Origin of the sequence: Psychroflexus maritimus, from assembly GCF_011089875.1 — a bacterium.
GTDB classification, from domain to species: domain Bacteria; phylum Bacteroidota; class Bacteroidia; order Flavobacteriales; family Flavobacteriaceae; genus Psychroflexus; species Psychroflexus maritimus.
This window is the reverse complement of sequence record NZ_JAANAS010000050.1, coordinates 57,672-115,342: the sequence shown is the minus strand read 5'-3', so window position 1 is coordinate 115,342 and position 57,671 is coordinate 57,672. Positions and strand designations below refer to the sequence as shown.

Sequence of the window (57,671 nt, the reverse complement as noted above, 5' to 3'; positions counted from 1 at the left end):
TTTAGGTGATGATTTTCAACCCGATATGGTAGCAGGTCATTCCTTAGGCGAGTTTTCTGCGCTTGTAGCCAATGGCACTTTGAGTTTTGAAGATGGCTTAAAGTTAGTTTACAAGCGTGCACTAGCCATGCAAAAAGCTTGCGAAAATCAGTTGTCAACCATGGCGGCCGTCTTAGGGTTAGAAGACAATGTAGTGGAGGAGGTTTGTGCTTCAATAGATGGAGTTGTGGTTCCAGCCAATTATAATTGCCCGGGGCAATTGGTGATTTCAGGAGCTACAGAAGCTGTTGAAAAAGCCTGTGAAATACTCAAAGAAAAAGGAGCAAAAAGAGCTTTATTACTTCCTGTTGGTGGAGCTTTTCATTCGCCTTTAATGGAGCCTGCAAGAGAAGAATTAGCCAAAGCAATTGAGGAAACTACTTTCAACAAGCCAAAATGTCCAATTTATCAAAATGTGACGACAACTTCAATAACTGAGCCAGAGGAAATCAAGAAAAACCTGATGGCACAACTTACAGCGCCAGTAAAATGGACGCAAACCATGAAACAAATGCTAGCTGATGGCATGGAGAGTTATACCGAAGTAGGGCCTGGAAAAGTACTACAAGGCTTGCTTAAAAAAGTAGATCGAAAATTTCCTACCGTAAGTGCTTCAATTGAATAAATAATAAGATGAAGTTATAATTAAAAGCGAACTTATTAAACTGAGTTCGCTTTTTTTTAACGACCAAATTTTTGTATTAAAATACGCTCGGTTTTATAAATAGGAATAAAAATAAATACAAACATTAAACTTAAAGAAATACTAATTTCCCATAAAATAGAAGGTTGAATAACAAATGCTAATAGAGCCGTTAAAAGGTAATAAAACCCCCATCTAAGCATTGATTTAGCGGCATATTTCTGAGAAAAATCCCAAGCTTCTTGAGATTTCATGCTTCGTTTGGTTCGGTATCCGTAAAAATGATTAATTGATTTTGGAGGCTTCTTCAGCATATAATACCCGTTGCAATAAGTATCAAACTTGTTGATACGGGAACAATGAACAAGGCGTTTTCAAACATGATTTTATTTTGATTCAAATGTAATTAATATCTTTAAATTATTAATTCAAAAATATTCTTTTGCAAAAAACATTTAAATCATATTTAAAAATAATCAAAAAAAGCTTCAAATTATAACAGATGTTCATTTCAAGCCACGAAAAATTTCGTTATTTTTGTGAATCGATAATTAAAATACTATGAAACAAGACGTATATCAAGGCCACGATTATTACAATTTAGACGATTTACTCTCAGAAGAGCATAAACTTATTCGTCAAGCAGCTAGAGATTGGGTAAAACGCGATGTGAGTCCAATAATTGAAGAAGCTGCTCAAAAAGCAGAATTCCCTAAATCAATTATAAAAGGACTTTCAGAAATTGGTGCTTTTGGGCCCTATATTCCAGAAGAATATGGTGGTGCTGGTTTAGATCAAATTTCGTATGGTATTATTATGCAAGAAATTGAACGTGGAGATAGTGGAGTGCGCTCTACCGCTTCTGTACAATCTTCTTTAGTGATGTTTCCTATTTACGCCTACGGAACCGAAGAACAAAAAAAGAAATTTTTACCTAAATTAGCCAGTGGTGAGATGATGGGTTCATTTGGTTTAACTGAACCAGACCATGGCTCTAATCCAGGTGGAATGGTCACTAATTTTAAAGATAAAGGAGATCATTACTTACTAAATGGAGCTAAACTATGGATTTCTAATTCGCCTTTTTGTGATGTGGCTGTTGTATGGGCTAAAAACGAAGAAGGACGTATCCACGGACTTATTGTTGAGCGAGGTATGGATGGTTTTTCAACGCCTGAAACGCACAATAAATGGTCGCTTAGAGCTTCCGCTACAGGTGAATTGATTTTTCAAGATGTAAAAGTGCCTAAAGAAAATTTACTTACTGGAAAAAGTGGACTTGGTGCTCCCCTGTCATGTTTAGATTCGGCACGCTACGGAATTGCTTGGGGTGCAATTGGAGCCGCTTTAGATTGTTATGACACAGCTTTAAGGTACGCAAAAGAGCGTATTCAGTTTGGCAAACCTATTGCTAGCTTCCAATTGCAACAAAAAAAGCTAGCCGAAATGATAACTGAAATCACAAAAGCTCAACTGATGGCGCTTCGATTGGGCCAGTTGAAAAATGAAGGCAAAGCAACTACGGCACAAATTTCTATGGCTAAACGAAATAATGTAAAAATGGCCATCAAGATTGCTAGAGAAGCAAGACAAATTTTAGGGGGGATGGGTATTACAGGAGATTACTCCATAATGCGACACATGATGAACCTAGAAAGTGTAATTACTTACGAAGGTACACATGATATTCACCTTTTAATTACCGGCATGGACATTACAGGTATTGCTGCTTTTAAGTAGAATTCAACGTATAATAAAGAATATTAAAACTGTGATTTATTTAATGTAAATCGCAGTTTTTTATTTTAATTTTGCAGAAAAATTGAAATGGGAATCAAAGCCTTAAAAGAAAAAACAGAGAGTTATAGAAATCAGTTGCTTCATCACGATTTGTATAAATTAGTGGAAGGACCAAAAGACCTGCAAGTTTTTATGGAGCACCACGTTTATGCCGTATGGGATTTTATGTCGCTATTGAAAGCCTTACAGCAACAATTAACCTGTACTACAACGCCTTGGGTACCTTTAGGAAATCCACAGCACAGGTATTTGATTAATGAAATTGTTTTAGCTGAAGAAACTGATTTAAATATCTACGGAAAACGCCAAAGTCATTACGAAATGTATATTGACGCCATGCAAAAAGCAAAAGCAGATACTGCTAAAATTGAAACTTTAATTAGTTTGATTCAAAAAGGAAAAAGCTTTGAAGAAGTGGTTCAGAAGATCGATTTACCAACCTCTGTTGAAGCTTTCTTAGATTTCACTTTTAGGATAGTTAATCACGGAAAACCCCATGAAATTGCAGCTGCATTTACCTTTGGAAGGGAAGAGTTAATTCCTGATATGTTTAGCTCTATAATTCATGAAATTCAGCAGAATTTTCCTGAGCAAGATTTAAGTTTGTTCACGTATTATTTTGATAGACACATTGAATTAGACGAAGATGAACACGGTCCAATGGCTTTAGAATTAATTGAAGAATTATGTGGTACAGAAACTAAAAAGTGGGAAGAAGCGGAGAAAGTTTCAATTGAAGCTCTTCAATTAAGAAGTAGTTTATGGGATGGGATTGCTAAAGATATTCTGCGTTACAAAGCTATTGCCTAGTATCAATTATATTCTGAATAAAAATCACTCTTCAGGGGCTAATTCAATAACTAGGCCGTCTAAGTCTTTGGTAATTTGAATTTGACATCCTAATCGGCTATTATCTTCTACATTAAAAGCCTCTGAAAGCATGGCCTCTTCATCATCAGTCTTTTCACTGAGTTGATGATTTGATTTTACATAACACTGACAAGAAGCACACATAGCCATTCCACCACAAACACCAATAGTGCCTTCAGGTGCAAGCTCGTATGAGCGAACAATTTCCATTAAATTCATTGCCATATCTGTTGGGGCATCAACTTTGTGTTTAACTCCTTCTCGGTCAATAATAGTTAGTTTAACGTCCATTCAAGTAAAAAATTAGTTAGTCAATTGCTTTTACCACCGCTTTTGGAGCTTCTTTTTTAGAACCATCAAATCCTGTTACCCCTCCCACAGTAGTATATTTCATGACGTAACGTTTATCAGGATGTATTTTTTGGAAAGCACTTTGACACATTAAAGTTGCCTCATGAAAACCACATAAAATCAATTTCAATTTTCCAGGGTAGGTATTTACATCTCCAATGGCATAGATACCAGGAATATTAGTTTGGTAATCTAAAGTATTATCAACTTTAATAGCATTTTTTTCAATTTCTAATCCCCAATCTGCGATTGGACCTAGTTTTGGTGAAAGTCCAAATAAGGGGATAAAATAATCAGTAGCTAATTCAAAATCTTCTTGAGGATTGTTGTTCTTTCGAATTACAACAGATTTTAGACGCTCATTGCCTTTAAGGTTAACTATTTCAGCCGGAGTAATTAATTTAATTTTACCCATATCTTTCAATTCTTTCACTCGGTCAACCGATTCTAGAGCACCTCTAAATTCATTTCTTCGATGCACTAAAGTCACTTCAGAAGCTACATCAGCAAGGAAAATGCTCCAATCTAAAGCAGAATCTCCACCACCTGCAATGACCACCGATTGATCTCTAAATTTTTCAGGATCTTTAATCATGTACTCTACTCCTCTCTTTTCAAAATCGAATAGTCTGTCTATTTTTGGTTTTCTTGGTTCAAAACTTCCTAATCCTCCAGCTATTGCAATAATTGGAGCCTGATGTTTGGTACCTGCATCGGTGGTTACTATAAACGATCCATCATCGAGTTTTTCTATAGTTTGTGCTTTTTCTCCTAAGGTAAAACCTGGTTGAAAAGATTTAATTTGTTCCATTAAGTTATCTACTAAATCGCCTGCTAAAACTTCAGGATAACCTGGAATATCATAAATAGGCTTTTTAGGGTAGAGCTCGGCTAACTGTCCGCCAGGTTGTGGCAGGGCATCAATAATATGACATTTCAACTTCAACAATCCTGCTTCAAAAACTGCAAAAAGCCCCGTAGGACCTGCACCAATAATCAATATATCTGTCTTTATCATTTAATTTAAATTTTGTGTAGTAAAAATCTAACTTTTAGTAGGCATGAACTATGATTTTCATCAGATATTGTTAAAATTTTTAAGCCTCTGCTACTTCAATATTTACTACTTGTTCAATTTGTGGTGCGTATTTTTTAATGGTCATTTCAACTCCAGATTTTAGCGTCATTTGGTTAACCGAGCAACCTACGCATGTTCCCATTAGTTGTACCTTGACCAATTTTCCACCTTCAATTGATAAAAGTTTAATATCTCCTCCGTCGCTGTTCAGAAAGGGCCTTATTTCATCTAGCGCCTTAAGTACTTCATTTTCTAACTCTTTTCCTTTCATCATAATTCTATAATTATTGGGTTAACCAAACGTCTATTTTTTATTCACAGCACTACAACCAGCCATTGTTGTTATTTTAATGGCATCAGTGGGTGGTAAATCTTCATTTCGCTTCACCACTTGTTCCACCACATTTTTGGTCAACTCAACAAAAGACTCGCTTAACTGTGTGCCTTCCTGCATTGCCGCTGGTCTTCCTACATCACCAGCTTCTCTAATACTTTGCACCAGTGGAATTTCTCCTAAGAAAGGAATTTCTAAGTGATTTGATAAATTTTTAGCGCCTTCTTTTCCGAAGATATAATATTTATTATCTGGCAATTCTTCAGGCGTAAAATAAGCCATGTTTTCAACAATTCCTAACACAGGTACATTGATATTTTCCTGTTGAAACATTGCTACCCCTTTTTGTGCGTCAATCAAAGCCACATTTTGTGGTGTGCTTACTACAACAGCTCCTGTAATTGGCATCGATTGCATAATAGAAAGATGGATATCACCCGTTCCGGGAGGCAAATCAACCAACAAGAAATCTAACTCACCCCAATCAGCATCAAAAATCATTTGATTCAATGCTTTTGCCGCCATAGGCCCACGCCAAATAACGGCTTGATTAGGTTTGGTAAAAAATCCAATCGATAACATTTTGACCCCATAACTTTCTACAGGTTTCATTTTAGATTTACCATCTACAGTTACAGAAAGTGGTCTTTCATTGAGTACATCAAACATTGTAGGCCCAGAGGGACCATAAATATCGGCATCCAACAATCCAACTTTAAAGCCCATTTTAGCCATACTTACAGCTAAGTTCGCGGTTACAGTAGATTTTCCAACACCACCTTTACCAGAGGCTACAGCAATAATATTTTTGATACCTGGGATAGGTTTTCCCTTAATTTCATTGGGATTTTGCTGTTTTTTGGCTTCCACTTTGATATTGACTTTGACTTTTGCTTTTTCGTAAACATGCTGGTGAATGGCTTTCATTACATCTACCTCAGCGCGCTTTTTAACGTGTAAAGCAGCCGTTTGTAATTTTAGGTCAACAATGACTTCATCGCCAAAAGTGACTATATTTTGAAGAACACCAGAATCTACCATATTTTGACCTTCGCTAGCCACACTAATAGTTTCTAATGCTTTTTTAATTTCTTCTTTATTCAATTGCATATTGAAAAGCTTTTTTTAATTAGATTTAATCTAAATGCAAATATAGGCTAAGAACTTATAACGAGAGGAATATTTAATCGAAATTAACTATCGAATTAAACACAAAAACAATGGCTAAAAAAATAGTAAATCTAAAAATTAAACCTTATTTTTTTTTAAATAAAAGGGAAGGTTCTACTTAATGGGACAATAAATTTCGGCCATCATGCATCTTGCACTTCCTCCTCCGTTGGTCTCTATACAACTTAAATCTGCACTTAGAATTTTAGTGTATTTTTCAATTTGATTAATTTGTGAAGCCGTTAAAACATTTTTCGCGCTTTGACTCATGACTAAATAAGTTTCATTAGAGCTAGCCGATTTCACTTGAAGCATATTACCTGCAAAATTCTGCATTTGAGTTTCCGTAATCTCAATAATTTCTTTTCCGTCGTCTTTCAAATGATTTAATACATTTTTACGCTCTTTCTTATCATCTATTGAAGCTGTGCAAATTACAGCAAAATCTTCTCCAACACACATCATAACATTGGTGTGATAGATGGGCAGACGCTTTCCGTTTACATCTTGATTAGCGGTAAAAATAACAGGCATAAACTCAAAATCTTCACAAAATTCAATAAGTAATTCTTCGTTTGCTCTAGGCGACAGAGCACAATAGGCTTTTCTATGTATTCGATCTAAAATCAAGCTACCCGTTCCCTCAAGATAGACCTTCTCATCTTCTGCTTGTGTATAATCAACTATTTGATTGAATTCAAAACCTTTTTTTTCAAGGGCTAAAAAAACTTCTTCTCTTCGTTCACGCCTTCGGTTTTTAGCAAACATAGGATACAAAGCTATATTGCCATTTTCATGAAAAGAAACCCAATTATTAGGAAACAAAGCATCAGGAGTATTTAGGCTAGGGTCGTCCTCTACCACATGAACCTCTATTCCTGCTTCGGTTAATTTCTCAACAAAAGCATCAAACTCGTCTTGGGCTTTTTTATTAGTGGTGGCGTGTAATTCTTCTGTTGATTTTTGAAAAAAATTGTTTACTGCAGTTTCTTCATTCATTCTAAAAGAAGCTGGGCGAATCATTAGTAATTGATCTGTAATCTGTCTCATTTTATTCTCTTATTAAAGGTAAAGTTGAACATCTCAACAAACCTTCTTGTTTGGCTATTTCTCTATAATTTACTTCTTCAACAGTAATTCCTTTTCCACGCAACCACGAGTTTAGACGCTTGAAGTGAGCATCTGAAATAACTAACTTTGGACTGATTGAAAAAATATTACTTGTCATATCAAACATTTCTTGCTTATCTATTTCAAAAACATTCTCAACTCCAAATAGTTGAACCAACCACTGGTACTCTTCTTCCTCTAAGAAACCGTTTTTGTGAATAATGGCATATTTATTTCCCACTGGCTGAAAACAACAATCTAAATGCAAAGCGTTTTCTTTAGGCGCTGTATTGCTTTTTCTCAGGTTAAACGATTTTACTTGCTTATTCGGAAAAGCCTTTTGCAAAGCTTCAACCGCTTTTGGGTTGGTTCTTGCTGTAATGTAATCTGAATAATCTTCTCCGCGATAGGTACCTACAAACAAGTATTCTCCGTGAGGCATAACATCTCCACCTTCTACATGGCAATCTTCAGGTAAATTTAATGTTTTTGAATTATCTAATCGACTAATTACCGGCTGAATTGCATCGATTTCTTGAGCTCGATCTGGTAAGATATTGGCTTTCACAAAAACATCATCAATAACAAACCCAATGTCTCTAGAAAAAATTTGGTTGTAATTTTGAATTACCCGCGGACGAAAAACCTCTACCCCATATTTTTTTAAAACACGAGCCACTTGCTCCATTTCTGCCAACATATCTTCTTCTTTAGGATAAGTGCCTGCTTTAATATGTAAAGCCGATTTTGGATCATACGCATCTGCCAAGTTGGGTTTTCCACCATTAGATTTTGCTGTACCCAAAACCACTGCTTTTAGACGATTGGTTTCGTTGGTAACATTTAGTTTCATAGAGGTTTCATTTTTTGCAAAAGTACTGAATTAATTTAGTATTTAAAACTTGAAAAAAATAATCCTTATAAGTTACGAATTCCTAAAAAAAATCTGGATTTAGACAATTTTTTTGAAAGGCTAAAAGTTTTGATAAACTACAAACTCTGGGGTAATCGTTTAAACTTTCATCAAAATCATTCATCAATTGAAAATATAAATGAGGAATGTATCCACCATTTTCATGAGCTTCCCCTAACCAACAAAATACTTGGCCTTGTTTAATTTTTTTCCCTACGTGATTATTCTTTAGCGAAAATTTACTTAAATGACCGTACAAAGTATAAAAACAGCCCGATTTGTTCTGGTGTTTTAAAATTAATGTTCCCCATAATTTCCGCGTTCTGAATGATCATAAGAAACCACAATTTCTGCCTCTTTTGGGCAGTAGATTCCAGTACCTGCTTGTTTCCAAAAATCAACTCCCAAATGAATATTCCTGGTTTCATCTACTGAAAACAATGCATTACCATCATAGAGATTAGGTTTTTCAAGATAACCACCATACAGTATTTGATGGCGAAATTTTTCTTGCTGAAAAGTAAGATAAGTCTGTAAATCTTCAATAGCTGAAGCATTTAGTTTTAGTTTGACTAATCTTTCAGCTGAAAGATTTATGGGTTGATAATTTTCTTTTTTAAGGTATCCTTCAATGATGGGTATAAATGCCATTTTATTTCACATTTTAGGTGCTTCGACTACAAAAATAAATAAAGGTTTATCTTTTATCTTTTTGCCTTTTTCATCATATAAAACGCAATAATGGCAAAAACAATATTGGTTGACCACACTGCAAGAAAAGGATTAATGGTAGATTTCTCTGCAATAGTTACGGCAACTTTATCTATAAATACAAAACTAAAACCTAAGGCCATACCTATAGCTAAATTAACGCCCATTCCTCCTCTTCGCTTAATGGCCGAAACAGAAACAGCAATTAGCGTAAGAATAAAAGTTGATATAGGAATACTCCAGCGTCTATAAACCTCAATCAAATAACGATTAATATTTGGAGAGCCTCTTCGCTTTTCTTGAGCTATAAATTCTTTAAGTTCATTGTAATTTAGCGTTTCAGCTATATATCTTACAGGTGTTAATTCATCAAATTCAAAAGGTAAAACAGTATCTAATTTGTTTTGTTTGATTAAGCTATCTTCGCGTTTACTTACCACTCGTTTCACATAATTAGACAAGGTGTACATATTGATAGAATCTGGATTGTATTGTAAGCGTGAAGCCGAAATTTTAAATTTTAATTCTTGCCCCTCAAAATGCTCAAGGGTAAAACTAGAGGCTGTTTTACGAGCTAGACTAAAGTTTCTAGCATAGATAATTTCGTTATCATTAATTTGCCTATAGACGTCCATGGGTTTTTCTACGGCATTCGATCTTTTTAGGTATTTATATTTAAATTCATTATATCCATTACTAGCTTTTGGAACGAGAAACATAGAGAACCAAATACCTATAATGGTAACAATGGTGGCTCCAAAAAAATAGGGCCTTAAAAATCGGTAAAAAGAAACTCCTGAACTTAAAAAAGCAACAATTTCTGTATTGTTTGCCAATTTTGAAGTAAACCAAATTACTGATAAAAAAAGTAAAATAGGAAAGAGTAAATTTGCGAAATAAATAGTGAAATTGAGATAGTATTCTAATGTTTCGTTCAAAGAAGCCTCGTTAGCAATAATCTTATCTACTTTTTCAGAAAAATCAATGATAATTCCAATAGGAACAAATAAGATTACTAACATAAAAAATGTTAGTAAATAACGCTTAAGTATGTACCAGTCTAGTATTTTCACTTACAAACGATTTGCCATTTGTTTAACCATTCTCTCTTTCCAAGCTTTAAAAGTACCCGCTAAAATTTGTTTACGGGCTTCCCTTACTAACCACAAATAAAAGCCTAAATTGTGAATCGTGGCAATTTGTTTTCCTAAAAGTTCGTTTACCGTAAACAAATGCCTTAAATAAGCTTTTGTATAGGTAGTATCTACCCAAGTAATTCCCATTTCATCAATCGGACTAAAATCTTCTTTCCATTTTAGGTTTTTGATGTTAATACTTCCGTGAGCGGTAAAAAGCATTCCGTTCCTAGCGTTTCTTGTGGGCATGACACAATCAAACATATCAACACCTAATGCTATGTTTTCTAGGAGGTTTATTGGTGTACCAACCCCCATTAAATAACGTGGTTTATCACTTGGAAGGATATGGGTAACTACTTCTGTCATGGCATACATCTCATCATCTGGCTCACCAACTGAAAGTCCACCAATGGCATTTCCTTCCGCTTCTACAGAAGCAATGTATTCTGCCGATTGTTTTCTTAAATCTTTGTAAGTACTTCCTTGTACTATAGGAAAAAGAGTCTGTTTGTAATTGTAAAGTTCAGGGCTTTTTTGCAGTTGTTTTATACAACGTTCTAACCAACGATGCGTCATGTGCATAGAACGCCTTGCATACTTATAATCGCAGGGATATGGAGTACATTCATCAAAAGCCATGATGATATCAGCTCCAATTTTTCGTTGTATCTCCATCACATTTTCAGGGGTAAATAAATGATAAGAACCGTCTATATGCGATTTAAACTTGACACCTTCTTCGTTGATTTTATTATTGGCAGACAGAGAATATACCTGATAGCCTCCTGAATCGGTAAGAATATTTCTATTCCAATTCATGAATTTATGTAAGCCACCTGCTTTTACAAGCACGTCTGTTTGAGGCCTAAGGTAAAGGTGGTATGTATTTCCTAGAATAATATCCGCGTTAATATCATTTTCCAACTCTCTTTGATGAACTCCTTTTACCGTAGCAATAGTACCCACCGGCATAAAAATAGGCGTCTGAATTTCTCCGTGATCGGTGGTTATTGTTCCTGCTCGTGCACTAGATAACAGGTCTTTGGCTTTAATATCAAACTTCATTAGGTAGGTTTTGCTATGGGCTTGCTAAGCTACTTCCAAAGAAATAATAATTAGCAAAGCGAATTCGTATTTTAAGTTGATGGCAAAGATAGATAATTTCAAGGTTTTTTGAATCTTAAAGCGAATGAATCAGTTTTAAAAATAGAGAAGCAAAGCAAATAGTTTACACATCAACTAATTAGTTTACTTTATGGGCTACAAAACAACTAAGTTGTTCTTTTTTTATGGGAAAAATCTAACTTATAAAATTAGGCATGAAGAATAAGCATTGGAATAGGTTTAACACTTCCATTTACTGAGTAATTGAGTTGCTTAAAAACCGTATTACAAACCCCTAAATTTTTGGCTGCCAAAAAAATAAAATCAGCTTCTTTTGTAAGTTTAGCAAAATTAATTTCATCAATTTGAATAAATTTTGGTTTTACCATTTTTAAGTTTTCAGTGAGCACCTGACTAGATTCTTGTTGAAAAGCACCTGAAGCAGCAGTATTTAATTCATGTATAGTAATATTCATTTCTGCCCAATTAGGCAAGGATTGAATCTTTGAAATGCACTTTGAGTGAAGTTTGTCTTTGTAATCGACAGGGAAATTAACTCTACTTGGAGGATTTTTTTTGGTGTTTTCTGGGACAATTAAAACTGGACATTTTACTTTTGTTGCAATTTCGTAAGTGTTTTTTCCAATGGATTTATCTGAAGTAGCAGAGGTTCCTTTGGCTCCCATAACCACTAAATCTATCTCTAATAAATCAATATTAGTTCTAACTACATCAAGCAGATTACCTTTTCTTTCTAGTCTTGATAAAGTATTTCCTTTGGGAAGAAAATTAGTTAATTGTTGATAAGCATTGTCAAATTTATCTGAAATAAGTAAATCTGAAGCTATTTTATTAGTGTTTTCTGTTTGCTGAGAGGTTTCTGCATGGACCAAAAAATAGCTAGCTTGCTGGGGTTGCAACAAGTTAAAAGCATACTTATGAGCCTCACACGCATAGTTTGAAAAATCAGTTAATAATAAAACCTTCATTACTTACTTTCTTGATTAATGCAAATTTATAGACAAGCCTAGGCTCAAAAAATGATATAAATCATACTGCTTATTATTTCACTTAAGCTAATGAAGGCTTATGATTTTTGAAACTAAGCTAGTTTTTGATGAATAGAGCAGCTGCTTTTAAATAACTTCATAAGTATTTTTTTAAAAAAAATTACCATTATTAAATAATAGGGAAAAATTTGGCTAAAGCTAATAATAGCCATCTTTTCATGAACGGTATAAATCCCGTTCCTATTGATTCCAAAAATTTATGTGTTTGATTTAAAATTTGAAAAAAAAAGAACGGGACAACTCCCGTTCTTATTGATTGTTAAAAAACTATATTTTTGATTTTACAAACACTTTTAAAAAACACTTATACTTTACTCCTCACTTTCCTCTTCATACTTCTCCTTATATTTTTTATAAAGTTGTGTATGATGCGACTCTAAACTGATTTTCCTTCCGTCTATAAAGGCTAAACTTAGCCGGTTGCCTTGCATGTCTAAAGCATCTCCAGCACTAACAAATAAAGTAGCTAATTTGCCTTCTTCTAATGAACCGTATTGGTGATCAATTCCTAAAATCTTAGCTGGATTTAAGGTGATAAGTTGCAAAGCTTCTTCTTTGCTTAATCCCTCGGCCACAACCTGACCGGCATAAAAAGGAAAGTTTCTTGAATTCATTCGTTCCATTTGGCCTGAATTTTCTAGAGCGACTAAAACGCCTGCTTCATGAAGCAACTTCGGAAGTTTGTAACTTAAATCGTAATCGTCGTCATCAGCTTCTGGAGTGGAATGTACACGATTAGCTAAAACCGCTACATTTGCTGCTTTTAATTCTTTGGTAACTTGATGGGCGTACCTCCCTCCTACAATCACAAAGTTCGATAAATTAAATCGACGCTTAAATTCTAAAGCATCTAAAATATCCTTAGGTGAATCGGCACTAACAAAAACTGCTTTGTCACCTGTAAACACCTCGCCCATAGCTTGGTAAGCTAAATTCAGCTTTGGTTCATCGGCTTGTTGATAGGCTTTTGCTTGGGCAAAAAATTCTTCTAATTCTTGCACTTGCTCTTTGTATTTTTCATTTTGCTTATACCCAACTTTTGGATCGTACCAAGCTCCTTTTTTTACAAATCGGTCTGGCCAATTAATGTGAATAGCATCATCTTCTTTCACCAATGCATCTTCCCAATTCCAAGCATCCAACTGAACCACAGAAGAAGTCCCTGTAATCCTTCCGCCTCTTGGAGTAATTTGTGCCATCAACACTCCCGATGGACGCATAGATTCAACAATTCTACTTTCCGCATCGTAAGCGATAATACTTCTAATATGTGGTAAAAAACTACCAATTTCATTCACATCATCGGTAGCTCTCACGGCATCTACTTCTACCAAACCAAGAGTAGAGTTAGGTGCGATAATTCCGGGATAGACATGCTGACCACGAATATCATACACCTGTCCTGAGGTACTTGTTTCTTGCTCTTCGTTGGCTGAAGTAATCTTAGTAATTATTCCATTCTCTACTTGAATAAGTGAATTTTCAATGACTTCTCCATTGCCCACATGCGCAGTCCCTCCTAATAGAATAAACGAAGTAGGTCCAGCCGTTGCAGGTTTCTGCTGAGCGAAACTGAAACTAACTAAAAGAATTAAAATTGTTGTATATAAATTTTTCATCTGTTTATATTTATTGTTTTTTATTGGTCAGATGCGACACGTATAATCATTCTCCTGTGTGTAGAAAATTTGTACATACGTGTTTCATCATTTTCAAATTTTAGTGTTGGTGTGAATGAGCTTCAGAAAAGTTTTCAAACAGAAAATCGTCTAAGGTATCACAATGCATGTGGCGTTCTTTCTTCTTCACCACAGGTTGGGTTTTCATGCCTTTGTTTTTAGCTTTCATCATTTCAGCAATAAGTAAATTTCGTTCTTTTTGAATTTCATTTCGCTGTTTCTCATCTTTTTCAACTGAAAAATAAATCACTCCCTCAACCATGGTCATTTGCGCCTTGGCATATATGCTTAAAGGATGGTGATTCCAAAGCACTAAATCGGCATGTTTTCCTTCTTCAATGCTTCCCACTTGGTCATCAATATGCAACAATTTTGCAGGATTAATCGTCACAAGCTTCCAAGCTTCTTCTGCGCTAATTCCACCATATTTAAAACTTTTGGCCGCTTCTTGATTTAAACGTCTAATCATTTCACCATCGTCTGAGTTAATCGCCACGGTTAAACCTTGATTCAACATTAAAGTGGCGTTGTAAGGAATGGCGTCTTTTACTTCGTTTTTATACGCCCACCAATCGCTAAACGTAGAAGCGCCAGCCCCGTGCTTCTTCATTTTATCAGCTACTTTGTACCCCTCTAAAATATGGGTAAAAGTGTTTACTTTGAAATCGAATTGTTCGGCTACTTTCATCAACATATTAATTTCAGATTGCACGTACGAATGACAAGAAATAAATCGCTCTTCATTAATAATTTCAAGCAAAACTTCCATTTCTTCATCGTATCTATACTTGCCTGAAGCTTTTTGTTTTTCGTATTCCTTAGCACGCGAAAAATAATCTAAATAAACTTGCTCCACTCCCATTCTGGTCTGTGGAAAACGCTCCCTTCCTCCCCAATTAGATTGCTTTACATTTTCACCTAAGGCAAATTTGATAAACTTAGGACTATCTTCAATAATCATATTTCTAGGCGAAGCTCCCCATTTCATTTTAATAATGGCCGAGCGCCCCCCTATAGGATTGGCCGAACCATGCAATAATTGCGTGGTGGTTACTCCTCCCGCCAACGAACGATACACGCTAATGTCATCTGGATTAATCACGTCTTCCATAGTCGTTTCTGCCGAAGAATTTGAGCCTCCTTCATTTACCGAACTCGCCGCAATATGCGAATGTTCATCGATAATTCCAGCGGTTAAAAATTGACCTGAAGCATCAATTACTTCAGCTTTTTTCGCCTTTAAATTCTCACCTATTTTGTAGATTTTTCCATTTTTCACCCAAACATCATGATTTTCTAAAGTCCCCGCATCACTACTAGTGATTAGGGTAGCATTGGTAATCAGGTATTCGCCAGATTTTTGGTTTGGACTTGGCATTCCGTAAGCCATATTGGGATAAGTAATTGGCGAAAGATATTCTTCCTCGGTGTTTTCTTTGTCTTCTGAATCTTTTTCCTCTTGGGAATCTTCTGAATCGTCATCTTTGTCTTCGGCTGAAACTCTTTTGGCTGAAAAAGGATGTATTTCGCCTTCATGCGTAAACACCTTTCCTGAAAATTCGTTTTCAGCAGAAGTTACTAAGGCCGCAAAACGATTCATTTGCGTGGAAGATGAATCCGTTTCCGTGAGCATAAAACTAAGCCAGTTGCTCTTAAAATCGATTTTTGTTCCAAGTTTTAGACTATCTTTTGTAGCTTTCAGTTGAAGCTTATCTTTTTTTGAAGAAATTTCAATTTCAATCTTTTCCTTATCAAAAGCAAGTTCATAGTTGCCTTCTAGTTCAGAAAAAGGCGCTTCATTAATGATATTTCTATGTCCTTGAATCCAGTTTTCGTAGATTTTAGTTTCTTTATCAAATAATTCACCCGAAGTGATAATCAAATTAGCTAAGGCTCCTTCTTTTAGCACACCAATTTGATTTTCCATACCTAAAATTTTGGCAGGATTTTCGGTTAAAGCTTGCAAAGCAACTTCCTTAGACAGTCCTTTTTCAATGGCTGTTCTTAGGTTTTTCATCAACTTAGAAGCATCCTTTAAACCTTGCATAGTAAATGAAATTTCCAATCCAGCTTCGGCTAAATACTTCGGATTTCTCGGTTTATGTTGCCAATCCTTCATTTCGGCTAAACTTACGTAATTTGCCATATAGGGATCTTCCACATCATAGGCATCAGGGAAATTCAGCGGTAAAATAATCTGATTAAAAGCTTTTTTAATTTCGGAAATTCGCTTGTATTCATCGCCTCCACCAATAGGGATAAAATCGAATTCAAAAAGTTCAGCTACATCTGCCGAACGCATAACATTTAAGTAGTTGCCCGCATAAATTATTTGCGGAAGACTCAAATTTTCCAGGTGAGCTTCAATAGCTAAATCGGTTTCTGAAGCATTTCCATCAGCATACCACTGTGTATCATAATTAAACTGACGCATCAAAGCCATCATGCCCATAATAGAGCTAGGATAGGACTGTTTACTTTGCTTACTCCTTGAAAACCCGTAATACTGAGCGGTTTTTGGAGCGATAATCGTCTTGTTTTTATTATCTAATTCTTGAAGCGCTACCAACATTCCGGTACCTCTAACTACGCCATCTTGCAAGTGGGTATTAACAACGCCATAGCCTAATTTTCGTAATTTTTTAGCTTCGGCTTCATTAAATTCAAAATGGTTTTTCGCCTCTTGCTCAGGGCGAATATGATCATTCCAATAGTAACCTTTACGGTTAGCTTCATACTGTTTTCCTGTGGTAGCCGATTTCACGCTTTCCATAGCAAAATCGGAATACACTTCAACAAAAGAAGGATAAATGTACTGCCCATTAAGGTCAATTTCAACGGCTCCTTTAGGGGCTTGTAGGTTTTTTCCAATTTCTAGGATTTTTCCCTCGTGAATAAGTAAACTACCACCTTCAATAAAAGTAGAAGCATCTGCCTGAATATTGGCATTAGTAAGTAAAATAGGAGTTTTTGCGGTGGCTTTTATACCGTGATTTTCTGGAAAATAATCTTGACTAATTCCTATGAAAGTCAACAGCAAAAAACATACAAACAGGGTGTTTTTGAGCATAGTCTAAGCGATTTTAAAAACTTTGGACTAAAATAAAGGAAAAAGGTTTAATTTGGAAAAACTTGGAAAGTTTGTTTTCATTGGTCTGTTATCGGTTATTTTGTTCCTGTTTTAAAAGTTTGAAAATTTGGGGGGTTTATAAACCTGAGTTCGATTGTTAGCTTTTTAACAAAGAAATGTTTTACTAATGGGCTATTTCCTTTTTTTTCAACTTGCATTTAGTCTTTTGAATTCAGAATTCATTATTTAAAAAACCACCTTGTAAACATAAAAAAAAGGTAGATTTTTTTAAAATAAATTGGCTACTACTCTTTAATCTCATCTGCTGTTACTCGCTCTAATACCCAAGTAGAAGGCAACTCAGGGATGTGATTAGCATACATGGCTTCTCTTTTTTGCACAATATCTGGTCTTATAACATCGCTAGGGGGGGGTGTAAAATGAGGTGTTAGGGTATTATCATTGAATTCACATTTCACATTTACTATACTCGAAAAATTCATTGCAGCATAAGTGCCACTTAAGCCTTTACTTCTTAATGCAATATTAAAATCTGGGGTAATATTTTTAGAATCTGGTTTATTTACATTATAAATTTCTAAAGGCTTAAATATTTGCTTATCCATAAAAAAGTCCTTATTGTTTAAACGGTTATAAAGTTCTTCTCTATTATGGTTTAGTTTTGTAAAACCAATTAATCTATTTTCAATTTTCCCCTTCCTAACTTCAATTTGTTTATACAGCAGAATTAAATAAAATTCTACTTCCTCATCTTGGTATTTCCAAGTACCTTCTAAATCTTCCCAATTTTGAGTTGAATTCTGTGCATAGCTTAATGAAGTAAAAATTATCACTAAAGCTAGTATTATTTTTTCATGATAGAATATATTTAATTTGTTTATGTGAAAATACAATAAAAACGCACCGCATAAAATTTACCTGTTAAAAATACAGCAATTTTATTAACTCGAAATTAGATATAAATATACCTTATTTTATTTATATTTCCTACATTTGGTTTGTCAATTAATAAACCAAAAAAACTAACATGAAAAAACATATACATGCTTTATTCTTATTTTTACCTTTGATAATTAGCGCTCAGAACCTAGTTTTGCCTAATGATTCTTCAAGTTGTGAACGATATCCTGAAATTAGAAGATGCTCTGACCAAAGTTCATTAAAATCAGCTAAAAAGTGTTTTTCCGAAGAAATTCAGAAGAAATTAAACAAAAAAATAAACTATAATTTTGTAGGAAAAGTTGTTAATCAGACCTTAAGAGACACTCTAAGCACAACACAATGGGAACAATTAAAAGGTAATGAAATTACAATTAAAAACAAGATAAGAGTTGTTTTAGGAGCAAACAAGAAATGGAGTGTAAAGGAAATTGATACTGAATACCCTAAACTTGTCCCTTATTTTGAAAAATTGCTTATAAAATTGCCTAAAATAAAAAAAACAGCAATTTGTTCTGGAACACCAGTAGATGTTGGATTTAATCTACCCTTATACATTCAAGTCCCCATTTATTAATAACCTGAGTTGAATTATAACCACAAAGTCAAAATCTATAAGGATATTCAGTTACAGGGCATTTTTTTGAAGGATAGTCTTAGTTAGCTATCGTGATAAAATTAACGTATTTAATAGATGTTCTTACTGAATAAAATAGATTAATCAGTTTTAAACAGGAATTGCTTACCCCAATTACCTACTTAAAAGGAGTGAGGCCTACCAAAGCTCAGGTATAGAGGATTCTAGTCTATTAGCAAACGTAAATTGATTTTCCGATAAATAGGAAGCTAAAGCATTTATAAAACAATCCATGATAATAAATTTACAAAAAACCACCTTGCGTAGATGAAAGGTGGTGTACTCAATTATAAATAAACCTTAAGGTATTTCATAATAGTGTATTTTACTAACCTTATTGTCAGGTGTTAAGCTTATAGAAATAGGACAACAAAATGATCCGTTCCTGATAATAAAAATAAACTTGTCGTTCTCGATATCACTATTAATGTGATAATCAATATTAAGGTTTTCTATATCGTCTCCTATTTCTAAAGTAACCTCATTTATGGATATTGAATTAGCTTTTAAGTCTAAAACCTCATAGGTATCGCTATTATTTGTTATTCCAAAATAAACTTTTAGGCCAAAGTAATAAACAAAATCTTTTCTAGGTTCACCTATATCTTCACCGTACTGATTAATAGAGAGTTGGTAACCATCAGCTATCTGCATACCATTTTGTGCCACAGTACTTTCTTCTTCCTCATTTTCAAACAATTCTTCCATAACATCTACATTAGCATTAGCATCCTTAATATCAGTAAATAATACTCCATGAAACTTTATTTCATCAAAAAGGCTTGTACTAAGGTTTGTAAACTCAATCTCATTTTGATTTTGTGCATCAGTAATTATAGAAAGAAAGGAAAATATGACTATAATATTTATTCGTATCATTTTTTTGTTATTCACAATCATTATTATTTATTTTTTCATTTTCAGTTATAGTAAGGCTACCTATCCAATCTTCTGGATTAATAATAGTTCCGATACTATTTTTAATTTTTATATGCGTATGTGATACCGTAGTACCTCTTTTTATTGCATTTTTTAGGTTACCAGAATCTCCTTGATAGCCAATAATATCTCCAGCAAAAAGAAATGAAAGTAACAACATTAATTGAATTTTCTTAATTTTCATACATAAATGTGTATTTAGTTATTTTTAAATTTTTAATAGTTCTAAAAAATCAATTTAAAAAATTAAGTAAAACCAAATACCGCATAAAAAAACTTATGCTTGTAGCTTTGTAGCTTTGTAAATCATTTTAATGAAGTTCAAACTAAATTAACAAAAAAAAATTAACAACAAAATTATTTTTAAAAAAATGATGTGTGCCTTCTAATTTTGAGGTTATTTATTAAATTTACCATTTCACAGATTACCAAAGAATAATTCATGAATCAACAGGAATTGCTTACCCCAATTACCTACTTGAAAGGAGTTGGTCCTACCAAAGCTGATTTACTCGAAAAAGAGTTAGGTATTCACACCTTCCATGATTTGTTGAATCATTTTCCCTTCCGCTATATCGACAAAACCAAATACTATAAGATTAACGAACTGAAACAGGTGAATTCTGAAGTTCAAATTCTTGGACAGATTACAAGCCTAAGAATGATTCCACAGAAACGAGGTAAACGCTTAGAGGCTGTTTTTGAAGACGCTACTGGAAACATGAAGTTGGTTTGGTTTAGAGGACACAAATGGATTAGAGAGAACATTAAAGTGAATACGCCTTACATTATTTTTGGTAAAATTACATGGATGGGAAGTACCCCGAGCATGCCACATCCTGAAATGGAACTTTTAGAAACGCATAAAAAAGAACTTAAAGTGAGCATGCAACCGGTGTATTCGCTTACAGAAAAATTGACCAAAAAGGGAGTGAGTAATCGGGTATTAAATAAAATGATTCTTGAATTATTTAAGTTAGCTAAAAACGGCTTCACAGAAACACTTTCGCAAGAGGTAATTGAACAAAACAAACTTGTTTCAAGAAGCAAAGCCCTTTTAAATGTGCATTTTCCTCAGTCGGCCGACTTACTTCATAAAGCTAGGCACCGACTTAAATTTGAAGAATTTTTCTTTATTCAATTGCAATTAATTCGAAAAAATTTAATTAAAAAAACAAAGATTAAAGGTTATCCGTTTAAAGAGTTAGGTCATCATTTTCATCAGTTTTATAACGAAGTTCTTCCTTTTGAATTAACCAATGCACAAAAGCGAGTGGTGAAGGAAATCAGGAAAGACTTGGCTAGTAACGCACAGATGAATCGTTTGCTACAAGGTGATGTTGGCTCTGGAAAAACCATTGTAGGTTTAATGAGTATGCTCATGGCTATTGATAATGGTTTTCAAGCTTGCATGATGGCACCTACCGAAATTTTAGCTACCCAACATTATGAAGGTATTGCTGAAATGTGCGAAAAATTAGGAATTCAAGTGAAGCTTTTAACGGGCTCAACAAAAACTAAAGAACGAAGAATTATTCACGAAGCCCTAGAAAATGGCAATTTGCATATTCTTATTGGAACTCACGCATTAATTGAACCTAAGGTGAATTTTAAAAATTTAGGCTTAGCCATTATTGATGAACAACATCGTTTTGGTGTGGCACAACGTGCTAAACTTTGGAAAAAAAACAAGTTACCGCCTCATATTTTAGTGATGACCGCCACACCTATTCCTAGAACTTTGGCAATGAGTGTGTATGGTGATTTAGATATTTCTGTGATTGACGAACTCCCACCGGGCAGAAAGCCGATTAAAACGGTACATCGTTACGATAGCCATAGATTACGCGTTTTTAAATTTATTCGTGATGAAATAAATAAGGGAAGACAAATTTACATGGTTTATCCGTTAATTGAAGAATCGGCTAACTTTGATTACAAAGACTTGATGGATGGTTATGAAAGTGTAGTACGTGAATTTCCAAAGCCAAAATATCAAGTTTCTATTGTTCACGGTAATATGAAAGCGCAAGATAAAGCCTACGAAATGCAACGTTTTGTCAATGGCGAAACACAAATTATGGTGGCCACTACTGTAATTGAAGTAGGGGTTAATGTACCCAATGCTAGTGTGATGATTATTGAAAGTGCAGAAAAATTTGGTTTGTCGCAATTGCACCAGCTAAGGGGGCGTGTAGGGCGAGGTGCTGAACAAAGTTATTGCATTTTACTTACCGGCCACAAATTAAGTAGCGATGGCAAGGTAAGATTAGAAACCATGACACAAACCAACGACGGGTTTAAAATTGCAGAAGTAGATTTGAAGCTGAGAGGCCCAGGTGATTTAATGGGAACCCAACAAAGTGGTGTTTTAAATTTAAAAATAGCCGATTTAATTCAAGATGGAAGTATTTTGAAGTTAGCAAGAAGCATTGCCTATCAAGTATTGAAATTGGATCCAGATTTGACTAACAAGGCTAACTTTCCTATTCGAATTACTTACGAGCAAGTAGTAAAAGACAAACAAATTTGGAATTACATTAGTTAATAGCAGTTTAATCCCAACTTAACCATCAACTGACGCTATTTAGCTCATTCATTTTTTAAAAAAAAATCTCAAGCTGAAAAATATCAACTTGAGATTTAATTCGATGTTATTTTTAGAATTCTACAGAGCAAAATTTACTCCCACACCCAAAACTTGTCTCACCTGAAATCCTTTCACAGCATTGTCGTCATAAATAGCTTGAAAAGTAAAATTAGTTGAAATCAAGTCATTTACTTTCAAAACTAAATTGAGGGTGTAATCAATGTCTATATTTCCAAAGTCTTCAAGGTAATTGGCATAAAGATTAAGAAAGTTTTCCGCAGTAATTCCTTTCATGATGTTGAACTTACCATAAGCATTAATTGCCGCACCAAACTCATACCTTGCGCTTTTTCCTTCATCTAAACCAAAGAAATCACCATCTACATAGCCTGGACTAGTAGTAAAATCTGAACTTGCCAAAATCACACGTCCGGTGGCTGGTGATAAATTCACTCGTAAATCATCGCTATCTCGCCATTGCGCACCCAAACCAAATTGTAAAAAAGCTGGCGACATAAATTCTGTTTCTAAAGTTCTAGTTTCATTCCCTTCTTCATCTTGGTCGAAAACGTAACCCGGTGCAAATTGAGTTCTAAAATTCATCATAGCAGAATAGCTCCATTTAGATTCTCCCATTTGGTAACCTAAAACTGAGTTTACTTCCAAACGGTCGTTGGTCTTCCTATTAAAATCTTGATCTTTGGTGCGTGTAAGCCCATAATCACCTAGAAATTTATTATCCCAAGTAATTTTATCTTTCTTATAATTTAGGTCGTAACTTACCAAAACATTAGCAGAAAAGTTAGAAACTCCACCGCCTAACCAATCATCATTAAAAGTAGATTGATTGATTAGGAAAGAAAAATCACCTCCCATTGTCCATGGCCCAGTTTCTTCATCATTTGTCTCCTCTTCATCTTGCGCTATAACCATGCTTGATAGAAAAAGCATTGATAAGAGTAATAGTATTTTTTTCATAGTTTGCTTTTTTAAAATTAAGTGGCAAATTTATGAAAATTATTTTTTCTTTTTGTAGATAGGAACCGACGAACAAGCTTCGCCAAACATAACCGATTTCGAAACTTTTTCAAGTTGCTGAAAAAGCAATAAATAAGCTGATTCTGGTATGGGTTTATTTGAACAACCTTTAATAATAACGGGGGCATTTTCGTAAGGCTTGGTGTCAAGTTGCTGAAGTAATTCAGTAAAAATAACAAGCTCTAAATTTGCTAATGAACCTTGAACTACTTTTTTGGCAATACCTGAGAGGTGAGCAGTAACTAATAAATAAGTATAAGCTGGTAAAACAGCATCGGTAGAACAATGAATAGCCACATATTTATCGGTATAGTGATTCCAATTAAAAGATTTTAATTGCACTCTAAACTCTTTTTCTCTAAGTATAAAGCCATTTTCAAGCCATTGACTAATATCAATTGCTACACGCTCTCCTTCTGGATAAATTTCTTCTAAATCGAAGGTTTTAAGTTTACTATTAGCTACTCTATTTACAATCTCTGCCATAACAATTACAACATTCCAAGTTCTAACTTAGCTTCTTCACTCATATTGTCTTTGGTCCAAGCGGGGTCAAATGTCATTTCAACTTCAACATCTTTAACACTGTCTAAAGACTTGACTTTTTCCTGCACTTCTTGAGGAAGTGATTCGGCCACAGGGCAATTAGGCGAAGTTAATGTCATGATTATTTTAACCTCATTATCTTCATTAACAAATACGTCATAGATTAGCCCAAGCTCATATATATCTACGGGTATTTCTGGGTCATAAATAGTTTTCAAAACACGTACTATTTTATCTCCTAATTCTTCAGTATTAATTATTTCAGCCATGTTAACTTAATTTTGCTTGATATGCTAAAGCATAGTTTTTTAATTGTTTAATCATACTCACCAATCCATTTGCTCGGGTTGGAGATAAGTGGTCTTTTAATCCAATTTCATCAATAAATTTGACATCCGCTTGTAAAATATCTTTCGGAGTTTGGTCTGAAAAAACACGTATTAATAGAGCTATAATTCCCTTTGTAATTATGGCATCACTATCGGCAGAAAATTTAATCTTTTCACCTTCTAAATCGGCATACAACCAAACCCTGCTTTGGCAACCTTTAATAATATTTTCATCTTTTTTGTGTTGTTCGTCTATTGTTGGCAGGCTTTTTCCGAGTTCAATCATGTACTCGTAACGCTGCATCCAATCTTCAAACATAGAAAATTCGTCTATGATTTCTTCCTGACGTTCTTTGATCTGACTCATTTAGTTATTTTTTTTGGAGTTCAATAAGCTTATTTCCTTCCTCATCAAATAAGTTTAATTTAGTTTCTTCTTCAGCATATTCAAACTTTATAAAATCACCGACTGCTTTTATGAATTCATTTTCAAGTTTCATCTTATTATCGCAGTACATCTTAGTTGCAATTACAAAACCTTTATCAAGAACTCCATTTTCATTAATTTCATAAGATACTCCGTAGGTATTGCACGAAGACTGACCACTAATCCTTTTTTCGTTAGCATCAATAATGAAGGTTAACTCATGACCTGTAATTTGTTTATCATTAAGTTGATTTACTATAAATTCTCCTTCTTTTAAATCTTTATCATACATAGAACCAGGTTTTGTTGATTTGCATTGAAAAGAGATTAAAGCAAGTGCAAGAACTAATAAAAATAAAGTTTTATTTTTCATAATTGTTGTATTAAGTTAACATTGAGATGGCTTTTTTAAGCGCATCAATAAATATATTAATTTCTTTTTTAGTATTATAAAATGAAAAAGAAGCCCTAGCTGTTCCAGGAATTTTATAATATTCCATAATTGGTTGAGCACAATGATGTCCTGTTCTTAACGCAATACCCATTTGATCTAAGATAGTTCCTAAATCGTAAGCATGTAATCCTTCTACATTAAAAGATAGAACTGCGGTTTTACTTTCTGGTTCAGGGCCATAAATAACAATGCCATCAATTTCTTGAATTAGATGAGTGGCATAGATCAATAATTCGTTTTCATAAGCTTCAATTGATTTAAAGCCAATTTCATGCATATAATCTAATGCAGCACCAAAAGCAATTCCACCAGCAATATTTGGGGTTCCTGCTTCAAATTTGTGAGGCAATCCAGCGTAAGTAGTTTTTTCAAAACTTACTTCAGCTATCATTTCACCTCCTCCTTGATAAGGTGGCATTTGTTCTAATAATTCTTCTTTAGCATATAGCATTCCTACACCGGTGGGCCCGCACATTTTATGGGCAGAAACCGTATAAAAATCCACATCTAAGGCTTGTACATCAGCCTGAATATGTGGCGCGGCTTGAGCTCCATCTACTAAAACACGTGCATTAACTTGATGAGCGGCATTAATGATTTCCTGAATTGGATTTATAGTTCCCAAGGCGTTTGATACATGATTAACAAAAACCATTTTTGTTTTAGTACTTAAACTCTGGTGGAAGTATTCCATATCCAGTTGTCCATTTTCAAGCATTGGAATCACTTTTAAGTGAGCACCATTTTTTTCGCACATCATTTGCCAAGGAACTATATTAGAATGATGCTCTAATGCAGAAACAAGAACCTCATCACCCTTAGTTAGCATGCTACCATAGGCATGCGCAACCAAATTAATGGCGTGGGTGGTTCCGGAGGTAAGAATAATTTCGTGTGCTTGCTTGGCATTAAAATGCTTCTGAATTTTAATCCTCGCTTGTTCATAGGCATCTGTAGCCTCTTGCGACAGCGAATGAACCCCCCTATGAATATTTGCATTATAATTCTCATAATAATCAATTATGCAATCAATTACCTGTTTAGGAGTTTGAGAAGTTGCTGCGTTATCAAAATAAACAAGATTTTGCCCGTTTACTTTGCGTTGTAAAATAGGAAAATCTTGTCTTATTTTATCTATATTAAATTTGGCCTCAGCCATAATGTATTTGTTTTTTTTACAACTCGAAGCCTAATTCAACTCCAAGTTTATTTGCAATTTGCTTAGTAATTCTTTGCTTTACAGCAGGCAATTTTACTCCATCCAAAACATTATTTGCAAAAGCGAACATAAGTAAAGCCTTAGCTTCTCTTTCTGGTATTCCTCTTGTTTTTAGATAATAAAGAGCTTCATCGTTTAACTCGCCAATAGTACAGCCGTGGCTGCATTTAACATCATCTGCAAAAATTTCTAATTGAGGTTTTGAGTTAATGCTAGATTTATCATCAAGTAGGATGTTATTGTTACTTTGAAAAGCATCTGTTTTTTGAGCAATTTTATCAACCAAAACTTTTCCATTAAACACTCCAACCGATTGATCGGAGAAAATTCCTTTATAATCTTGATGACTCTCACAATTAGGTTGCTGATGATGAACCAGCGTATTGTGGTCCACGTGTTGTTTGTTTTCTAAAATAGTGACCCCATTTAAAACAGAATTGATATGCTCACCTTTTTGGTAAAAATTCAAGTTGTTTCTTGTAAGTTTACCACCTAGAGAAAAGGTGTGCACAGAACAAATACTATCGTTATGTTGCTCTGTATAAGTATTGTCTATTAAAGAAGCATTTTCTTTATCATTTTGGATTTTATAATAATCTATCTGAGCTCGCTTTTCAACATACATTTCTGTTACTGAATTAGTAAAAACAGGGTTTTCTGTAAGCGATTGATGACGTTCTATTATTTGCAAGTGAGAGTTTTCTTCAGCTATTATAAGGTTTCTAGGTTGAAGCATCATAGCGGCCTCATTTCCAGTTGAAAAGTGAAGAATTTCTACAGGTTTTTCTGCTATAACCGACTTAGGAACTCTAATAAAAGCGCCTTCTTTTGAAAATGCTGTATTTAAAGAAACTAAACTATCTTCAGGAGCAATTTTATTAAAATATTTTTTTATTAGCGGTTCATATTTAGGATTATTTAATGCCGAAGACATTAAGCAGGCGTCAAATTTATCGTGTGTGGTGGAAGATAAATGAGAAGCGTAAACACCATCAACAAAAACAATCTGATAAGTGTCTATTTCATGTAAGCAATACTTCCTAACATCTTTATAATCGATAGCTACCTCTCGTTTAGGAAAGATGCTATAATCGTGTTTCAATACTTTATTAAGAGAAGTATATTTCCAAGCTTCGTCTTTTTTAGTTGGAAAACCATTTAACTCAAAAAATTCAATTGCTTTGTTGCGTAACACATGAACATCATTTTCTAAATCAACTTGCTCTTCAAATGCAAAAAATGATGATATTAATTTTTCTTTTAAGTCCATAGAAACTTTGTTTTAAGCTTGTTGAGCTAGTTCTTCTTTAATCCAATCGTATCCTTTTTCTTCAAGAACTTTAGCTAAATCTTTATCGCCTGTTTTCACAATTCGTCCATCAATTAATACATGAACTACATCTGGAACGATATAATCTAGTAGGCGTTGGTAGTGGGTAATAACTAAGGTAGCATTTTCGTCTGATTTAAGTTTATTTACTCCGTTAGAAACTACTCTAAGCGCGTCGATATCAAGTCCTGAATCCGTTTCGTCTAGAACAGCTAATTTAGGCTCAAGCATAGCCATTTGAAAGATTTCGTTTCTTTTTTTCTCTCCACCGGAAAAGCCTTCGTTCAGTGATCTTGATAAAAATTTTCTATCCATCTCTAAAAGTGCGGCTTTTTCTCTAATTTTCTTCAGCATTTCATTAGCTGGCATATCTTCTTGACCTCTAGCTTTTCTAATTTGGTTAATTGAAGTTTTGATAAAATTAGTTACAGAAACCCCTGGGATTTCAACAGGGTATTGGAATGATAAAAATATACCTTTGTGAGCTCTTTCATCAGCAGATAATTCTGAGATATTTGCTTTCTCAAAAATAATATCTCCTTCAGTTACTTCGTAATCTTCATTTCCTGCTATAACTGAAGCAAGCGTACTTTTACCAGAACCATTTGGCCCCATAATTGCGTGTACCTCGCCAGGTTTTATTTCAAGATTAATTCCTCTTAATATCGCTTCGCCTTCAACTGAGGCGTGTAAATTCTTAACTTGTAACATAGCTTTATTTATTTGCAGATTCTATAATAATATTTTCGTTTGGCTGAGGTTCTTCAACTTTAATTGTTTTAATAACTTCAACTAATTGATCCCAGCCTTCATCTGGATTTTCAATAATTTTTCCCTGAATTAAAACAGGAATCATATCATATTCATTTTCTTTAACCTCATCAACAGCTTCTTTCAATTCTAGGCCTTCTTCATCTAAAACAATGCCGTATATTACATTTCTTGTTTTTAAAACTGCAGCCCCATTTGAGTAGATAAATTCGCCTTTAAGCGTACGTGTGTTGTTTTTGATTTTTTCTACTTGCTCCACATTTACATCTGGCTTCTTTTTAGTTTCTGATTTTTTGTCCTTTTTACAACTAATTAAAGTTAGTAGGAGTAATAAACTTAAAAAATTGACTTTCATTTGTTGAATAGGTATTAAATTATAGGTTTAACCCACGGAGCCTTCTAATGAAATTTCTAACAATTTCTGGGCTTCAACAGCAAATTCCATCGGTAATTTATTTAATACTTCTTTGCTAAATCCATTAACAATTAAGGCAATAGCTTTTTCTTCATCTATTCCTCTTTGGTTGCAATAAAAGATTTGATCTTCACCAATTTTGCTTGTTGTTGCTTCGTGCTCAATATGGGCTGTTTTATTTTTAGCCTCTATATAAGGAAACGTGTGCGCACCGCATTTATTTCCCATTAAAAGCGAATCACATTGCGAAAAATTTCTAGCATTTTTAGCTCGACTATTAATCTGAACTAAACCTCGATAAGAGTTTTGCGATTTTCCAGCTGAAATTCCTTTTGAAATAATTGTACTTTTGGTATTCTTTCCTAAATGAACCATTTTGGTTCCTGTGTCAGCTTGCTGGAAGTTATTAGTTAAAGCAATAGAATAAAATTCGCCTACAGAATTATCGCCTTTCAAAATACAAGAAGGGTATTTCCAAGTTACGGCAGAGCCAGTTTCTACTTGTGTCCAACTAATTTTAGCATTTTTTTCACAAAGCCCTCTTTTGGTAACAAAATTAAAAACACCTCCTTTTCCATCTTTAGAGCCAGGAAACCAATTTTGTACTGTAGAATATTTAATTTCTGCATTATCTAAGGCCACAAGTTCTACCACTGCAGCATGCAATTGATTTTCGTCACGCATCGGTGCGGTACATCCCTCCAAATAACTTACATAGCTAGCATCTTCTGCAACCACAAGTGTTCTTTCAAACTGACCAGTACCAGCTTGATTAATCCTGAAGTAAGTTGATAATTCCATAGGGCATCTTACTCCTTTAGGAATATAACAAAACGATCCATCACTAAAGACTGCTGAATTTAAAGCCGCAAAAAAATTGTCTTTTGGCGGAACAACAGAACCTATATATTTTTTAACTAATTCAGGGTGTTCCTTAATAGCTTCGGAAATAGAGCAAAAGATAATGCCCTTTTCGGCCAAGGTTTTTTTAAAGGTAGTAGCAACTGAGACAGAGTCCATAACCACATCAACAGCAACTCCAGCTAATTTTTTTTGTTCATCTAAAGAAATTCCTAGTTTACTGAAGGTGTCTAAAAGCTCAGGATCGACCTCATCCAAACTTTCGTATTTCGGCTTTTTATTGGGAGCAGAGTAATAGGAAATGTTTTGATAGTTGGGTTTTTCATAATGAACATTTGCCCAATTTGGCTCTTTCATTTTTTCCCAGGCTCTAAAAGCTTCTAGACGCCAGTTGGTCATCCATTCAGGTTCGTCCTTTTTCTTTGAAATTGCTCGTACCACGTTTTCGTCAAGACCAACAGGAAACGTATCTGAATCGATGTCTGTATAAAAACCGTACTCGTATTCTTTATTTTTAAGATCTTTTTCTAATTCTTGTTCTGTATAAGCCATAGCAATATTTTTAATTTGTTAAAGTGAAAAACTTTCACCACATCCACAAGTTCTTTGTGCATTTGGGTTATTGAACACAAAACCTTTTCCATTGAGTCCACCAGAGTATTCTAAGATTGTACCCACAAGATACAAGAAACTACTCTTATTAACAACAATTTTCACACCGTTATCTTCAAATACTTTATCATTATCTTGATTAGATTTGTCAAAATTTAGTTCATAAGATAAGCCGGAGCAACCTCCACTTTTAACTCCTACCCTAACATAGTCTTTTGCTGGATCAAAACCCTCTTCTGTCATCAATGATGAAATTTTTATTTTAGCTTGTTCACTAACTTGAATCATGTCATTTTGATTTAGTCTAAATTAATTACAAATATACAATAGACTCTTTGACTGGCAAATTCACTTAACATATAAATATAATATTTGCTAATAGTTTTAAGTTATAGCTCAACTAAAAAAAGCCTCCTGAGTTGGAGACTTTTTTATAAGTGCTAAAAAACTAGTTGAAAACTAAAACTGAATTAAATTATTTATACTTATTAAATAATTCAATGATTTTATCTACAGCTTCTGATCCAAACTCGCTTTCTAAATTCATTCTCATTTCTTGATTAATTTGTTCTTCATAATTTGTATAATCTTCACTTCCCTCTTCAAGCTGATCTAGTTTTTGTACTTGTAGTCTATAATTATAAACGTATCTAAAAATAAACATTTCTTGCTCATCATCAAAGTTAAGCTCACTACTTATTTTCATTGCTTTCTTTTTAGCTTCTATCTGAAGCTCTTCTTGGTTGCTGTTTTGAGCCTGCATATTACTAACCCCTAAAACAAAAGCAAGACCAACGAATAATAATGTAAATATTCTCATCATTTAAATTTTTTATTAGTTATAATGGCTAAATATAGAGATTTAATTTTAATTAAGAAAAAAATGCAAAAAAAAAGCTGGAAATAAATTCCAGCTTTTTTTTAGTATAACAATAGTAGTAACTATTTAATTTTAAAAGTAACTTTTCTTACCACTTTTCTTGCGCTAGTAGAATTTTTATCAACCGAATTATCAACACCACTTCCTTTAAAGTCAAGGCGAGTTTCGCTAATTCCAGAAGAAACTAATATATCGTAAACTCGCTTAGCTCTTTGTTCTGATAAACTTTGGTTATATCCATCATCACCAAGTTCGTCTGCGTAACCTACTAATTCAGCATTCACATCGGTATTAACGAGCATATAATTTCTTATAAAATGAACTGCATCATAAGAAGAAACTGATGGCTGAACGCTATCAAAATCAAAGTACACATTAATATAGCCTTCATTTATTAAACGTTTGATTAATCTTTCATCACTGCCAGAAGATTTTTGATATTCTTCATTATTTGAGCCATCAACCCTTACAAACATGTTGCTTAAAGGCGCTTCCATTTCGTCTGGAACGCCATTGTTATTTTCATCTATAGACCTTCCTTTAGCATCAACCATTACACCTGACGGAGTGTTTGGCTCGGTATCTAAATAATTAGGAATTCCATCTTTATCGTCATCTTTAAGATCTTCCTCAAGAGTAGTTAAACGGTTCTGTAAACCATCAATTTCTTCTTGTAATTCTTTTTTGTCTGATGCATCAACCCAATCTGCAGAGGGGTTATCACTGTTTCCTAGGTAAAATGAAGCACCAATTGTAGCTGTGTACATAAAACTATCAAACCCACGATCAGTTGCACCTGTAGATCCATCCCAAGTTAAGTCATCTGATTCAAAGGCAAAAGCCGTTACATTTAAATTTAAAGCAATTGAATTTGACAATTTAAGTTGCGGGGTTAAACCACCACTGATCCCTATTTTTTGATCGGTGTCACTATTAAATTCAGTATCTAACCTACCATATTGCACACCAGCATGAGTAAGTAAATTAAAGCGATTGGTCCAATCTCTAAAACCTAATACAGCTCCAAGGTTAGCTACGCCAGAAACGCCTAATCGTAAGAAACTAGAATCAAAATCAAAACTACCTGAACTCGGCTGAATTTCACTGTAACCAACTTCAGCTCTTAAGCCAAATTTGTCGTTAAACATATACCTAGCTCCTAATTCAAAAGTTAAATCAGTTATTTGATTTTGATCAAAACCTGAAGCATAAGGCTCAGTTGCTTTGTTAACACCTGCACCAAAATCGATAGACCAACGGTTAAAATCTTCCTGAGCTATCAATGAAGATGAAGCTATAAGCATCATTAAAAAAATAGTAATACCTCTTTTCATAGTTGATAATTTTAATTAATATAAGGTGCAAATATAAAATTACTATTGGTTTTAACAAAATTATTTCAACATTTTTGTGTGAAATAATCATAAAATCAACTAAACTACTATGTGTTTGAAGACCAAAGGTTTTAGAATGACTGTAAGCCAGCTATACTTGATTACTCAAAGACTAAAATCACCTAACCCACAGCACCAAAAATAATGAGGCCATAGATTGCAAAGCGAAGTAAACGCAATAAGCCAAAAAGCAAAAAACTACCAAATGGAAATTTAATGATTCCAGCAGCAATGCTTGAAATTGAAAAGGGTAAGGGAAGCATAGCGCCAGCTATAATTAACAAGCCTCCCCATTTACGCATGTTTTTTATATGCTTAGCCATTTTTATTTCCAAAAAAACAAATACAGAAGGGATGCTAGCTACTCCTCTACCCACGAAATAAGAAATCACACCGCCTAAGTAGGATAGTAAAGCTAAAATACTTAAAAACAACCAAGGGTAGCTTGATTTTCCTGACCAAGCGATAAAAATTTCAGGAGGGATTAAACCTAAAATTGATTCGGAAGCAAAGAAAACTCCAAATACTCCAATTGGAGGAAAGTTTTCAGTAATATAAATAAGAATGTCATTAATATCAATAACAAAAAAATGAACCCCTAATATAATAGCTACAAACAAGACTATTGGCACGGTGGCCTTCATTAGGCTTCTTCCTATAAAACTATAAAAACCGGTGTAGGAATAATACTGATGAAGAAGCTTCCAACGAGGTTTCTTTTGATGATTTCTATTTTTTTTAGCCATTTAATTATTGTCGATTACAAAAGTAGGCTTATCATAAGACTGAATCAAAAAAATCTTCTTAAAAAGCTGTTTTTCTTGGGTTAAAATTAAGTTATACGTCATCATAGTCAATTGTAATACTAGAAGATGTTGGATGAGCTTGGCAAGTTAAAATTAAGCCTTCTGCTACTTCATCGTCTGTTAAAATTTGGTTTTTTGCCATAGCTGCTTCACCTTCTTTAACTTTTGCTACGCAACTACTACAAATCCCACCCTGACATGAATATGGAGCGTCTATTTCTTGAGCTAAAGCAGCATCTAATATTCGCTCTTTTTGTGGCATTGAGAATTCAAATTCTTCATCGTCAACAATTACTTTTATTTTTGTTTGCCCATCAATTCCTTCCTCAACTTGCTCCTCTTTAGCAGAAAAAAACAATTCATATTTTATTTTTGAATCTGGAATGCTGTTTTCTTTTAGCACGGAAGATAAATTTTCAATCATTTCTTCAGGACCGCATAAAAAATGCTGATTAAAATCTATAGACTTATATTTATTATTTTCAAAGAAGTTTAACAATGGACGTTCAATTCTTCCAAATTGAGCTCCTTCTTTTTTCTCTCTACTATAAACTAATTCTAAGTGAAATTGATTTGGATTGTTTTCTTGTAAGTGTTGAAGTGTGTCTAAAAACATGGTTTCTTCTGTAGTTTTATTTGCATAAACTAAGACAAATTGACCTGTTTTTGTTGAAGCAAGAAAAGATTTTATCATAGCCATTAATGGAGTAATACCACTTCCTGCAACAAAAGCTATATAGTTTTTGTTAGTTAAATCTTTATCCATTATGAAAGTTCCTTCGGGAGTAAAAACTTCAACCTCATCACCTACTTTAAGCATTGAATTGGCGTAGTTAGAAAAAACACCATTATCTATTGCCTTGACAGCCACGGCCAAATCTTCATCTGGCGAAGAACAGATTGAGTATGACCTTCTTACTTCTTCATCGTTTACATTCACTTTTAATGTAATGTACTGCCCTGGCAAAAAACTAAACGCATTGATCAAAGCTTCTGGAATGTCAAATACTAATTTTACAGCTTTTGGTGTTAGCTGGATTTTATCTTTTATCTTTAGTTGAAAAGAATTCATTTCTAAAATTTTGTTGCAAAAATAAAACATCAAAAAAGAAAAACTTTACTTAAAAGATTTTTTCTGAAAAGATTAACCTAGCTAATCAAAAAAAACTGATCAAAATCAGGTCATGCCCAACTAAAATTAAAATTTTCCAGCAACTTGGTAGAACTAGAGAGGATAATTGTTGAAAATTCAATCCTACTCATTTTGGCTTCTGAAAAAATCAATACTTGCCATAACCAACTCCCTAGCTTCCTCGGGCAAACTTGTTTCACTCCACGGATGCTGCATAGAAAAAACATGATTAGCACCTGCAATCCATTTCATTTTAGCTGCATCTGATTGATCAAACAAAAATTCGGCTTCCTTATTGTTTACTGTTTCGTCTGCTGTGCCATGAATAATTAAATAAGGAATTTGCAAGTGTTTTAATGCTGCTTTAAAATTGAACCTTTCTTTGTTTTCTATATAATCTTCATAGAATTGGTAAAAATGAGGCATATCTTGTTTTGTTCTTCCATTTTTCACGTAATATACACCTTTCTGCTTCCATTCTTCAAGGGCTTTTCCTTTGGGAAATCTATAATGAAAATTAGAAACTCCCGCCCAAGTTACTAACTTTTTAATACGCTGGTCTTCTTTTGTTTTTAGAAGACTTATTCCTCCTCCTCTGCTATGGCCAATTAATGAAATTTGATGCGGATTTATAAAATCTGCATATTCATTAGCCTCTTCGACCCAGTCTAAAACAGAACCAAGATCATCAAGTTGCTTGGAGTAATTATCATTCCCAAAAGCCTCTAAGTCTGGGAAATCAATAGGTTGTTTAAGTGTTCCACCGTTGTGAGAAAAATTAAACTTCAGAAAAAAGAATCCTGCTTTGGCAAACTCTTCAGCAATTAAATGCCATGCTCCCCAATCTTTAAATCCTTTGTAACCATGACAAAAAATAACTACAGGTTGATTCTTTTTAGTGTCTTCATAAGTTACATCTATCAAAATTGGCTTTTTATGCTTGCCTGCAATGTGAAATTCTTGATTCGTCATATCTTTATAAGTTTTCAGATTTATTCATCGGTATCTTCAGCAATAAGTAGTTTTCCTGTATAAGTTTCTTCAACATCTATGGTTTGAGGAATGCGATGTAAAATTACATTTCCTGTAGATCTTAAGCGACCTTGTATGTGGTTTTTTGGTGAAACATGTACATTAGAATAACCTCTGTGATCAACACTTACTGTATCGGTTTTTAGCAATTGTGCATTAATTCTACCCGTTGAAGAATAATTACCAAAACTGAAGTTTTCTGTTCTTCCTTGTAAATTAAAAATTGAATTACCTGTTGAACTTACCCAAACATACGAATTATCTATGCGTAAATCAAAATCTCCTACATTAATAGTTGGTCCAGGATGATTTACATTAGATAATAGAGCTAATCTTGGATAAGTGAGTGTATTTCTGCTCTTAATCGAAAACTGAGAAGAATTTCTTATTTCTCGTAGCTTTTCAGTTGAAACAACAGCTTTAATTTGAGCTTCAGAAAAACCAGCCGTGCAAAGTCCGGTAGCTTCTAAGTAGAGTGTAGAATCTTGTACATACACTTCAACGTCATCCATTCTTCTGCTTCCAGCGGTAATTTCAACAAATTCATTTTCGCTATCAATAATTTCTAAGCTTATATGCTCACGTAACACAATTTTGTCATAAAAACCAAGCTCAAACTCACTAGTTTCTTCATTTCCTTGACTAGCAAAGCAATCCTCGAAATCATTGCAAGAAAGCGAGAATCCTATCAAGGTAACCAAAAGCAATAACCTGAATTTAATTTTTAATTTCATTTTTAAAATCTATATCCTATTCCATATTCCATAGCTTCAGCACGTGCCAAATGCGTCTTTAAACTCAATGAAAGGAACAAATGATCATTAAAATAACGTTTAATCCCCACTCTAGAATAATAACGTTTCATGTAATCTATGGGATAGTAAACATAATAACCCATTTGTGTAATAAGGCTAAGTTTACCTATAAATAATTCGTGCCCTACAAAAACTCCAACTCTTCGCCAATCGTCTAATTCTTGAATAGCTTCATTGTTAGGAAAAAGTGATTGCCGATGACGAATGTAATGCCTTAAAGCTGAAGTAAAAAAACCTTCAACTCCAAGCTGAATTGCAGATTTTGGATTTAAACGTTTGTCAATATACCCAGTAAAAACTGCAAAAAGGCGGCTGCTTTCACCTATAACACCAGTGTCGTTCATTCCACTTGAAAAAGATAAGTTAAAACGAAGCGGTTCTGTAAATTTAGAGGCATAGTTTTTTTCCTGAAATTGAGGTTGGTTTTCGTGGTCTAAATCATAAATTAATCCGATTTGAATTCCATAATTATTTGTACTTGTATTGGGTGATTTAGTTTTTCCGTTGGAATAATGAACTAAAAAACCACCCATTTTAATTCCTAGTGGAGTATTCCAAAGCTTATTTTTTTCATAATTGAAGCCAATTAAAAAACTACCTAAAAACCTGGATCCGTAGGCTGTATTTTTAGGATTATTTTCTAAATCGAACGGGTTGGTCATATAGGCTAAACCAGTGCCTACTCTAAGGTTCAATTTTCGTTTCCAAAAATAAAAATAGTAATCTCCTTGCAAACTATACGCTTCGCCTAAGCTTGAGTTCCCCATGTATTGATGCAAAAAAGAAGCACCAAAGGAGGGATAATTGTAACGTTGTTCCCATTCTTTAAATCCATAAGTATTTTGACGCCAAGAAACCAAAACACCATTGGTTGGCCCTTGTAACAAGTGAGATATGTTTGGGCGATGAAGCATAATTTGTCCAAACAAATAATCAGCACTAAAGGTATGTGAATAGTTCTTTTCTTGAGCCCTTGAAAAAGTGAATACCAAAAAAAATAGTATAGCGAAGAGTTTTAATTTCATTCCTTAGCTATTAAATTAGAAATGATTTCAAAAGTTTCTTGTGGAAACTCTAAATGACTCATGTGTCCACCTGGCAAACTAACTAATCTAGTAGAGGTTTCTTTTGCTAGTTGTTTAGTGGGTGCATAGTTAACCACTTGGTCTTTTTTACCAGCAACTATAGTCGATTTTACCTTTGTTTTAGCTAAAGTTTCTTGATGATTTTTTCTAGTCTTTAAGCCCTCTAAAGTAGCAATTATTCCTTGCGTAGTACATTTTTTTGCTTCAGCAATAGCCTGTTCTATAGCTTGTTTTAAACGATTTTGATTTTCAGGCAAGAACAGGTTTTTAACGGCCATGCTAACAAATGCTTCTGGAAATTGCTGTATAGCTTTAACGGCTCTAGTTCGTTCTGCTTTTCGTTCTTCAGAATCAGCAAGTGCTGTTGAATTTAAAAGAATCAGTTGGTCTATTTTATCTGGAAATTGATGAATTAACTCTAAGCCTATGTATCCCCCCATTGAATGCCCCACAACAATTGTTTTTTCAAGTTTTAAATCAGTTATAAATTGATGGCAAACTTGAGCGTAAAAGGCCATTGAGTGAAGATAGGTATGTGCAGCTGTGTTTCCATGGCCCGGTAAATCTATGCGTATTACCCTAAAATTTGATTTCCAAAGTTTGGTAAAATCATTCCACATAGAAGAATTTTCTAAAAACCCGTGTATCAATAAAAGTGGTTTTCCTTCTCCTTCATCCTGATAATAGATTGGAGTTTGTTTATAGTTGAATGATTTCATTGGCCATAAGATTGCGACAAAAATAGTTTTTTTAATAAAACTAAACTACTTACTCGTCTAAAAAAACACGTGTTACACGTCTAGATATTCTGGTAATCAATTCGTAAGGAATACTTTGTTTGTTTTTATCAAATGCCAAAGCTGAATGCTGTTGTCCAAAAATCTCAACCTCATCTCCTTCCTTACAATTAATTCCTGTGACATCTAGCATTAAGGTATCCATACAGACATTACCTACAATAGAAGCTTTTTGTCCCTGAATTAGCACTTGAGCATTTCCGTTACCGTAAATCCTTGAGATGCCATCAGCATAACCAAGCGGTAAAGTGGCAATCATTGTTGGCTGTTTAGCTTTAAACTTTCGGTCGTATCCAACACTGGCTTCTTTAGGAATTTCTCTGAGCTGGGCTATAATAGTTTTTAAACTAGCCACTGGTTTTAAAAGGCTTTGCTCTTTGGCATTATTTCCATAACCATAAAGTGCAATTCCTGCTCTAACCATATCGTAAGCAATATCAGAATGAGATAAAATACCGCTAGAATTAGCTAAATGAGATATAAAGTTTGTAGTAATTTCATTTTTAAAAAAACTTCTTGCCAAGCTAAATTTATTTAGTTGTTGGTTGGTAAAATCGTTTTCTTTTTCATTTCCAGCTGCAGAAAGATGCGAAAAAAGACCTACTACTTTTACTCGATTATACGCAAGCAAATTTTCTTTTACCATAGATAAGTCTTCCAAATCAAATCCTAGCCTATTCATTCCTGTATTTATTTTGATATGAATAGGAAAGTGATTTATTTTTCTTCGATTCAATCGCTTTTGAAGTGTTTCTAAAAAGTAAAAGTTATAAACACTAGGAATTAAATTGTATTTTATAAGCTTGGATAAGTCTTCCAACTGAGGATAAAAAACTAAAATAGGCACTTTTATTCCTCGCCTTCTAAAACGCATTCCTTCCTCAATATAAGCAACAGCTAAATGAGAAGCGCCTAATTCTACAAGTTTTTCACCCACAACAATAGAATCTGTACCATAGGCAAAAGCTTTTACTACTCCCATAATTTGAGTAGAAGGTGGCAGCTGACTTTTGACTACATTAAAATTATGAGCTAAGGCCTTTAAATCAATTTCCAGTCGTGTTTCTTTGATTTTAGGCATTTTTATTTTCTTTTGGAGCAACTACTTTAACTTCATTAACCTTTACATCTTTCAATTTATCTTCTCTAATTGCTTTATAAAAAGCGGCCCTACTTAGAGGTTCGTAGGCTTCGGTTTCACCCAATAAAACCAACTCATCTTTAGTAGATTTTCTAAAACTATACTGAGCTAAGTTTCCCGTTCTTGTGCAAACCGCATGAACTTTAGTAACGTATTCTGCTGTGGCCATTAAATACGGCATTGGCCCAAAAGGGTTTCCTTTAAAGTCCATGTCTAATCCCGCAACAATAACTCGTATTCCTTGGTTAGCCAAATCGTTACAAACACGCACAATTTCTTGATCAAAAAACTGCGCCTCATCTATACCAATTACATCGCAACCGTCTGCCAATAATCTAATATTTGCCGCCGCAGGTACCGGAGTTGAGCGAATGTGATTATCATCATGAGAAACTACATTTTCTTCATCATACCTAGTATCTACTTGGGGCTTAAAAATCTCTACCCGCTGTTTAGCAAACTTAGCGCGTTTAAGGCGTCTAATCAATTCTTCGGTTTTCCCAGAAAACATACTTCCGCAAATTACCTCTATCCACCCAAATTGCTCTTCTTGATTAACTGTATTTTCGAGAAACATTTTGTAATTTAGTCGCTTATTAAAATTAAACTATTTAATTTTTTTCAATCAGTAAAATTAGTAAAAAATAAAAGCTATAAAAAAAGTAAGTCATAAAGTTATGAAGAAAATATTAGAAGACGAGTTAATGAGTTTGGCACACAGCCTATTAAAAATGAAAAATCGTTCTAATGTAAACGAATTAAAAATACAAGCAAAGCAACTTTATGAAAAGTTAAGTTTGCTCTCTTTTGCTGAAAAACACTTTGAAGGAAGCCAACCGAGTATAGGTAAAAATGACTTTTTTGAAGCTTTTTACAATGAATTTGAAAACTATAAAACTTCGGCTGAAAAACCTTCTAATAAAAGAAAAATGCCTGAAGATGTAAATAGTGAAAGTCTTGAAGGTGAAACATTAATTGAAACTTCTGATGCTTCATCAAAAAAAATTGAAGCAAAAAAAGAAAGCGAAGCTTTGTTAGAAGATTACGATGATTCTAGTTCTTCAGAAAACATTGATTCAACCAAAACTAGTCAAACTTCTAGTGCTACTGAAGAAGAAAGCGTTTCTAACAAAGATGAAATTTCTGCTTCAACAGAAGAAAACACAAAAACATCAAACCATAACGAAGAAGACTTTGGCGTTCATTTTGATGATTTACCACTCTTTGAAAAAGCAAAAGAAATAAGCAAAAATAAAGAAAAAGAACAGCAAACAGAAAAACCTGAAGAGCAATTTTCTACCGATGTTTTTGAAACTAAATCTGATGAAGAATCTACTGCCGAAGCAAACAAAGAGGAAGCTAATTTAGCTTACCCCAAAGCTGAAGCAACAGAAAATGAAGTTCCAGAAAAAGATGACGAGCCCATACAACCAAAAACTACAGCCGATTTATTTTCGCCAGAGAAAAAATCATTGAATGATCATCTCAAAAAAGGAATTAAAATAGGGCTGAACGATCGGCTAGCTTTTACAAGGCAATTATTTGATGGTAATGTAGAAGATTACAACCGTGTTTTATCACAGTTAAACACCATGCATTCTTTTGAAGAGGCTAAAAAATTTATTGAAAGCGCTGTTAAGCCTGAGTACAATTGGGAGGACAAAGAAAGTTTTGAATCTCGGTTTATTTCTATTGTAGCAAGTAGATTTGAAGAATAATAAAATTAATTTAGCTAAATAATAAAGCCCCAAATTGGGGCTTTATTATTATCTTTATTCTTGTGGACTTATCCTAAAAATTCATGAGATTTCACATCTGTACGTTCAGTTCCTTCTTGGCCATAAGCTTTTAGTTGCTTCATCCAGTATAGAAAAGCAACAAAACAAATAATCATAAAAACCCAATTTAGAGCATTGGCTGCCCACCAAGATTCATCCTGCAAATCTCTTAAGAGGTCTAAAGGTAAAAAAAGTACTTCTTCGTGTAATGCTGCAATTCCTTCAAAAAAATCTTTCATGCCTATATCTGTAAATGTTTATATTGCAAAAATAAAGATATATTTTATGTTAACCAAGTTTTTTCGACAATCGAAACCAATTGTTTTGTTTTTTCTTATTTTATTGAGTTGGGTGGCTTACTTGGTTCAGGTTTTAAGCTACAATAAGGAAAGTTTAGGCCTTAAAAACTCAATTATTAATACAGGTCTAATTACACTTATTATATTTCTTCAAAATTTCATTATTAGAAAAAATAAAATTAATCAACAAAATTCGTTTGGTATAAGCTTATTTACATTGGGGTTAATTTCTTTAATTCCCTTGTTTGAGGATACCACTAGCTGGCTCGTTCTTTTATTTATAGGCTTGTTTTTTAGACGATTAATAAGTATGCTAAATGAAACATTGCTCAAGAAAAAAACCTTTGAAGCTTCAGCCTGGTTAATTATTGCCAGTTTTTTTGAACCTAATTTTATTTTGCTTCTGTTGTTAATTTGGCTAGCTAACTTAATACTTTCAGTTAATCAATTTGCTAATTACCTAATTCCAATAATTACACTTGGTGGTGCGATTATTCTTGCCAATGCTGTAACTATTATTCTTTATGGAGAATATTTTAAACTTCAAGAATACGTTGCTACAATTAGCTTAGATTTATCGTGGTACTTCACACCCAACTTCCTGTATATTTTAGTGCTGTTAATTATTTGCATTGTGAGTTTTCCAGGCTTCTTGCAAAAAGCTCAAGTTTTGAAGAAAATTCAACTGAATCTGTTACTTATTTCTGTGCTATCTGTAAGCGCAATAGTAAGTTTTTTAGAAGTTGGTACTCCTGCGTTTTATGCCATTTGTCTTTTTCCTCTATCACCTATTGCTGCCGAATTTTTTCAGCTTAGATTAAAAAAATGGATACACGAGCTTGTATGGATTTTACTTATTAGCTTATCGCTTTTTACATACATTAACCAATATATTTAAACTTTAATGGTTTGGCTCAAAAATAAAAGACAAACTATAGCATTTATGAAATAAATTAGCTAAAAACCTTACTTTTGTAACTTAAATAATATACTATGATTTCTGAAAAGGCAAATACTATTTTTATTGATGTAATTAAAAAATACCATATTAAAGACGATGTTGAGCAAGAGTTTAAAAACCCTTACGATGCAGAAAAAGAGTTGATTGCTCATCTTTTATATAGAAAGTGTTGGATTGACACTGTGCAGTGGCATTTTGAAGATTTAATTAGAGATCCTGAAATTTCTCCTGAGAATGCCCTAATTTTAAAGCGAAAAATAGATGCTTCTAATCAAGATCGAACCGATACAGTAGAGTACATAGACGCCTATTTTCTTGAAAAATATAAGGAAGTTAAAGTAAAAAAAGGAGCTAAAATCAACACTGAAAGTCCAGCATGGGGAATTGACCGGCTTTCTATTTTAGCTTTGAAGGTTTATCATATGAACGAAGAAGCCAATCGAACAGCTGCTTCTCAAGAACACCAAATAGCTTGTAAAACAAAATTGAATGTTCTTTTAGAGCAACAAAAAGACCTTTCGTTAGCCATAGATCAGCTTTTAGAAGACATCCAACATGGAGAAAAATATATGAAAGTATATAAACAAATGAAAATGTATAATGATGATGAATTAAATCCTGTTTTAAGAGGGAAAAAATAAATCGTCTTGAAACAAAAAATTGAACATATTTTAGTTATACGTCTATCTGCTATGGGAGATGTAGCTATGCTAATTCCTGTTCTTGAAATTGTACATGCTACCTACCCTAGGCTGAAAATTAGCGTTTTAACCAAGCCTTTCTTTAGTCACCTATTTGCGCATTTAGATTTTGTAAATATTTATGTAGCTGAAGTAAAAGGAAAACATAAAGGAGTAGCTGGCTTATTTAAACTTTCTTCTGAATTGCCTGATGATATTGATGCCGTTGCTGATGTTCACAATGTATTACGATCCAAAATCTTAAGAAAGTTCTTTGCCCTAAAAGGCATGAAAATTAAAAAAATTAACAAAGGAAGAAAAGAAAAAAAAGAATTAACCAAACTAAAAACGAAGAAAATACATCCGCTTAAATCAAGTCATCAACGTTATGCAGATGTTTTTGAAAAGCTAGGTTTTCCTATTAATTTAAAAAGAAAATTGGAAGCTAAAAAATTAGAAATAGGAAATTCTATTAAAACAGGTTTAGGCATTGAGGCAGAAAAAAAATATATAGGTTTTGCTCCATTTGCAGCACATCATCCCAAAGCTTATCCTAAAGAAAAATCAAAAAAATTAATTGAATTAATTATTGAACAAACCAATATTCAGCTTTTACTTTTTGGCGGAGGAAAAGATGAAGTGAATGCGCTTCATCAACTAAAAGGAAAGCACAATCAAGTACAAGTTGTTGCAGGAAAGTTTGATTTTAAAGCAGAACTTGCGCTTATTTCGAACTTAAAATTAATGATTTCGATGGATAGTGGAAATGGTCATTTAGCCGCTATGTTTCAAGTTCCTGTAATAACTATCTGGGGAGCTACTCATCCTTTTGCAGGTTTTGCTCCTTTTGGTCAATTAAAAGAAAATCAATTTCTTCCAGATTTAAATCAATACCCCTTATTACCTACTTCTATTTATGGTAAAAAGGAAGTAAAAGGATATGAAAACCTAATGCATAGTATTGATGAACAAGCCATTGTTAATCGAATTAAAACTATCATTCTGGAGAAATAATAGTTGAAGATTGCGCACAAAAAAACCCGAATCATTAAAAACGATTCGGGTTTTTTTAAATTTTAATTTCTTTTCCATCTCCATTTAAGAAATGATATTCTAAGTAGTTGTAAGCATCTCTGGATTGAATTTTAACCCATTTTTTATGGTCAAAAAACCATTTGCTACGTTGAGAAGGAAAACCTCTTGTGAGGTATGCTGCAATAAACGGATGAGCTGCCAAAGTAATTTTTTTACTTTTATTTGTACTCAATACTTTAAGTAAATCGGTATTAATTTTATTAATAACAACAATTGGAGCTTCAATTTCTCCATTTTTATTAGGATCCTCTTCTCTAGTTTTAATATCTATTTCAGGCCTAACTCGTTGCCTTGTAATTTGTATTAAACCAAATCTACTGGGGGGTAAGATTTTATGTTTTGCCCGGTCATCATTCATTTCTTCACGAAGAAAGTCATAGAGTTTTTTTCTATGTTCAGACTGGTGCATGTCTATAAAATCAACAACAATAATTCCGCCCATATCGCGTAATCTCAATTGTCTTGCAATTTCTGCTGCACTAATCATATTTACCTCTAATGCGGTATTTTCTTGATTTTTTGCTTTATTACTTCGGTTACCGCTATTTACATCAATAACGTGCATAGCTTCAGTATGTTCAATAACTAAATAAGCTCCTTTTTTCATGGTAACAGTTTTACCAAAAGAAGTTTTTATTTGGCGCTCAATTCCATACTTTTCAAAAATTGGAACTTTAGATTTATACATAGAAACTATGGATTCTTTTTTAGGCGATATTTCGCTGATATAATCTTTAATTTGATGATAAATTTCATCATCATCAGCAATTATACCTGAGAACGTATCATTAAAAATATCTCTTAAAATTGAGGAAGCTTTATTCACTTCCCCTAGGACTTTAAAAGGTGGATTTGCTTTCGGGATTTTTTTACACATTTTATCCCAACGTTGAAGGAGATTTTGGAGGTCACTATCTAGGTCGGCTACTTTTTTGCCTTCGGCTACGGTTCTAACAATTACGCTAAATCCTTTTGGTCGAATACTTTTTACTAGTCGTTTCAGTCTTAATTTCTCTTCTTTACTTTCAATTTTTTGTGAAACTGAAATACGGTCTGAAAATGGAACTAAAACTACATACCTTCCTGCTAGTGATATTTCTGAGCTTAATCTTGGTCCTTTAGTAGAAATTGGTTCTTTTACAATTTGTACTAATATGGATTGATTGGAATGAAGTACATCTGATATTACTCCATTTTTTTCAATGTCTTCATCAAATGAAAACTTATCCAATCTAAAATTTTTTAATTTACCTGAACCCACTGCTTTGGTAAATTTCATCATTGATTTCATTTGTGGGCCTAAGTCGTGATAGTGTAAAAAACCATCCTTTTCATAGCCAACATTTACAAAAGCTGCATTTAGTCCAGGCAGTGCCTTTCTGATTTTTGCTAAGTAAACATCGCCTACAGAAAACTTATGGTCATCCGTTTCTTGATGTAGCTCAATTAATCTCCCCTCTTTTAATAAAGCAAAATCTACAGCATTGGAACCTGATCTAACAATTAATTCCTTGTTCATGCTATTCATTTTTTATACTGCAGCAACAATAAATTATCCTGCAGTTGATTAAACAATTTGCTTGTAAGCTTAAGGGATTCAGAAACTTTTTTTAACAAAGTTTCGCTGTCAAAGAACGTTTTTAATGTAAAATTACATAAAACAGAAAAAAAGTAGTTACTAAGAACTACTTTTTCTTTTTGTGTCTGTTAGCTCTACTTCTCTTTTTTCTTTTATGAGTAGCTACCTTATGTCTTTTTCTCTTTTTACCGCTTGGCATACGCTTTTTATTTTATAAATTAAACTTATTTTTTAACTTCTACTTTAGATTTTACCCCTTCTAAAAACACCTTAGCTGGCTTAAAGGCTGGTATATTGTGCGCTGGTATTTTGATGGTTGTATTCTTAGAAATATTTCGTCCCGTCTTAGCTGCTCTAGTTTTCACTATAAAACTCCCAAAACCTCTTAGGTAAACATTATCTCCACTTTCTAAAGAATTTTTCACCTCTTCCATAAAACTTTCAACAGTAGATTGAACATCATTCTTCTCTAGTCCCAACTTATCAGAAATATTGGCTACAATATCGGCTTTTGTCATAACTTTTATATTTATATATATTCGTCTTATTTTTGAGTGCGCAAATATAGGGAAATATTATTCAATATTTCAATTCCAAATAACTAAATAGTAGGTAAATATGATTTATCATTGCAAAAAAAGGTTTTTATATGTCTTTCTCATCAAAAATAGGCAACTGGTTTCTTCAAAATAAACGTGATTTACCTTGGCGTAATACAAAAAATCCTTATCCTATTTGGTTAAGCGAAGTAATGCTACAACAAACTAGGGTTAGTCAGGCGCTTCCTTTTTACAATAAATTTATAAAGCGTTTTCCTGAAATTTGTGATTTAGCAGCTGCAGAAGAATCTGAAGTCTTGAAATTATGGCAAGGTCTAGGCTATTATTCTAGAGGAAGAAATTTGCATAAGGCAGCAAAAAAAATCTGCCACGAGCTTAACGGAAAATTTCCTACCAAATTTAAAGAACTAAAAAAATTACCTGGCGTTGGAGAATATACAGCTAGCGCAGTTGCTTCATTTGCTTACCAAACACCGGTAGCTGTAGTAGATGGAAACGTTTTTAGAGTAGTAGCTAGATTTTTAGGCATTTCAACACCTATTAACTCTACAGAAGGAGAAAAAATTTTCAAGGAAAAAGCGCAGCTTTTATTAAACAAAAAACAACCAGACCTTCACAATCAAGCAATTATGGAATTTGGCGCGCTACATTGCACCCCAAAGAAACCAAACTGCTTATTTTGTCCATTGCAACAGGAATGTGTAGCTTTTCAGCTTAATAGAGTAAATGAGTTACCTGTAAAGATAAAAAAAACAAAAGTCAAAGACTTGTTCATTCACTATTTTATATTTGAAAATGAAGCTAAGGATTTGCTAATTCAAAAAAGAGATTTTGATGGGATTTGGAAAAATTTGTATGTGTTTCCTAGTCTAGAATATACAAAAAAACCTACACTTGAAGCAGTTAAACAAGATTTTAAATCCAACTTTGGCTGGAATGCTAAAATTGTAAGGTTTGATAAAAAACCTAAGCATCATTTACTGAGCCATAGAAAAATACAGGCTTATTTTTGGAAAGTAGAAACTCCTGAAAAACAATTTTATTTGCTCAAAAAACAATTTAATCTTCAAACTACTTGCCTACAGACAATTAAAGATTATCCGGTTCCTGTTCTCATCCAAAATTTTATTAAAGCTTACATTTCAAGTAGTTGATTTTTCTTACTTTTACCAAAAAAATATAGATTATGGCAGGTACATTAAATAAAGTTATGCTAATTGGACACACAGGCGATGAAGTAAAAATGCACTATTTTGATGATAAATCTTGCATAGGAAGGTTTCCTTTAGCTACTAATGAAGATTACGTCAATAAATCTACTGGAGAGCGTGTTTCTAATACCGAATGGCACAATGTTGTAGTGCGAAATAAAGGTGCAGAAATTTGTGAAAAATACTTGAAAAAAGGAGATAAAGTCTATATTGAAGGAAGAATAAAAACAAGAAAATGGACTGACGACAAAGGAATGGATCGATATACTACCGAAATACAATGCACCGAATTCACTTTTTTAACGCCTAAAAGCCAAGGAGAAACAAATAGCCCTGAAGACAGTAAAGCAACGCCAAACCAAGCATCATCGGCTAGTCAACAACCCCAACAACCTGCCTCTAGTTCAGCTTCGGCTAATCAAACTGAAGAAGAGGATGATTTACCTTTTTAATTAAAAATTAAACGTATTGGAACCTGGTCCGCATTTGTACTTAATTGATATTTTACAACTAACTTTTGGTTTTGGACAAGTTTTTAGCCTTATTTTATTTGTCGTTTTATTAGCCTGTTCTGCCTTAATCTCGGGCTCTGAAGTAGCTTTGTTTTCTTTAAAACCTAGCGATTTTAATGCGCAAGAAGAGCTTACAGACCGTGAAAAGTTGGTGGTAAAACTTTTAGACAGACCTAAAAAATTATTAGCCACAATATTGGTTGCAAATAACTTCATAAACATAGCTATCGTACTAACCTACAGCACATTAAGCGAATTTATTCATTCCGGTTTGGATTTAGAATTCTACGGAATTTCAATAAGCTTTTTAATTGATGTTATTTTAGTTACTTTTTTAATTTTAATGTTTGGAGAAATACTACCCAAAGTTTACGCCAACAGAAACAACATGGGTTTTTCTTTAACCATGGCTTACCCACTTTCATTTTTAGATAGGATGTTATCACCAGTTAGCGTTCCAATGAGAAATACCACACGCTTTATTGAATCAAAGTTTGGTAAACAAAAAACAAACTTAAATGTAGATCAGCTTTCAAAAGCACTTGAATTAACCCACCAAGGAGAAACCACCAAAGAAGAAAAAAAAATACTTGAAGGCATTGTTAATTTTGGAAACACAGACACTAAACAAGTGATGCAACCAAGAATGGATATTTTTGCCTTGTCTCTAGATGAAAGCTTTGAAGAAGTTGTTAATAAGATTGTTGAAAACGGATACTCTAGGATACCTGTTTATAAAGAAAGTATTGATGATATTGAAGGTGTTTTATACATCAAAGATTTATTACCACATTTAGATAAAAATGAATTTCAGTGGAAACAACTCTTAAGACAAGCTTATTTTGTTCCCGAAAACAAAAAATTAGACGATTTACTAAATGAGTTTAAAAAGCTCAAAATTCACGTAGCCATTGTGGTAGATGAATATGGAGGCACAAGTGGATTAATCACTTTAGAAGATATTATTGAGGAAATTGTAGGAGATATTAGTGATGAATTTGATGACGAAGATTTATTCTTTTCTAAGTTAGATCAAAACACTTATGTTTTTGAAGGTAAAACTCCAATTAAAGACTTTTACCACATTGTAGGTGTAAAAGATGAAGAATATTTTGACGCCCATAAAGGCGAAGCCGAAACACTTGCAGGATTTACCCTAGAGTTGTTTAGGAATTTTCCTAAAATTGGGCAGTATATTGCTTTTTCAGATTATCAATTTACTGTTGAAGCCATCGATGAAAGAAGAATAAAACAAATCAAAGTAAAAATAAAAAACAATGAATAAAGTATTGATTTTTCTCTTCTTACTAGCTATTGTGTTCTCTTGTAAAGAAGAAAGCCCAAAACCCAAACCAAAAGCTTATCTTGCTTTAAATTACGAAGAACCCTCCTACGATACATTGAATATTAATTGTGCGTATCAGTTTTTGAAAAATAAAAATGCTCATGTAACTCCCTCAAAAAGCAATAGAAATTGCTGGATAAATATTAACTACCCAAATCAAAAAGCACAATTGTATATCACTTATAATTCAATAGACCAAAACCTCAAAGAATTATTAGTTGATGCTCAAAAACTTCCTCTAGAACACAGTATAAAAGCCGATGAAATTGAAGCTAATGTTTTTGAAGATGTCAATAAAAGAACCTTCGGAACACTTTACGAAATTAAAGGCGATGCTGCTTCGCAAGCTCAATTTTACATAACAGATAGCATTAATCACTTTCTAACTGGTTCTATTTATTTTGATGCCACACCTAATTACGATTCTGTTTTACCCGCAGCCGAGTACATTAAAAATGACCTTCGTAAAATAATGGAAAGTTTAGCGTGGAAAAAATAATTTTATGCCTAAAATTTATAGCAATTTTAATCACTTTATTCACTTAAATATTCAACATTTGCAATCAAAAAGAGCTTTTGAAAGATTCTAATTTAAAATGGGTTTACCTATTTACCCTTGCCTTACTTTGGGGCAGTTCATTTATTCTGATTAAAAAAGGCTTAGTAGGTTTAAGTCCTTTACAACTTGGTGCTTTTAGAACAGTTTTAGCTGCTATTTTTTTACTTATTATAGGTTTTAATAAAATAAAATTTGTCAAGAAAAAGCATTGGCTATGGATTATTATTTCTGGATTTATTGGCTCTTTTTTTCCTACTTTTTTATTTGCCTACGCAGAAACTGAAATTGATTCTGCTATTGCTGCTATTTTGAATTCAACCGTACCATTAATTGCCTTTGTTTTAGGTATTTTTATTTTCAATACAGTATTTAACAAAAAGCAATTTATAGGGGTAAGCATTGGGTTACTTGGTTCAGTTGGACTAATACTTAGCGGTGCTAATCTTAATCCTGATCAAAATTATTGGTTTGCAATTTTACCTATTATAGCCAGCACAATGTACGCTTTTAATGCTAATATTTTGAAAACCTATCTAGAAGATTTACCTGCTTTAGGAATCGCCACTGCTTCATTTTTGATTTTATTATTTCCAGCTTTGGGCGTTTTAGCTTTTACAGGATTTTTTGACACTCAATTTTTAGCTCAAGAAGAAGTACAAACCTCTTTGCTTTACATAAGCGTCTTAGCTATCCTAGGAACAGCTTTAGCTAAAATCATTTTCAATCGATTAATTCAGCTTTCTAATGCTGTTTTTTCTACTTCGGTGACTTACTTAATACCTGTAATTGCATTGGGTTGGGGAATTGTAGATGGAGAAAAGTTTGAACTAATTCAGCTTCTTGCTGGTTTTGTTATCTTAATTGGTGTATATCTAGCCAACAAGAAAAAAAAGAAAAAGTCCTTATCTAATTAAAGTTAAAGGTGCCTTTTTTGAGTTATTGCATAGTTGAAAATAAGGTTACACCCAACTTAATACCTAACTGCATAAAGGATTGTGCTAATTGCAAACCCTAGGAAAGTGGTCTTTGCTCAATTAACTAGGCTATGCTTAGTATGACTGCCAAATACTCAAATAAATCAAACGCTTATTTTTATTGGTTGATAGTTTACATTTCGTTCTATAAAACTTAACCACCTACACTACTGCTTACTGAAAATTTATACTGGCTATTATTTTTTCTTTACGTATTGTTTTATTTTTTTCTTTTTCAGTAATTCTTTGTTTAAGCAGATTAAAAGACAAGATTCCTATTTCTGCACCGCGTTGATTAATAAAGTTTAAAGGCGGAGAAGTTAATAAAGCATCTTTTTCATGAATAAAACTAATAATTTTCACTTTCTTAAATCTTTCAGGAAAATAATGTTGCATTATATTTTGAAAAATAATTCCCGATTTATTATCAATAGAAATTACAGCATCAAAAGTGTTTTGCTTAATGAAATTTTTAAACTGAACATGTGTTTTATCAACTCCATCTACCTCTAATAGTTTAATGTTTTTTGAAATCCCATTTTCTTTTAAAGCGGCCTTATAACCTTGAATTCTATTCTTAGCAACGTTTAGGCTTCCTAAACCACTAACCAGGGCTATTTTATTTTTACCTGACTTAATAAGTTGGTTAGTTGCATTTTTTACACTTTCTTGATCATCAATCTGTACCGAATCACAAGCTAAATCTGGTGAAACACGGTCAAATTGTACCAGGTGAATCTTTTTAGCTTTTAAGTTTGTTAAATGCTGAAAGTCTTTTAAGTTTAGGGTTTCTTTAGCAATCGAAATAATAATTCCATCAACTAGGTTTTCAGTCAACATTCGCACACTTTTTACTTCCTGTTGGTAGGATTCATTACTCACGCATATTAACGTGTCAAATCCTGCCTCTAAAGCTGCTTTTTCTATTCCGTATAAAACCTCAGCAAAATAGGGGTTTTGTATATCTGGTAAAATTACACCTATACTTTTAGAATGTTTGGTTTTTAGCCCTAAAGCAAATTTATTAGGCTTATAATCTAAAGTTTCTGCTAACTCTTTTACACGTCTTTTAGTTTCCTCTCCAATGTCTTCCGCATCATTTAATGCTTTTGAAACAGTAGATATAGAAACATTTAATGATTTTGCTAATTCTTTAAGTGTAGCCATGTGCTTTAGTTTATAAAATACTTAATCTAATGGGTTAAACCTCTCTGTAAATTTACCCTTTGTTTGTTTATGCTGCCAAATATACATTATACCTCTTAAATCATCAAAAAACGCTATGACGCTTATTTAATCGTAAAGCTTTTTTCAAGTTTTGCTTGAGCATTTCCGCCAACAAAAACTTTAAAATTACCTGGTTCTACTTGCCAATCTCCCTTATTGTTATAGAATCCTAACGACTTTTGAGAAAGTTCAAATTCAACAATTTTCGATTCATTTGGTCTTAATTCAATCTGTTGAAAACCTTTTAATTCCCTAACAGGTCTTGTTACACTAGCAAATTCGTCCTGAAGGTAAAGTTGCACGGTTTCTTTCCCTTTAAATTTACCTGTGTTTTTAACCTCTACACTAACCTTAACTACTTGTTCATCTGCATAGCTATTTTCTACAACATAATTTGAATATTCAAAATTTGTATAGCTTAATCCAAAGCCAAAAGGGTAAAGAGGCGCATTTTCTGAGTCGATATACCCGGACCAAAAAACTTCATTTTCAGCTTTAGGCGCCGGTCTCCCTGTTGATTTATAGTTGTAATACAGAGGTACTTGTCCTACATTTTTAGGAAAAGTCATAGGTAATTTTCCGCTTGGGTTATAATCACCATAAAGTACGCTTGCTATAGCATTTCCTGCTTGAGAACCAAGTTGCCAAGCTTCAACAATAGCAGGAATATTTTTAGCTGCCCAATTAATGGCGAGGGGTCTTCCATTGTTAAGTACTAATACTATAGTTGGATTAACCGCATAGACCGCCTCCAGCATTTCTTGTTGAAGTCCAGGTAAATCTAGTGAAGTTCTACTTCTGCCCTCTCCACTTTGTCTTCCATGTTCTCCTAAAACCATAATTACTACATCAGATTTTTTTGCTAAGTCAACAGCTTCTTCAATCCCAGTTTTATCTGTTTGATTAATAGCTAGTTGTTGGGCAAAACTTGGTGCTGAATTTACTAGCTTAACCCCTCTTTCAAAATTAATTTCGTTGGTAGCCTCGTAATTTTGAAGTCCTTCTAAAACACTTATAGCGGAATCATCATCTGCAGCAATAATCCAGTTTCCAAGCGGAGAGGTTTTGTCGGCTGCTAGCTCACCAATTAAAGCGATTTTTTGACCAGATTTATTTAAAGGCAAAAGTTGATTTTCATTTTTCAATAAAACCATTGACTTTTGGGCCATTTGAAAAACTTCTTTTTGAAATTCTTCGTTTCCAATCACTTCTTTTTCTCTTTCTAAATCGCAATATTTATAAGGGTCATCAAACAATCCTAATTCAAATTTTACACTTAAAATTCGTTTTACAGCATCGTCTATTAATTCTTCTTTCACTTCTCCATCAACTACCAATTGAGCTAATTCTTCAATGTAATGATACGATTCCATATCCATATCACTTCCTGCAGTTACTGCATATTTAGCAGCTGCTCTTCCATCTTCAGCAAAGCCATGTTCAACCATTTCGCCAACCGAATCCCAATCGGAGACAACAAATCCTTGAAATCCCCATTGGTCTTTAAGCAAATCACGCTGTAAAAATGAATTTCCTGTAGCAGGTATTCCATTGAGCACGTTAAAGGCATTCATAAAGGTTTTCACATCAGCTTCTACGGCTGCTTTAAAAGGTGGATTGATTATATTGTGAAGAGTTGAAGTGCCTACATCAACGGTGTTGTAATCTTTTCCTGCTTCGGCAAAGCCATAACCTGCAAAGTGTTTTGCACAAGCTGCAATGGTATTATGAGCGGTTAAATCTTTTCCTTGAAATCCTTTCACTCTTGCTTTAGCTATTTCGCTTCCTAAGAAAGGGTCTTCTCCGGCACCTTCCATCACTCTTCCCCAGCGGGCGTCTCTAGAAATATCAACCATAGGAGCAAAAGTCCAATGAATTCCTGCTGCCGAAGCTTCTTCTGCAGCCATTCTTGCTGAAGCTTGAATAGCAGGTAAATCCCAACTTGCACTTTCTGCTAATGGAATTGGACTAATGGTTTTATAGCCATGTATTACGTCAAAACCAATAATTAGAGGAATGCCAAGTCTAGATTCTTCTACCGCAATTTTTTGAACAGCCATAACATTTTCTACTCCTCTCACGTTTAGCATAGAACCAACAAGGCCTTTTTTGATGTGTGTTAACTTTTTTGCTTGTTGTCCTTCGTCTGGTTTTGGCCCTGTAAAATCCATAAAGCCTGTATATTGGTTCATCTGACCAATTTTTTCCTCCAAAGTCATTAAAGATAAAAGTGAATCAACTTCAGACTCAATACTGTTGTTTTTTGTGCGAGAATGCTTATTAGAATCACAAGCCATTAGTGAAAAGAATATACCAATAATAAAGAAAAAAGGTTGTTGTTTCATCGTAAATTAAATTGCTAAAATTTTAAATTTTCATTTTTATCCCATATTCCCCAATAAGCGCCTACATTGCCTTCAGCGCCAACTTTCCAAGACTCATCAAAAGAAGAAAAGTAAAACATTTCTATACCGGCGTTTTTACTCCACAATTGAGCATTAATTAAGTATTTGAGTGCATTTTCTTTGGAAGGCTGAGAAGCGTTATCAGTTTGCCCTTTGCTTGGCCAACCCGTTTCGGTAATAATCACTTTTTTTCCTTTAGACGCACTTAACGCTTGACCATACATTTGTTGCATGTGCGCTAATGAATAATCAAAAGGGCATTTTTCCCAAAAAGGATAGCAATTCGCTAAAATAACATCAGAATTTTCAACTAGCTCTGGATGTCTTGAGAATTCGTAATAAGCATCTACATAGCCAATAGGAATATGGCTTGGTATTTTCTCTCGCACTTCTTTCATATAAGCCAAAAGTTGTTCTAGTTCTAATTCTTTTCTGTAGAGCACTTCATTTCCTACAGCAGCAATATCAACTTTACCTTCATTAGCAAGCTTAATTAAGGCTTCTATTTCTTCCTTATTCTTTTCTAAATCATCGCTTAACCATGCTCCAACAAGAGTTTTAATTCCTAAGTTTTTAGCTACTTTTGGTACAAATTCATTACCTTCAATGCAGGAAAAAGAACGAATCCATTGTATATGTGGTTGCAAGATTTTCATTCTTCTAAGCACTTGTTTTTCAGAAATATAATCTCCTGGTTCTTGCCCCTCCTCATACATACTAAAACACAAACCATGCATTCCGTTGGTCATAATCTGGTTAAACAATTCGTTTAAATCTTCTTCAGAAGCTTGTTCTGAATATTCATTAGGTTGATTTAAAGAGGCTAAAAAACGCTCTTCTAACTTACTGATTTTTTTTTCTCTAAAATAGGACATAACTCATTTTTATATTAAAGCTCACCTCTTCGCTTGATTAATTCTCTTTTTATTTCTTTTGCTCTATTTTCATTAAGCGTGTATTTCCACATAATCCAAATAGCAATTAATGCTGTACCAACAGGAATAGCAATATCTGCAATTCTCAAACTATGCATGGTTGAAGCGGTTTGTGTTTCAGCATCTGAAACAAAACCTACTAGTTGGAGAACAAGACCACTTAAAAACAAGGCTAATGATTGTCCAATTTTTACCATCCACCAATAAATAGCTCCAAAAGTTCCTTCTTTTCTAGGCATACCGTTTTTTAATTCATCTAAATCACAAACATCTGCGGTCATACTCATCATAATGGTAAACAAACCACCTATTCCAAAAGCCATAAATGGAATTGGCATAAAAATTAACCAAGGACTTCCTTGCGAAGTATCTATACTAAACCAACCCATACCAATGCTTTCAAGTATAGGATTTAGATAGTTAAACACCTTAGCTACACCTGTGTTTAAAAAATGCGCAAAAGAAGTTTCGTTAAAACGTTGATTAAGTTCTACATCAAACCCCCACCATTTTAAAAAATAGCCTATAATTGAGACAAAAGTAGCTATAATAAATGCTTTTCTTTTTCCAAATTTGTTAGCTAATTTTGAAATCACAGGAATCACAAAAAAAGCGGTAATAATAGCCGTAATGGTGGAAAACCAAGCTGGCCAGGTACCGGCTAAAGCATAGCTTCCATCATACATGTAAAAGACAATGATATAAACGCTAAAAGCAGCCACCATTTGAAAACCATTGAATACAAGAAAAGTAGCACCACAAAGTTTCATAAATGGTTTGTTTTTTGAAACTTGCACAATACCTTTTAATAAATCTTTTAAATTAGAACCTAGTGTTTTAAAATTAATTTTTTTTCGATTTTCCATTTCTGAAGCATCTAAACCTTTACAAAAAAAGGCAGGTAGAACACCTAAAACTGTACAAGCTACTCCTACAATTATAGAAAGATGTCTCACCCCTACATCTTGTGTTTCATAAACTTGAGGATCGGCTATGATAACCCAAAACCAAGGTACTACCATCCAAGCTACTTGACCCATGGTATTAGAAAAAGCCATTAATCTAGTCCGCTCGTTGTAATCGGTTGTCATTTCATAACCTAAACCAACTAAAGGTGTGGCATACATTGTGTTTCCTGCTAAAAACAGGATAGATAAAGTAAGGAAATACCAAAAATTGTAAAGCTGAGAATTTTCTGGATACATTTGCCATGTTAGAGCAAACAGAATTCCGCTTAAAATAGCACCAATGAAAATATAGGGTCTTCTTCTTCCCCATCTAGATTTGGTGTTGTCTGTAATAAACCCCATTATCGGGTCAGAAATAGCATCAAAAAGACGAGGTAATGCACCTAAAATTCCAGCATAAAGTGGGTCTATACCAAAAGCAGTAAGTAAAAAAAACATGAAAAAACCTAAGGCTCCTGGTAGCATATTAAGCACAAAATGTCCAGAGCCAAAAGCAAATTTTTGGGCAATTGGAACTCGGTCTTTTAATGGTGTCTTTTCTTTGCTCATTGCTGTTTATTTATTCATTACTACTGTTTGTAAACTTTGTGGACTTATCTTAATATTTGTTATTGACTCGGCAATCCTTAATTGATAAATTTGCTCGTCCTTGCTGGTATTAAAAACAACTACTGTTAAACTTTCATCAGGATTGGAAACTGCGGTTACTAGTAATGATTCATTTTTATCCATTTGAAAATCGATTCGTTGGCTTCCGGGGCGAATAAATTTACTGAAGTGTGCCATTACATAATACAAGGGAGTGAAGTAAACCTGGTCTGCTGCTGGGTCAACAATAACTGGAGCAACGCACCAATTTTCAAACCAATTAGGCCCTCCATTTTTATCTAAAACCATATTCCAATCTATCCAACCTTCAACATGGTTATTTAGACAACCAATAATATCTCTAGCATAACGATAAACAGGACGGTATTTTGGATGTAAGTGTTTTCTCTCTTCAGATGCCCATGTAAATCCCCAATCGGTGGCTTCTTTCCGCCAATACCAATCGTCTTCTTCCCAAACTGGGACTTGCGCATCTACGCAAGCCTCTGTTTGAATAAGGTGTTTGTTGGGTGCTTTTTTGTGGGCATATTGCAAAGCTTCTGGAAAAACTTCAAAAGTACTTTCGTACCAATGAATTGCTGTACCATCGTAATAATTGGGTTGATGACGTTCATCAAACATTTCATCTACCCATTCTTTTAACCCCTCTCTATTTTGGTCATAGCCAAGAATCTTTAAATGAG

At 33.7% G+C, this 57,671-nt stretch carries 60 protein-coding genes (2 of these 60 cut by a window edge); 14 read left to right on the top strand and 46 right to left on the bottom strand.

Going from position 1 to position 57,671, the window contains the following annotated elements:
• On the top strand, positions 1-664 hold the 3' portion of the coding sequence (gene fabD / locus G7034_RS07435) for an ACP S-malonyltransferase (RefSeq protein ID WP_166400328.1). The gene continues 221 nt to the left of window position 1, outside the view; 664 of the gene's 885 nt are visible here — the last part of the coding sequence; the start codon falls outside the window, past its left edge; its stop codon occupies positions 662-664.
• A gap of 56 nt (positions 665-720) precedes the next feature.
• Here fabD and G7034_RS07430 read toward each other — a convergent pair whose 3' ends face one another.
• A complete protein-coding gene (locus G7034_RS07430; RefSeq protein WP_166400327.1) occupies positions 721-996 on the bottom strand; it encodes an SdpI family protein in 276 nt (91 codons plus the stop codon).
• A gap of 247 nt (positions 997-1,243) precedes the next feature.
• Here G7034_RS07430 and G7034_RS07425 point away from each other — a divergent pair, with 247 nt between their 5' ends.
• Both G7034_RS07425 and G7034_RS07420 read left to right on the top strand, forming a co-directional pair.
• Positions 1,244-2,422: an acyl-CoA dehydrogenase family protein gene (locus G7034_RS07425; RefSeq protein ID WP_166400326.1), complete on the top strand. Its 1,179-nt coding sequence runs from the start codon at positions 1,244-1,246 to the stop codon at positions 2,420-2,422.
• Between the two features lie 87 nt (positions 2,423-2,509).
• Positions 2,510-3,292, top strand: coding sequence for a DUF3050 domain-containing protein (locus tag G7034_RS07420; RefSeq protein ID WP_166400325.1), 783 nt, complete (start codon positions 2,510-2,512; stop codon positions 3,290-3,292).
• A 24-nt stretch (positions 3,293-3,316) separates the two neighbouring features.
• Here G7034_RS07420 and G7034_RS07415 read toward each other — a convergent pair whose 3' ends face one another.
• The 14 genes from G7034_RS07415 to G7034_RS07350 form a co-directional block, all read right to left on the bottom strand.
• Positions 3,317-3,643 carry a 2Fe-2S iron-sulfur cluster-binding family protein gene (locus tag G7034_RS07415; RefSeq protein ID WP_166400324.1) on the bottom strand — a complete coding sequence of 109 codons (327 nt, stop codon included), beginning with the start codon at positions 3,641-3,643 and terminating at the stop codon, positions 3,317-3,319.
• A gap of 16 nt (positions 3,644-3,659) precedes the next feature.
• Positions 3,660-4,721, bottom strand: coding sequence for an NAD(P)/FAD-dependent oxidoreductase (locus G7034_RS07410; RefSeq protein WP_166400323.1), 1,062 nt, complete (start codon positions 4,719-4,721; stop codon positions 3,660-3,662).
• A gap of 79 nt (positions 4,722-4,800) precedes the next feature.
• Entirely contained in the window at positions 4,801-5,055 is a 255-nt protein-coding gene (locus tag G7034_RS07405; protein WP_394351938.1) for a NifU family protein, read from the bottom strand.
• 30 nt (positions 5,056-5,085) lie between these two features.
• Positions 5,086-6,225, bottom strand: coding sequence for an Mrp/NBP35 family ATP-binding protein (locus G7034_RS07400; RefSeq protein ID WP_166400322.1), 1,140 nt, complete (start codon positions 6,223-6,225; stop codon positions 5,086-5,088).
• A 174-nt stretch (positions 6,226-6,399) separates the two neighbouring features.
• A complete protein-coding gene (gene ctlX, locus G7034_RS07395) occupies positions 6,400-7,335 on the bottom strand; it encodes a citrulline utilization hydrolase CtlX (protein ID WP_166400321.1) in 936 nt (311 codons plus the stop codon).
• A 1-nt stretch (position 7,336) separates the two neighbouring features.
• A complete protein-coding gene (locus G7034_RS07390; RefSeq protein WP_166400320.1) occupies positions 7,337-8,248 on the bottom strand; it encodes a dimethylarginine dimethylaminohydrolase family protein in 912 nt (303 codons plus the stop codon).
• Positions 8,249-8,330: 82 nt separating this feature from the next.
• The gene (locus tag G7034_RS12080; protein WP_187349883.1) at positions 8,331-8,567 is read right to left on the bottom strand and encodes a hypothetical protein; all 237 of its coding nucleotides are present in this window, start codon (positions 8,565-8,567) and stop codon (positions 8,331-8,333) included.
• 38 nt (positions 8,568-8,605) lie between these two features.
• The gene (locus G7034_RS07380) at positions 8,606-8,959 is read right to left on the bottom strand and encodes a hypothetical protein (protein WP_166400319.1); all 354 of its coding nucleotides are present in this window, start codon (positions 8,957-8,959) and stop codon (positions 8,606-8,608) included.
• A 53-nt stretch (positions 8,960-9,012) separates the two neighbouring features.
• Complete coding sequence (locus G7034_RS07375; protein WP_166400318.1) at positions 9,013-10,092, bottom strand: LptF/LptG family permease; 1,080 nt, start codon at positions 10,090-10,092, stop codon at positions 9,013-9,015.
• On the bottom strand, positions 10,093-11,223 hold the full coding sequence (gene tgt, locus G7034_RS07370; protein WP_166400317.1) for a tRNA guanosine(34) transglycosylase Tgt: 1,131 nt from the start codon (positions 11,221-11,223) through the stop codon (positions 10,093-10,095).
• 248 nt (positions 11,224-11,471) lie between these two features.
• A complete protein-coding gene (locus G7034_RS07365) occupies positions 11,472-12,251 on the bottom strand; it encodes a universal stress protein (protein ID WP_166400316.1) in 780 nt (259 codons plus the stop codon).
• Between the two features lie 392 nt (positions 12,252-12,643).
• Positions 12,644-13,951: an amidohydrolase family protein gene (locus G7034_RS07360; protein WP_166400315.1), complete on the bottom strand. Its 1,308-nt coding sequence runs from the start codon at positions 13,949-13,951 to the stop codon at positions 12,644-12,646.
• A 100-nt stretch (positions 13,952-14,051) separates the two neighbouring features.
• Positions 14,052-17,081 (bottom strand): amidohydrolase family protein, encoded by a 3,030-nt coding sequence (locus G7034_RS07355; protein ID WP_166400314.1) that lies wholly within the window; start codon positions 17,079-17,081, stop codon positions 14,052-14,054.
• Positions 17,082-17,386: 305 nt separating this feature from the next.
• Positions 17,387-17,935, bottom strand: a complete 549-nt coding sequence (locus G7034_RS07350) for a hypothetical protein (RefSeq protein WP_166400313.1) — start codon at positions 17,933-17,935, stop codon at positions 17,387-17,389.
• Between the two features lie 194 nt (positions 17,936-18,129).
• On the opposite strand from G7034_RS07350, the gene G7034_RS07345 reads away from it, so the two are divergent.
• Entirely contained in the window at positions 18,130-18,618 is a 489-nt protein-coding gene (locus G7034_RS07345) for a hypothetical protein (RefSeq protein ID WP_166400312.1), read from the top strand.
• Positions 18,619-18,978: 360 nt separating this feature from the next.
• On the opposite strand, the gene G7034_RS07340 is transcribed toward G7034_RS07345, so the two are convergent.
• Together G7034_RS07340 and G7034_RS07335 are read right to left on the bottom strand one after the other, a co-directional pair.
• Positions 18,979-19,557 carry a hypothetical protein gene (locus G7034_RS07340; protein WP_166400311.1) on the bottom strand — a complete coding sequence of 193 codons (579 nt, stop codon included), beginning with the start codon at positions 19,555-19,557 and terminating at the stop codon, positions 18,979-18,981.
• A 7-nt stretch (positions 19,558-19,564) separates the two neighbouring features.
• Positions 19,565-19,801, bottom strand: coding sequence for a hypothetical protein (locus G7034_RS07335; protein WP_166400310.1), 237 nt, complete (start codon positions 19,799-19,801; stop codon positions 19,565-19,567).
• A gap of 258 nt (positions 19,802-20,059) precedes the next feature.
• Between G7034_RS07335 and recG the strand changes: the two genes are divergently transcribed.
• Positions 20,060-22,165, top strand: coding sequence for an ATP-dependent DNA helicase RecG (gene recG / locus G7034_RS07330; RefSeq protein WP_166400309.1), 2,106 nt, complete (start codon positions 20,060-20,062; stop codon positions 22,163-22,165).
• A 120-nt stretch (positions 22,166-22,285) separates the two neighbouring features.
• On the opposite strand, the gene G7034_RS07325 is transcribed toward recG, so the two are convergent.
• From G7034_RS07325 to G7034_RS07225, 21 genes are all read right to left on the bottom strand, one after another.
• The gene (locus G7034_RS07325) at positions 22,286-23,185 is read right to left on the bottom strand and encodes a DUF3078 domain-containing protein (RefSeq protein ID WP_166400308.1); all 900 of its coding nucleotides are present in this window, start codon (positions 23,183-23,185) and stop codon (positions 22,286-22,288) included.
• Between the two features lie 39 nt (positions 23,186-23,224).
• Complete coding sequence (locus tag G7034_RS07320) at positions 23,225-23,731, bottom strand: DUF2480 family protein (RefSeq protein ID WP_166400307.1); 507 nt, start codon at positions 23,729-23,731, stop codon at positions 23,225-23,227.
• 5 nt (positions 23,732-23,736) lie between these two features.
• On the bottom strand, positions 23,737-24,060 hold the full coding sequence (locus tag G7034_RS07315; RefSeq protein WP_166400306.1) for an SUF system Fe-S cluster assembly protein: 324 nt from the start codon (positions 24,058-24,060) through the stop codon (positions 23,737-23,739).
• Position 24,061: 1 nt separating this feature from the next.
• Positions 24,062-24,487, bottom strand: a complete 426-nt coding sequence (locus G7034_RS07310) for a SufE family protein (protein WP_166400305.1) — start codon at positions 24,485-24,487, stop codon at positions 24,062-24,064.
• A gap of 4 nt (positions 24,488-24,491) precedes the next feature.
• Positions 24,492-24,920, bottom strand: a complete 429-nt coding sequence (locus G7034_RS07305; protein ID WP_166400304.1) for an META domain-containing protein — start codon at positions 24,918-24,920, stop codon at positions 24,492-24,494.
• Positions 24,921-24,930: 10 nt separating this feature from the next.
• Entirely contained in the window at positions 24,931-26,160 is a 1,230-nt protein-coding gene (locus tag G7034_RS07300) for an aminotransferase class V-fold PLP-dependent enzyme (RefSeq protein WP_166400303.1), read from the bottom strand.
• Positions 26,161-26,176: 16 nt separating this feature from the next.
• The gene (gene sufD / locus G7034_RS07295) at positions 26,177-27,490 is read right to left on the bottom strand and encodes a Fe-S cluster assembly protein SufD (protein WP_166400302.1); all 1,314 of its coding nucleotides are present in this window, start codon (positions 27,488-27,490) and stop codon (positions 26,177-26,179) included.
• 12 nt (positions 27,491-27,502) lie between these two features.
• Complete coding sequence (gene sufC, locus G7034_RS07290) at positions 27,503-28,261, bottom strand: Fe-S cluster assembly ATPase SufC (RefSeq protein WP_166400301.1); 759 nt, start codon at positions 28,259-28,261, stop codon at positions 27,503-27,505.
• Positions 28,262-28,265: 4 nt separating this feature from the next.
• The gene (locus tag G7034_RS07285) at positions 28,266-28,676 is read right to left on the bottom strand and encodes a hypothetical protein (protein ID WP_166400300.1); all 411 of its coding nucleotides are present in this window, start codon (positions 28,674-28,676) and stop codon (positions 28,266-28,268) included.
• A gap of 27 nt (positions 28,677-28,703) precedes the next feature.
• Complete coding sequence (sufB, locus tag G7034_RS07280) at positions 28,704-30,149, bottom strand: Fe-S cluster assembly protein SufB (RefSeq protein WP_166400299.1); 1,446 nt, start codon at positions 30,147-30,149, stop codon at positions 28,704-28,706.
• An 18-nt stretch (positions 30,150-30,167) separates the two neighbouring features.
• A complete protein-coding gene (locus tag G7034_RS07275) occupies positions 30,168-30,497 on the bottom strand; it encodes a HesB/IscA family protein (RefSeq protein ID WP_166400298.1) in 330 nt (109 codons plus the stop codon).
• Positions 30,498-30,684: 187 nt separating this feature from the next.
• Positions 30,685-31,032, bottom strand: a complete 348-nt coding sequence (locus G7034_RS07270; RefSeq protein WP_166400297.1) for a hypothetical protein — start codon at positions 31,030-31,032, stop codon at positions 30,685-30,687.
• 119 nt (positions 31,033-31,151) lie between these two features.
• Positions 31,152-32,423, bottom strand: coding sequence for an OmpA family protein (locus G7034_RS07265; RefSeq protein WP_166400296.1), 1,272 nt, complete (start codon positions 32,421-32,423; stop codon positions 31,152-31,154).
• A gap of 182 nt (positions 32,424-32,605) precedes the next feature.
• Complete coding sequence (locus tag G7034_RS07260) at positions 32,606-33,229, bottom strand: YqaA family protein (protein WP_166400295.1); 624 nt, start codon at positions 33,227-33,229, stop codon at positions 32,606-32,608.
• Between the two features lie 91 nt (positions 33,230-33,320).
• On the bottom strand, positions 33,321-34,361 hold the full coding sequence (locus tag G7034_RS07255; protein WP_166400294.1) for a 2Fe-2S iron-sulfur cluster-binding protein: 1,041 nt from the start codon (positions 34,359-34,361) through the stop codon (positions 33,321-33,323).
• Between the two features lie 183 nt (positions 34,362-34,544).
• Positions 34,545-35,393 (bottom strand): alpha/beta hydrolase family protein, encoded by an 849-nt coding sequence (locus tag G7034_RS07250; protein WP_166400293.1) that lies wholly within the window; start codon positions 35,391-35,393, stop codon positions 34,545-34,547.
• Between the two features lie 20 nt (positions 35,394-35,413).
• Entirely contained in the window at positions 35,414-36,187 is a 774-nt protein-coding gene (locus tag G7034_RS07245; RefSeq protein ID WP_166400292.1) for a GIN domain-containing protein, read from the bottom strand.
• A 2-nt stretch (positions 36,188-36,189) separates the two neighbouring features.
• Entirely contained in the window at positions 36,190-37,293 is a 1,104-nt protein-coding gene (locus tag G7034_RS07240) for an acyloxyacyl hydrolase (RefSeq protein ID WP_166400291.1), read from the bottom strand.
• Positions 37,290-38,072, bottom strand: a complete 783-nt coding sequence (locus tag G7034_RS07235; RefSeq protein WP_166400290.1) for an alpha/beta fold hydrolase — start codon at positions 38,070-38,072, stop codon at positions 37,290-37,292. Before G7034_RS07235 ends, G7034_RS07240 begins: the two co-directional genes overlap by 4 nt.
• Before the next feature lie 49 nt (positions 38,073-38,121).
• Entirely contained in the window at positions 38,122-39,231 is a 1,110-nt protein-coding gene (gene alr, locus G7034_RS07230) for an alanine racemase (protein WP_166400289.1), read from the bottom strand.
• Entirely contained in the window at positions 39,224-39,868 is a 645-nt protein-coding gene (locus tag G7034_RS07225; protein ID WP_166400288.1) for a thymidine kinase, read from the bottom strand. The genes alr and G7034_RS07225 overlap by 8 nt, the downstream gene beginning before the upstream one ends.
• A 100-nt stretch (positions 39,869-39,968) precedes the next feature.
• Between G7034_RS07225 and G7034_RS07220 the strand changes: the two genes are divergently transcribed.
• Complete coding sequence (locus G7034_RS07220; RefSeq protein ID WP_166400287.1) at positions 39,969-41,009, top strand: hypothetical protein; 1,041 nt, start codon at positions 39,969-39,971, stop codon at positions 41,007-41,009.
• 68 nt (positions 41,010-41,077) lie between these two features.
• Here G7034_RS07220 and G7034_RS07215 read toward each other — a convergent pair whose 3' ends face one another.
• A complete protein-coding gene (locus G7034_RS07215; RefSeq protein ID WP_166400286.1) occupies positions 41,078-41,308 on the bottom strand; it encodes a DUF6341 family protein in 231 nt (76 codons plus the stop codon).
• On the opposite strand from G7034_RS07215, the gene G7034_RS07210 reads away from it, so the two are divergent.
• The 3 genes from G7034_RS07210 (at position 41,307) to G7034_RS07200 (ending at position 44,023) form a co-directional block, all read left to right on the top strand.
• Entirely contained in the window at positions 41,307-42,266 is a 960-nt protein-coding gene (locus G7034_RS07210; protein WP_223177608.1) for a DUF6427 family protein, read from the top strand. The two genes, G7034_RS07215 and G7034_RS07210, sit on opposite strands and share 2 nt — an antisense overlap.
• Before the next feature lie 95 nt (positions 42,267-42,361).
• Entirely contained in the window at positions 42,362-42,970 is a 609-nt protein-coding gene (locus G7034_RS07205) for a DUF4254 domain-containing protein (protein WP_166400284.1), read from the top strand.
• A 6-nt stretch (positions 42,971-42,976) separates the two neighbouring features.
• Complete coding sequence (locus G7034_RS07200) at positions 42,977-44,023, top strand: glycosyltransferase family 9 protein (RefSeq protein ID WP_246166791.1); 1,047 nt, start codon at positions 42,977-42,979, stop codon at positions 44,021-44,023.
• Positions 44,024-44,078: 55 nt separating this feature from the next.
• Here G7034_RS07200 and G7034_RS07195 read toward each other — a convergent pair whose 3' ends face one another.
• Entirely contained in the window at positions 44,079-45,623 is a 1,545-nt protein-coding gene (locus G7034_RS07195; protein WP_166400283.1) for an Rne/Rng family ribonuclease, read from the bottom strand.
• Positions 45,624-45,907: 284 nt separating this feature from the next.
• The gene (locus tag G7034_RS07190; RefSeq protein ID WP_166400282.1) at positions 45,908-46,201 is read right to left on the bottom strand and encodes an HU family DNA-binding protein; all 294 of its coding nucleotides are present in this window, start codon (positions 46,199-46,201) and stop codon (positions 45,908-45,910) included.
• A gap of 131 nt (positions 46,202-46,332) precedes the next feature.
• On the opposite strand from G7034_RS07190, the gene mutY reads away from it, so the two are divergent.
• The 5 genes from mutY (at position 46,333) to G7034_RS07165 (ending at position 50,784) form a co-directional block, all read left to right on the top strand.
• The gene (gene mutY / locus G7034_RS07185) at positions 46,333-47,397 is read left to right on the top strand and encodes an A/G-specific adenine glycosylase (protein WP_166400281.1); all 1,065 of its coding nucleotides are present in this window, start codon (positions 46,333-46,335) and stop codon (positions 47,395-47,397) included.
• Between the two features lie 32 nt (positions 47,398-47,429).
• Entirely contained in the window at positions 47,430-47,906 is a 477-nt protein-coding gene (locus tag G7034_RS07180; protein ID WP_166400280.1) for a single-stranded DNA-binding protein, read from the top strand.
• Between the two features lie 16 nt (positions 47,907-47,922).
• Entirely contained in the window at positions 47,923-49,251 is a 1,329-nt protein-coding gene (locus tag G7034_RS07175) for a gliding motility-associated protein GldE (RefSeq protein WP_246166789.1), read from the top strand.
• Complete coding sequence (gldD, locus tag G7034_RS07170) at positions 49,244-49,810, top strand: gliding motility lipoprotein GldD (protein ID WP_166400279.1); 567 nt, start codon at positions 49,244-49,246, stop codon at positions 49,808-49,810. The genes G7034_RS07175 and gldD overlap by 8 nt, the downstream gene beginning before the upstream one ends.
• A 77-nt stretch (positions 49,811-49,887) precedes the next feature.
• Positions 49,888-50,784 (top strand): DMT family transporter, encoded by an 897-nt coding sequence (locus G7034_RS07165; protein WP_166400278.1) that lies wholly within the window; start codon positions 49,888-49,890, stop codon positions 50,782-50,784.
• Positions 50,785-51,018: 234 nt separating this feature from the next.
• On the opposite strand, the gene G7034_RS07160 is transcribed toward G7034_RS07165, so the two are convergent.
• From G7034_RS07160 to G7034_RS07140, 5 genes are all read right to left on the bottom strand, one after another.
• Positions 51,019-52,011: a LacI family DNA-binding transcriptional regulator gene (locus G7034_RS07160; RefSeq protein ID WP_166400277.1), complete on the bottom strand. Its 993-nt coding sequence runs from the start codon at positions 52,009-52,011 to the stop codon at positions 51,019-51,021.
• Positions 52,012-52,133: 122 nt separating this feature from the next.
• On the bottom strand, positions 52,134-54,416 hold the full coding sequence (gene bglX / locus G7034_RS07155; protein ID WP_166400276.1) for a beta-glucosidase BglX: 2,283 nt from the start codon (positions 54,414-54,416) through the stop codon (positions 52,134-52,136).
• Positions 54,417-54,430: 14 nt separating this feature from the next.
• Positions 54,431-55,351, bottom strand: a complete 921-nt coding sequence (locus tag G7034_RS07150; RefSeq protein WP_166400275.1) for a glycoside hydrolase family 17 protein — start codon at positions 55,349-55,351, stop codon at positions 54,431-54,433.
• Positions 55,352-55,365: 14 nt separating this feature from the next.
• Entirely contained in the window at positions 55,366-56,928 is a 1,563-nt protein-coding gene (locus tag G7034_RS07145; RefSeq protein ID WP_166400274.1) for an MFS transporter, read from the bottom strand.
• Positions 56,929-56,934: 6 nt separating this feature from the next.
• Positions 56,935-57,671: the end of a glycoside hydrolase family 30 protein gene (locus tag G7034_RS07140; RefSeq protein ID WP_394351937.1), read on the bottom strand. The gene runs 748 nt beyond the window's last position; 737 of the gene's 1,485 nt are visible here — the last part of the coding sequence; the start codon falls outside the window, past its right edge — the gene reads right to left on this strand; it ends in the stop codon at positions 56,935-56,937.

Excerpts from the sequence above, each read along its gene's own strand:
- G7034_RS07430 (WP_166400327.1), bottom strand. The coding sequence starts at position 996 with ATGCTGAAGAAGCCTCCAAAATCAATTAATCATTTTTACGGATACCGA.
- G7034_RS07425 (WP_166400326.1), top strand. The coding sequence starts at position 1,244 with ATGAAACAAGACGTATATCAAGGCCACGATTATTACAATTTAGACGAT.
- G7034_RS07420 (WP_166400325.1), top strand. The coding sequence starts at position 2,510 with ATGGGAATCAAAGCCTTAAAAGAAAAAACAGAGAGTTATAGAAATCAG.
- G7034_RS07415 (WP_166400324.1), bottom strand. The coding sequence starts at position 3,643 with ATGGACGTTAAACTAACTATTATTGACCGAGAAGGAGTTAAACACAAA.
- G7034_RS07410 (WP_166400323.1), bottom strand. The coding sequence starts at position 4,721 with ATGATAAAGACAGATATATTGATTATTGGTGCAGGTCCTACGGGGCTT.
- G7034_RS07405 (WP_394351938.1), bottom strand. The coding sequence starts at position 5,055 with ATGATGAAAGGAAAAGAGTTAGAAAATGAAGTACTTAAGGCGCTAGAT.
- G7034_RS07400 (WP_166400322.1), bottom strand. The coding sequence starts at position 6,225 with ATGCAATTGAATAAAGAAGAAATTAAAAAAGCATTAGAAACTATTAGT.
- ctlX (WP_166400321.1), bottom strand. The coding sequence starts at position 7,335 with ATGAGACAGATTACAGATCAATTACTAATGATTCGCCCAGCTTCTTTT.
- G7034_RS07390 (WP_166400320.1), bottom strand. The coding sequence starts at position 8,248 with ATGAAACTAAATGTTACCAACGAAACCAATCGTCTAAAAGCAGTGGTT.
- G7034_RS07380 (WP_166400319.1), bottom strand. The coding sequence starts at position 8,959 with ATGGCATTTATACCCATCATTGAAGGATACCTTAAAAAAGAAAATTAT.
- tgt (WP_166400317.1), bottom strand. The coding sequence starts at position 11,223 with ATGAAGTTTGATATTAAAGCCAAAGACCTGTTATCTAGTGCACGAGCA.
- G7034_RS07365 (WP_166400316.1), bottom strand. The coding sequence starts at position 12,251 with ATGAAGGTTTTATTATTAACTGATTTTTCAAACTATGCGTGTGAGGCT.
- G7034_RS07360 (WP_166400315.1), bottom strand. The coding sequence starts at position 13,951 with ATGAAAAATTTATATACAACAATTTTAATTCTTTTAGTTAGTTTCAGT.
- G7034_RS07355 (WP_166400314.1), bottom strand. The coding sequence starts at position 17,081 with ATGCTCAAAAACACCCTGTTTGTATGTTTTTTGCTGTTGACTTTCATA.
- G7034_RS07345 (WP_166400312.1), top strand. The coding sequence starts at position 18,130 with ATGAAAAAACATATACATGCTTTATTCTTATTTTTACCTTTGATAATT.
- G7034_RS07340 (WP_166400311.1), bottom strand. The coding sequence starts at position 19,557 with ATGATACGAATAAATATTATAGTCATATTTTCCTTTCTTTCTATAATT.
- G7034_RS07335 (WP_166400310.1), bottom strand. The coding sequence starts at position 19,801 with ATGAAAATTAAGAAAATTCAATTAATGTTGTTACTTTCATTTCTTTTT.
- recG (WP_166400309.1), top strand. The coding sequence starts at position 20,060 with ATGAATCAACAGGAATTGCTTACCCCAATTACCTACTTGAAAGGAGTT.
- G7034_RS07325 (WP_166400308.1), bottom strand. The coding sequence starts at position 23,185 with ATGAAAAAAATACTATTACTCTTATCAATGCTTTTTCTATCAAGCATG.
- G7034_RS07320 (WP_166400307.1), bottom strand. The coding sequence starts at position 23,731 with ATGGCAGAGATTGTAAATAGAGTAGCTAATAGTAAACTTAAAACCTTC.
- G7034_RS07315 (WP_166400306.1), bottom strand. The coding sequence starts at position 24,060 with ATGGCTGAAATAATTAATACTGAAGAATTAGGAGATAAAATAGTACGT.
- G7034_RS07310 (WP_166400305.1), bottom strand. The coding sequence starts at position 24,487 with ATGAGTCAGATCAAAGAACGTCAGGAAGAAATCATAGACGAATTTTCT.
- G7034_RS07305 (WP_166400304.1), bottom strand. The coding sequence starts at position 24,920 with ATGAAAAATAAAACTTTATTTTTATTAGTTCTTGCACTTGCTTTAATC.
- G7034_RS07300 (WP_166400303.1), bottom strand. The coding sequence starts at position 26,160 with ATGGCTGAGGCCAAATTTAATATAGATAAAATAAGACAAGATTTTCCT.
- sufD (WP_166400302.1), bottom strand. The coding sequence starts at position 27,490 with ATGGACTTAAAAGAAAAATTAATATCATCATTTTTTGCATTTGAAGAG.
- sufC (WP_166400301.1), bottom strand. The coding sequence starts at position 28,261 with ATGTTACAAGTTAAGAATTTACACGCCTCAGTTGAAGGCGAAGCGATA.
- G7034_RS07285 (WP_166400300.1), bottom strand. The coding sequence starts at position 28,676 with ATGAAAGTCAATTTTTTAAGTTTATTACTCCTACTAACTTTAATTAGT.
- sufB (WP_166400299.1), bottom strand. The coding sequence starts at position 30,149 with ATGGCTTATACAGAACAAGAATTAGAAAAAGATCTTAAAAATAAAGAA.
- G7034_RS07275 (WP_166400298.1), bottom strand. The coding sequence starts at position 30,497 with ATGATTCAAGTTAGTGAACAAGCTAAAATAAAAATTTCATCATTGATG.
- G7034_RS07270 (WP_166400297.1), bottom strand. The coding sequence starts at position 31,032 with ATGATGAGAATATTTACATTATTATTCGTTGGTCTTGCTTTTGTTTTA.
- G7034_RS07265 (WP_166400296.1), bottom strand. The coding sequence starts at position 32,423 with ATGAAAAGAGGTATTACTATTTTTTTAATGATGCTTATAGCTTCATCT.
- G7034_RS07260 (WP_166400295.1), bottom strand. The coding sequence starts at position 33,229 with ATGGCTAAAAAAAATAGAAATCATCAAAAGAAACCTCGTTGGAAGCTT.
- G7034_RS07255 (WP_166400294.1), bottom strand. The coding sequence starts at position 34,361 with ATGAATTCTTTTCAACTAAAGATAAAAGATAAAATCCAGCTAACACCA.
- G7034_RS07250 (WP_166400293.1), bottom strand. The coding sequence starts at position 35,393 with ATGACGAATCAAGAATTTCACATTGCAGGCAAGCATAAAAAGCCAATT.
- G7034_RS07245 (WP_166400292.1), bottom strand. The coding sequence starts at position 36,187 with ATGAAATTAAAAATTAAATTCAGGTTATTGCTTTTGGTTACCTTGATA.
- G7034_RS07240 (WP_166400291.1), bottom strand. The coding sequence starts at position 37,293 with ATGAAATTAAAACTCTTCGCTATACTATTTTTTTTGGTATTCACTTTT.
- G7034_RS07235 (WP_166400290.1), bottom strand. The coding sequence starts at position 38,072 with ATGAAATCATTCAACTATAAACAAACTCCAATCTATTATCAGGATGAA.
- alr (WP_166400289.1), bottom strand. The coding sequence starts at position 39,231 with ATGCCTAAAATCAAAGAAACACGACTGGAAATTGATTTAAAGGCCTTA.
- G7034_RS07225 (WP_166400288.1), bottom strand. The coding sequence starts at position 39,868 with ATGTTTCTCGAAAATACAGTTAATCAAGAAGAGCAATTTGGGTGGATA.
- G7034_RS07220 (WP_166400287.1), top strand. The coding sequence starts at position 39,969 with ATGAAGAAAATATTAGAAGACGAGTTAATGAGTTTGGCACACAGCCTA.
- G7034_RS07210 (WP_223177608.1), top strand. The coding sequence starts at position 41,307 with ATGCCTATATCTGTAAATGTTTATATTGCAAAAATAAAGATATATTTT.
- G7034_RS07215 (WP_166400286.1), bottom strand. The coding sequence starts at position 41,308 with ATGAAAGATTTTTTTGAAGGAATTGCAGCATTACACGAAGAAGTACTT.
- G7034_RS07205 (WP_166400284.1), top strand. The coding sequence starts at position 42,362 with ATGATTTCTGAAAAGGCAAATACTATTTTTATTGATGTAATTAAAAAA.
- G7034_RS07195 (WP_166400283.1), bottom strand. The coding sequence starts at position 45,623 with ATGAACAAGGAATTAATTGTTAGATCAGGTTCCAATGCTGTAGATTTT.
- G7034_RS07190 (WP_166400282.1), bottom strand. The coding sequence starts at position 46,201 with ATGACAAAAGCCGATATTGTAGCCAATATTTCTGATAAGTTGGGACTA.
- mutY (WP_166400281.1), top strand. The coding sequence starts at position 46,333 with ATGTCTTTCTCATCAAAAATAGGCAACTGGTTTCTTCAAAATAAACGT.
- G7034_RS07180 (WP_166400280.1), top strand. The coding sequence starts at position 47,430 with ATGGCAGGTACATTAAATAAAGTTATGCTAATTGGACACACAGGCGAT.
- gldD (WP_166400279.1), top strand. The coding sequence starts at position 49,244 with ATGAATAAAGTATTGATTTTTCTCTTCTTACTAGCTATTGTGTTCTCT.
- G7034_RS07160 (WP_166400277.1), bottom strand. The coding sequence starts at position 52,011 with ATGGCTACACTTAAAGAATTAGCAAAATCATTAAATGTTTCTATATCT.
- bglX (WP_166400276.1), bottom strand. The coding sequence starts at position 54,416 with ATGAAACAACAACCTTTTTTCTTTATTATTGGTATATTCTTTTCACTA.
- G7034_RS07150 (WP_166400275.1), bottom strand. The coding sequence starts at position 55,351 with ATGTCCTATTTTAGAGAAAAAAAAATCAGTAAGTTAGAAGAGCGTTTT.
- G7034_RS07145 (WP_166400274.1), bottom strand. The coding sequence starts at position 56,928 with ATGAGCAAAGAAAAGACACCATTAAAAGACCGAGTTCCAATTGCCCAA.